This is a genomic window from Klebsiella sp. GG_Kp146, from assembly GCF_040061975.1.
In the GTDB taxonomy this organism is placed as follows: domain Bacteria; phylum Pseudomonadota; class Gammaproteobacteria; order Enterobacterales; family Enterobacteriaceae; genus Klebsiella; species Klebsiella quasipneumoniae.
On record NZ_JBEAHA010000001.1, the window covers coordinates 1 to 55,947 of the forward strand.

Below are 55,947 nucleotides of genomic sequence, written 5' to 3' on the forward strand. Positions count from 1 at the left end.
TCGCAGTTCGTAGGCCCGGTAAGGCGCAGCCGCCACCGGGCAAAAACAGGCGCCTGGCACCGGATGTTCATTGCCGGGCGGCGCTGCGCTTGCGCCGGCCTACCTTTCCGTGACATTGGTCGCAGCGCCACCGGGGAATGCGTTCAGCTTACCAGTCCTCCTCCTGGCCGAGGATGCGCAATATATCCTGACGATGCTGCAGCAGCTGCGGGTTATCGCGGTGGCGGGGAAAGGCCAGCGGCAGCGCGAACTCGGCGATAATCCGCCCCGGACGCGGCGACATCACCAGCACCCGCTCGCACAGCAGCAGCGCCTCTTCGATATCGTGGGTCACCAGCAGGCTGGTATACCCCTGCTGCTGCCAGAGGGCGATCAGCTCCCGCTGCATGCTGATGCGGGTCAGCGAGTCCAGCTTGCCCAGCGGCTCGTCGAGCAGCAGCAGGCGCGGCTCGTTCAACAGCGCGCGCGCCAGCGCGGCGCGCTGCGCCATCCCCCCTGACAGCTGCCGCGGCCACGCTTCGCTGAAGGCCTGCAGACCGATGCGGTCAATCAGCGCGTCGGCCTTTGCTTCCAGCCCCCTTTTGCCCTGCGCCTGCGGGCCCAGCAGCACGTTCTGCCGCACCGTCAGCCACGGATAGAGCGTCGGGTCCTGAAACACCAGTATGCGCTCCGGCCCCGGATCGCCGAGCGGCGCGCCGTCGAACTGCATCTGTCCGCTCTGCGGCGCTTCCAGCCCGGCCAGCAGCCGCAGCAGGGTGGATTTACCGCAGCCGGAAGGGCCCAGCAGCGCCACGCTTTCCCCTGGCCGCAGCTGCAGGCTGATATTCTCCAGCACCGGCACCACCTGTTTGCCGAGCGTAAACGCGTGATGAAGATGGCTTATCGATACCGCCGCGCCGCGCGCTATCGTCTGCGAACCTGACGTCGCGGTTACCATTGCATCCCTCCCCGCTGCCAGCTCAGTAGCTTATCGCGCAGCAAAAATAATCCGCTAATCAGACCGGAGCACAGCAAGGCCATCACCAGCAGCGCGGCGTACATATTGGGATAGGCCGCCCAGCCCTGGGCCCACTGGAGGTAGAAGCCGATCCCCGACTTCACCCCGACCATTTCAGCCACAATCAGCACCGAAAACGACGCGCCAAGCCCCATAAACAGGCCGACAAAGACGTTCGGCAGCGCGGCGGGGATCGCTACCCGCAGGATCAGGAAACGCTGGCTGGCGCCGAGGGTCCGCGCCACGTCGTACCACGCCCTGTCAATACCGATGACCCCGGACCAGGTCAGCACCGTGACCGGGAACCAGGTGCTCAGCGCAATCAAAAACACACTGGCGCCGAAGCTTGACGGAAAGATAAACAGGCACAGCGGCAGCAGCGCGGTAGACGGCACCGGCCCCAGCAGGCGTAACACCGGATGGAGCCAGTAGCCAATTCGTTGCGACCAGCCAATGGCCAGACCGGTGACGAACCCGCTGCTGGTGCCGAGCAGCACCCCAAGCCCCAGCAGCCCCAGGGAGTGCAGCAGGCTGTCGAGCAGACGCGGCCAGTCGTCGTGCAGCACCTCGATCAGCGCCTGCGGCGGCGCGAAAAACGGCACCGGCAGCACGCCGCTCTTGGCGGTCAGCCCTTCCCAGGCAGCGAACAGCACCGGCAGCAGCGCCAGCCACTTGCCGGCATGCAGCACGCGCGCGCCGCGCGCTCGCCAGTAGCGATAGCTCAGCGCCAGCAGCAGCAAGCCGCCGCCGAAGGCGAACTGCGCCAGCGCCCAGCCCTCGCTAAACGGCCAGCGCCGCCCGGCATCGGGCCAGGCCAGGGTGAACAGACCGCCCAGCAGCCACAGCGCGGCGGCCAGCAGCCCTTCTCCCCACAGCGGCGCGCGGCCGGTTGGGCGCGCCAGCGCCTGCTCAGGCGAATACGTTGGCATAGATACTCTCCGCAAACTGATGGGGATCGGTGCCCGGTTTGATCACCTGCACCCGCTGCAGGTCGACCGCATACTGCGTCAGCTCTTTCACGAACGCCTCACCCACCGCGTGGTGGCCGTGCCCCTGTCCGTGCAGAATGCCGCTTACCTCCGCTTCACTGGTGTTGAGCGCATGGGCGAGGAAAGATTGCGCCACGCTTTCCGGGTGTTCGGCGGCGTAGCTGTGCGCTTCAAGGATTGCCTGGGTGAGCGCCGCGGCGGCCGGTTTATGGTCCCGCGCCAGGCTCCCGCTCACCCCCAGCACGCAGCAGCTCAGCTTGGCATAGTCCCCGGTCATATTGCTGGCGATCAGCTGATACTTGCCGGTCTCCAGCAGCCGATAGCTGAACGGCTCGCTGCCGCTGATGGCGGCGATCTCGCGCTTATCCAGCGCCACGCTGAGCAGATCCGCCGGGTAGACTTTCCACTGCACGTCGCTTATCGGATCGATACCGTGGCGCTTAAGCAGGATAGCGAAGAAGTTTTTATCCGGCCCGGCCATGTCGGTGACGCCGATGGTTTGCCCTTTCAGGCTCTCAAGGCCGTTGAACGGCGACGCTTTGGCCGTCAGCAGGTTCAGACAGCCGCCATGGGTCCCGGCGGTGAGCTTGACGTCAAAGCCCTGCTCCAGCGCCTTCAGCCAGCGCAGCGCCATCCCCACCCCGGCGTCGGCCTTGCCGGTAGCGATCGCCTCCAGCAGCACATCGGTGGAGTTGCCGAAGTTAACAAACTCAACGTCGAGGTTATATTTACTGAAAATCTTCTGCTGCTCGGCGACGGCGACCGGCGCGAGGCAAACCGCGCTTTTGTTGATCGCCAGCTTGATCTTGTACGGCTGCGGCAGGCGCAGCGCCGGATGAGCATCGCCGCTGGCCATCTCCGCCATATCGTGAGCCCACAGCGGCAGGGAAACCCCGGCCAGCGCCAGGCCACCGCTGAGCTGTAAAAAACGACGACGGGAAAAAGCGGACGGGGTCATGGCGTTACCTCCGCGTGGGCCGGCATGGCGGGCACGCTAAAGCTGGGGTCAAAGGTCGGCTTCACGTCCAGCCGGGTGCGGATCAGGCCGTTGGCGAGATAAAAGTCGGCCGTCGCCTGCTGCTGGGTCACCGTTTCCTCTGCCAGCGGCTGCCACTGCGACTGGCGGTTGGCAAACTGCGCGCGGGCGATCTCCGCCGGGAAGCGGATGATCTCCCCCAGCGTTTTGCCGTAGCTGTCGAGATTGGCGTAGGCCCAGCGCTCGGCGCCGGCCAGGCGCTGGAGATAATCCTGCAGCGCGGCGCGCTTTTGCGGGTCGTTAAGCGCTAAATCCGTTGCCGCAAGGAAGGTATTCCCCGGCAGCAGCCCTTTGCCGCTCACCAGGATCTGCCCCTCGTTGGTCTTCACCATCTGGGTGGTGTAGGGCTCCCAGGTCGCCCAGGCGTCCACCGAACCGTTAAGCAGCGCCACTTTGGCGTCCACCGGACCGAGGAACACCCACTGCACCTCCTTCGGTGAAATCCCCGCCTGCTCGAGCGCTTTCAGCGCTACGAAATGGCCAATCGACCCTTTCCCCGTGGCAATGCGCTTGCCTTTTAACCCGGCGGCGGTTTTTATCGCGCTGCCAGGAGAAACCAGCACCGCGGTCCCCGCCGGGTTGCTTTTGTCCACGGCGATCGCTTTCACCGGCGCGCCGTTAGCCAGGGCGAAGAGCAGCGGCGCATCGCCGATGATCCCCGCGTCCACCGCGCCAGCGTTAAGGGCTTCCGCCAGCGGCGCGGCGGCCGGAAATTCGGCCCACTTAATGTCGTAGGGGAGGTTTTGCAGGGCGTTGGCCGCCTCCAGCTGCGAACGCATGCCGCCTTTTTGATCGGCGATGCGCAGGGTAAGCCGCTCCTGCGCCGTCGCGTAACCGCCCAGCGCCAGCAGCATCAGCGCTGCCGCCACCCGGCCTGAGAATGATAGACGCATCGTGATTATCCTTGTGATTGAAAGACGAAGAGGCCGGCTGCCAGCCAGGCGCTGTCGCTCTGCGGGGTATGCACCCGGCCGCAGAGCACATTGCGGTAGTGGCGTTCCAGCGGGTTTTGTCGGCTGAGGCCATGATTGCCGGTCAGCTCGAGCGCGATATTCACCGCCTGAATGGCGTTGTCGGTGATGGTGACTTTTGCCAGGTTGGCCTCGATGGCGGAAAAGCGCAGCGCGGCGGCCTGCTCCAGCAGGCTGCGGTTAACCAACAGCAGTTCGGCGATCTGCCCGACCTTCTCCTGCACCCGCGGCAGGCGGGAAAGCGGATGGCCGAGACCCGCGGGCACCCGCCCCGCCAGCCACCTCACCAGCCAGTCGTGAGCGGCGCGGGGGATGCTGTCATAGATCGCCGCCAGCAATGCCGTTTGCCGGTTGGCGAACAGGCGCAACGGTTCCGCCTGGGCGGCGGGTGGCGCATCGACCGGCCAGACATCCACCGCGTGCTCTGCCGCCACCCGCACGTGGCGAAAAATCACCTCATGGCTGCCGGTAGCCCGCATCCCGGCGTGATCCCAGCTTTTCACCACGCTAATTCCCGGGCTGTCGCCAGGCACCAGCCAGGTGCCCACCCGCGGCGGGTTCTCATCGCTTCTCGCCCAAACCGCCAGCCAGCGCAGTCCTTCAATGCCGGTGGTATAGATTTTATGGCCGTTGATGTCCCAGCCGTCCGCGCGGCGGCTCGCCACGGTATCCGGCAGGCCGCCGCGCGCCGGGGAGCCAAGATCCGGCTCAACGCGCAGACTGTTGATCAGGCCGCCGTGTTCGACGGCATCATGAAAAACCTGCTGGCGCAGCGGCGCGTGCCAGGCGTCGTTTTCCGCCAGCCGCAAATGGTGCAGATACTGCATGCAGACGATCAGCGCCGTCGCCGGCTCACCCCAGGCAATGGCGGCGATGGCCTGCTGCAGCTGGGCCAGGCTGGCGCCCGCGCCGCCGTAAGCACGCGGCACGGCGAGGCTTAACCAGCCCCCCGCGCGCAGAGGGTCGATATTGCGCCAGGGAAAGTCGCCGCTGGCGTCAAGACTGGCCGCCTGCTCCGCCATCTGTTGGCGTACCGCCGTCAGCTGCTGCGCCCAGTCGTCGCGCTCAGGATGGATCACGATGCGCGCTCCGCCACCGCACGCCGCGCGGCTTTTTCACGGGCGATCGGCAGCAGCGCCCGGCCGTAGTCTGCCGCATCGTTCAGCGGGTCGAATCCGCGGATCAGGAAGTTGCGCACCCCGAGGTCGTAGTAGTCGAGCAGCGCATCGGCCACCTGCTCCGGGGTGCCTACCAGCGCGGTGGAGTTATGCCCGCCGCCCACCAGCTGAGCGATGCCGGTCCACAGGCGTTTGTCCACCACTCTGCCCTGCGCGGCGGTGGCCCGCAGCCGCTGGGCGCCGATGCTGTCCGGTTTGGCCTTGAACCCGCCCCCGCGCTGCGCCGCCTGCTCGGTGGCGACGTGCAGGATATGCTCGGCTTTCTCCCAGGCTTCGGCTTCGCTGTCGGCGATAATCGGCCGGAACGAGACGCTGAAGCCAATATCACGCTGGTGTTTCGCCGCTTCGGCGCGCACGCGCTGGATGGTCTCGCCGGTTTGCGCCAGCGACTCGCCCCACAGGGCGAAGACGTCGGCGTGTTTGCCGGCGACAGCGAGGGCCGCTTCCGACGAACCGCCGAAGTAGATGGGAAGATGCGGCTTTTGCAGCGGACGAATGGCTGACCAGGCCTGTTCGGCCTGATAAAAATCGTTGTGAATATCTACCGGCTGCTCACTGGTCCACACCCGGCGTACGACGTCAAGGAAGGCGTCGGTGCGGGCATAGCGCTGGTCGTGGTCGAGGTAATCGCCGTCCCGGCGCTGCTCGGCGTCATTGCCGCCGCTGATGATATGCACCGCCAGCCGGCCCCCCAGCAGATGCTCAAGGGTGGCGAATTTGCGCGCGGCAAGGGTCGGCGAGACAAAACCGGGGCGATGGGCCAGCAGGTACTGAATTTTCTGCGTCGACAGTCCGGCCAGGGCGGTCACCAGAAAGCCGTCGGGTTGATCGGACCAGTGACCCACCAGCAGGCGATCGAACCCGGCGGCTTCATGGGTTTGCGCAAAGCGAACGATATAGTCGCGGTCAAAGATCGGCCCCACCGGGGCAATCGTTTCGGAAGAGAGGCGATGGCCAATCATGCCGAGAAACTGAATGCTCATGAACAACTCCTTGCGTCAGGGTAATGGAGTGGCCGCGACGGCGGCGCTGGTCATTACCCTATACAGGGTGTGTTAATGAACAAAATGCATTTTTATCATATCTTAATATGCAAGACTGGCATTAAACAAAAATACATAGTGCTTTCAGTCGGATACTGTCAGCTGCTGCACCACTTTGCTGGCGAAAAAGGTCAGCGGCGACTGCAGGTTTGCCAGATACCGGGCGTGGATCAGCCACAGCGACACCGCAGGCTGAAAGTCGCTGAGGTTGACGACCTCGAGCTCGTCACGCCACGGGCTGGCCGCCAGCGCCGCCCGCGGCACCAGACCCAGCCCCAGTCCCTGCGCCACCAGCGCCATCTGCAGCTGGGCGCCCGCGCTCTCGACGTTAAGCTTCAGGCGCAGCCCCTGGCTTTGCAGCTCGCGGATGAGCCCGGCGCGTAGTCCACAGCCGTCGGGGTTAAGGATCCAGCCCTGTTCGACGCACTCCCGCAGCGACGACGCCCGCAGATTCAGACGCCGGGCGGCAATCGGCACCACCTCCAGGGGACACAGCAGGCGCCCGCTGTAGCCCTCGGCGAGGGTCTGCTGGGCGGGGCCCATCGCCAGCATGGCGTCCAGTTCGCCGTTTTCCAGCCGGCGCTGCAGCTCTCCGCTCCAGCCGCAGGCGACCTGTGGGGACAGTGCGGGAAACTGCTGGCTCAGCGCCGCCAGCGCCGCCGGCAGCGCGATCTCGCTGATACTCTGCGGTACGCCGAGACGCAGCGCGCCGCGCGGCTCGCCTTGCGGATCCAACAGGCTGTAGAGCTTTTTCGTCTCGCGCTTAATGCTCAGGCACTGCTCGTACACCCGCTGACCGGCGGCGGTCAGGGTCAGCGGGCGGGTCTGACGCGCCAACAGCGTGACGTTCAGCTCCTGCTCCAGACGCTGCAGGCGCCGGGTGATAGCCGACTGGGTGATCCCCAGATAGTCCGCCGCCTGATTGAGGGAAGAAAACTGCACCGTGGCCAGCAGAGCGTCAATATCGTCGATGCGCATAGGATCCTTATGTGTAATTTGCATATTAATATATGCGTAAATTGCATTTAAATAATATTAACGCCTCTGTTAGCGTTTTGACCAGTCCCTCTGACAGGAACCGCACATGACTGGACCACGACTGGAAAAATTACGCCATTTTATTCATGAGGTTGATCGCCTGCACCGTGAACACCACCAGACCGCGCCGCTGCTTGACGCCGTGGCCCAACGGCTGGCGGCGCTGGTACGTCACGACGACTGGCTGCCGGAAGAGTACACCCTGCCGCACCCGCACCATTACCAGCAGTATCTGCTGCATGCCGACTCCGGGGAGCGCTTCTCGATCGTCAGCTTCGTCTGGGGGCCGGGACAGGCGACGCCGATCCATGACCACCGGGTATGGGGGGCCATTGGTATGCTGCGCGGCGCAGAGGAGAATCAACGCTACCAGCTGGATGCAGACGGCATACCGCGGTCGCTGGGCGCCGCCACGCTCCTGCAGGCAGGCCAGGTGGAGAAAGTCTCCGTTGACGATGGCGATATTCATCGCGTCAGCAATGCGCTGGCGGATCGCGTCTCCATCAGCATTCATGTTTACGGCGGCAACATCGGCGCGGTGAAGCGCGCGGTGTATACCCCGGAAGGCCAGCAAAAACCGTTTATCTCCGGCTACGCCAACCGCCACGTGCCCAACATCTGGGATCCCTCCCGCGAACACCAAGGATAACCATTATGTCCACTTACGCTTACCGTCAGGCCGCCGGGATCCGCCAGGCGCTGCTCGACCGTCGTGAACTGGCGCTGCTCGACGTCCGTGAAGAGGCCGATTTCGCCACCGCTCATCCGCTGTTTGCCGTCAATCTGCCGCTCAGCAAACTGGAGCTGGAGGTGCGCCGGCGGATACCGCGCTTCACCACCCCGATCACCGTCTACGACAATGGCGAAGGGCTGGCGGCGATCGCCGTCGAACGACTGCGGACCTGGGGCTATCAGGATGTGGCCCTGCTGGCCGAGGGTCTCGCCGGCTGGCGCCGCAGCGGCGGCGAGCTGTTTCAGGACGTCAACTCCGCCAGTAAAGCCTTTGGCGAGCTGGTGGAAAGCGTGCGTCACACGCCGTCGCTCAGCGCCCGGGAGGTTCAGGCGCTCATCGACAGCCGGCAGGAGGTGGTGATCGTCGACGCCCGGCGCTTCGACGAGTACCAGACCATGAGCATCCCCGGCAGCATCAGCGTGCCCGGCGGCGAGCTGGCCCTGCGGGTGGAGAGCCTGACGCCCTCCCCGCAAACGCCGGTGATCGTCAACTGCGCCGGACGCACCCGCAGCATCATCGGCACCCAGTCGCTGATCAACGCCGGCGTGCCTAACCCGGTCCATGCCCTGCGCAATGGCACTATCGGCTGGACGCTGGCCGGCCAGACGCTGGCGCACCAGCAGCAGCGGCAATACGATCCCTCCGCCCGCGCCTCTGGCGCCCGGGCCGCCGAGGTGGCGCATCTCGCCGAACGAGCCGGGGTGGCGGTCATTGATGAGGCGACCCTGCAACGCTGGCTGCAGCAGAGCGACCGCACCACCTTCCTGTTTGATGTGCGCAGCCCTGAGGAGTACGCGGCGGGCCACTATCCTGGCAGCCTGAGCGCGCCAGGCGGCCAGCTGGTGCAGGAGACCGATCACTTCGCCAGCGTACGAGGGGCGCGAATCGTGCTGCTGGATGACGATGGCGTCCGGGCGGCGATAACCGGCTCGTGGCTGGCGCAGATGGGCTGGGAGACGGCGCGGCTGAACGCCCTGTCGGCCAGCCAGCTGAGCGAGCGCGGGGTACCAGCCGCCGAAGTGCCCCCCGCCCCGCAGGCGGCGGAGATAAGCCCGGCGCAGCTGGCGCAACAGCTGGACGACCCCGGTACGGTGGTGCTCGATTTCACCACCAGCGCCAACTTTGTCGCCCGCCATATCCCCGGCGCGTGGTGGCTGACGCGCTCGCAGCTGCGCCAGGCCCTGGACGCGATCCCTCCCGCTCAACGTTACGTGGTGACCTGCGGCAGCAGCCTGCTGGCCCGCTACGCGGCGCCCGAGGTGGCGGCCTTAACCGGTAAGCCGGTACAGGTATTGCGCGGCGGGACGCTGGCGTGGATCGCCGCCGGTCTGCCGCTGGCCCATGGCGACGCCGGCCTCGCTGTCGAGCGCCGGGACCGCTATCGCCGTCCCTATGAAGGGACCGATAATTCCGCAGAGGCGATGCAGGCCTATCTGGAGTGGGAGTACGGCCTGGTGGATCAGCTGGCCCGCGACGGCACCCACGGTTTTCGGGTGATCTAACGCCAGCGCGACTCAGGCCTCACGCATGATCCACGAGTACTGAAAGCTCTTCGGCGCCGGAAAATGGGTCCGGCGCCGGTAGGAGCCCAGCGACTGCGGCGTGCAATAGGTGCAGCTCCCCAGCCATTCAACGCTCGTTGACGCCACCCCCGCCTCTGCGAAGATCGCCTCAGCGAAAGCGCGCAGATCAAACCACAGATTATCGCTGCCGCGCGCCGCGGCTTTGAGCGGATCCCTGACCGGCCCAGAACGGGAATGGAACAGCCGCTGGCGGTGCCGGGCCACCCGGTCACCGCCGTGCTGGTCCAGCAGTTGCTGATAAAATCCGGCGGAGACTTCGTAACAGCAAGGGTGAATATGCGGCCCCACGGCGATGACCAGATCGGCCAGCGCCGCCCCCTGCTGGCGAAAAGTCGCCAGACTGTTGTCGATAATGCCACTGGCCAGCCCCTGCCAGCCGGCATGCACGCTGCAGACGAAGCGACCGTCGCGCGAGGCGATCAGTATCGGCAGGCAGTCGGCGGTTACCACCCCTACCTTTTGCCCGGCCACGGCGGTAAACACCGCGTCGGCATGCGGGCGCGTCGGCAGCGGCTGCTGATAATGATGAACCTCATTGCCATGGACCAGCTTCACCGGCGCCATTTCGGCATAGGGAAAGGCGGCGGTTTCGTGGACATCGAGAAACGCGTGGCGGATGCCAGGGATAGCGTCGAGCAAGCGGGAGCGGTAAGCCATAGAGACGATAAGCGACAGAGAATGATGTCTTACCTTAGGCCAGGGCACGCGCAGAGGCAAGGCGGCGGCCCGGCATTTTTTCGCCGGACCGCCGGACAGGCTTCAGACAATGGCCGCGCGCTGCTGGCGATGCATCAGCCAGAACACCGCCACGCCGGCCAGCACAATGCCCGGCGCTGAGGCCGCCATCACCCCGACGGTGCCGGTGCCGAGGGCCAGCATCTTGCCGGCCAGCAGCGGACCGCTCATCGCCCCGAGGCGTCCCACCGCCACGGCGGTGCCGACCCCGGTGGCGCGGATCGCCGCGGGATAGAAGAGCGGCGCCAGCGCGTAGAGCACGCTCTGGCCGCCGGTGGCGAACAGCCCGGCGACAAACCCCGCCAGCAGCATCCCGCTCAGCGACGACGCGCTGCCCAGCGCCAGCAGCGACGCCAGAATGCCACTGTATATCAGCAGCGACATACGCAACGGAGTAAGCTTATCCATCAGCGCCCCCAGCAGCAGGGTGCCGCAGGCGGCGCCGATCTGCAGAGAGAACATCACCCCCGCCGCCTGGCTGGCGCTGAATCCCTGGCCTACCAGCAGCATCGGCAGCCAGTTGATCAGCATATAGACCACCAGCAGAGTGAAGAAATAGCCCAGCCACAGCAGCAGCGTGGCGGCGGCATGCCCCGGGGCAAACAGGGTGCGCAGCGGCACGCTGGTCTCCACGCGTTGAAACGCCTGCGATTCCGGCAGCCAGCGCATCAGCAGCGGGATCAGCAGCAGCGGAACCACGCCGCCAATCCAGAAGATGGTCTGCCAGGCCGCGGCAAGGCCAGAGAACCCCAGCGCCGCCGCCAGCGCGGCGCCAATGGGCACCCCGCAGTACATCAGGCTCACCGCCCGGCCGCGAAAACGCGGGCCAGCGGCTTCCGAGGTTAAGGCAATCAGGTTCGGCAATGCCGCCCCCAGCCCGACGCCGGTGAGCAGGCGCGCCAGCAGCAGCGTCGGGAAGCTCCAGGCCACCGCGGTGGCCAGCGAGAACAGGCCAAACAGCAGCACCGAGCCCAGCAGGATGCGTTTGCGCCCGTGGCGGTCCGCCAGCATGCCGCCCACCAGCGCGCCGGGCAGCAGGCCGAGGATCCCGGCGCTGAAGATCCAGCCCATCTGCATTTTATCCAGCGCAAAGGCCTGCGCCATGCCGACGGCGGCGATCCCCGCCGCCTGCAGATCCAGCCCCTCCATCAGTGCCACCATAAAACAGAGCCCGATGGTGACCACCAGGCGCGAGGAGTTTGCGGTCGTTATCTTGGTCATAGGGTACCTTTGCGATAGCCGGACAAACGGAGCAGGTGATGGGCGGCTGATGCATGGTCAGCCGCCCGTTGTTATTTTTGGCGGTTAAGCAGATCCAGCGCGACGTCGACGATCATATCCTCCTGGCCGCCGACCATACGCCGATTGCCCAGCTCGACGAGAATATCCACCGCGCTGAGGCCATAGCGCGCCGCCGCCGCTTCGCTGTGGCGCAGGAAGCTGGAGTAGACCCCGGCGTAGCCCAGCGCCAGCGTTTCGCGGTCGACGCGCACCGGGCGGTCCTGCAGCGGCCGCACCAGCTCGTCGGCGGCATTCATCAGCGCGTAGAGGTCGGTGCCATGCCGCCAGCCGAGCTTGTCGGCGGCGGCAATAAACACCTCCAGCGGCGCATTGCCCGCCCCCGCCCCCATCCCGGCCAGGCTGGCGTCGATCCGGTCGCAGCCCTCTTCCACCGCGGCGATAGAGTTAGCCACCCCGAGGCTCAGGTTATGGTGGGCATGCATCCCGGTGGCGGTCTCCGGCTTCAGCACCGCCTTCAGCGCGCGGAAGCGGTCGCGAATGTCATTCATGTTCATCGCCCCGCCGGAATCCACCACGTAGATGCAGGTCGCCCCATAGGATTCCATCTTCAGCGCCTGCTGCGCCAGCGCCTGCGGGGAGATCATATGGCTCATCATCAGAAAACCGACGGTGTCCATCCCCAGCTCGCGGGCAAAGGCAATATGCTGCGCCGCGACGTCCGCTTCGCTGCAGTGGGTGGCGACCCGCACCACCCGCGCCCCGGCCTGATATGCGGCTTTCAGGTCGTGCAGGGTGCCGATGCCCGGCAGCAGCAAGGTGGCGATTTTCGCCTGGCTGACCGCCTCCGCCGCCGCTTCAATCCAGGCGATATCGCTGTGGGCGCCAAAGCCGTAGTTGAAGCTCGATCCCTGTAGCCCATCGCCGTGGGCAACTTCGATGGAGTCCACCCCCGCCTTATCCAGCGCGCCGGCAATCTGCTGCACCTGCGCCAGGGAATACTGGTGACGAATCGCATGCATACCATCGCGCAGCGTCACATCCGAAATGTAGAGTTTTTTACCGTTCATGCTGTCGCTCCCGCCGCGCTGTTCATTGCCCCGGCCATTTTCTCCGCCGTCGCCAGCGCCGCCGAGGTCATAATATCGAGGTTGCCGGCGTACGCCGGCAGATAGTGCGCCGCCCCTTCCACTTCGAGGTAAACCGCGGTTTTCAGTCCGGAAAAACAGCCCACGCCGGGCAGGTTGACCGGATTATCCTCGGGAATAACCTCAAACTGCACCTGCTGCTTCAGCCGGTAGCCAGGCACGTAAGCCTGCACCGCCGCCGCCATCTCGGCGATCGAGGCGGCAATCGCCTCCTGGGACGCCATCTCGCTCAGCACATACACGGTATCGCGCATCATCAGCGGCGGCTCCGCCGGGTTCAGCACGATAATCGCCTTGCCCTTGCTCGCGCCGCCGACCTTTTCAATCGCCTGCGAGGTGGTTTCAGTGAATTCGTCAATATTCGCTCGCGTCCCCGGCCCGGCGGATTGACTGGCGATGGAGGCCACGATCTCCGCGTAATGCACCTTCGCCACCCGCGAGACCGCGGCGACCATCGGGATGGTGGCCTGCCCGCCGCAGGTCACCATATTGACGTTGCCCTGGTGGAGATTGGCCTCAAGGTTGACCACCGGCACGCAGTACGGGCCAATCGCCGCCGGCGTCAGGTCGATGACGCGGATCCCTGGCTTCGCTTCGCGCAGCGCGGCATCGTTTTTGACGTGCGCGCCGGCGCTGGTGGCGTCGAAGACAAAGTCGATATCGGCAAATTCCGCCATCTGCATCAGGCCGCCCACCCCTTCGTGGGTGGTCGCGACGCCCATGCGCCGGGCGCGGGCCAGGCCATCCGACTGCGGGTCGATGCCGACCATCACCGCCATCTCCAGATGCTGGCCGTGGCGCAGAATTTTAATCATTAAATCGGTGCCGATATTCCCGGAGCCGATAATGGCGACTTTACGTTTACGCATCACGATGTCCTTCTCCGGCGGCGACGAAGCGTGCCGCGACTGAGCCAATACCTTCAATATGGGCGACAAAGCTGTCCCCCTCGTTAATCGCCACCATCGGGCCTAACGCCCCGGTCAGCACGATATCCCCCGCCCGCAGCGGTTCGCCGAGGCTGGCCATCTTGCGCGCCAGCCACACCGCGGCGTTCAGCGGATGCCCCAGGCACTCGCTGCCCCGGCCGCTGGAGACCAGCTCCTGGTTGCGGGTCATCTGCATGGCGCACGCTTTCAGATCCAGACCCGCCGGTCGCTGCGCCGGGCCGCCGATGACGTACAGGCCGCAGGAGGCGTTATCGGCGACGGTGTCGACAAAGCCGATTGACCAGTCGCGAATGCGGCTGCCCACCACCTCCAGCGCCGGCAGCACCCATTCGATGGCGTTATACAGCTCATCAAAAGTGGTATCGGCATGGGGCAGATCATGTTTCAGCACCAGGGCGATCTCGGCCTCCACCTTGGGCTGCAGCACGCGGCCAAACGGCACATCGGCGTTGTCGCCGTAGCACATGTCGGCAAACAGGGTGCCGAAATCCGGCTGGTTGACCCCCAGCTGCTGCTGCACTTTGGGATGGGTCAGGCCTACCTTGCGGCCCACCACCCGCCGGCCATGGGCCACGTGGTGCTGAACGTTCAGGCGCTGGATAGCGTAGGCGGCGTCGGCGTTGTCGACGCCGAGGATATCGCGCAGCGGGGCGATCGCCTGGCCGGTTCGTTCGGCGTCGCGCAACTGCTGCGCCAGCGCGTCAAGAGAAATAGTCATCATCACTCCTTAAGCCCGTGCGAGGAAATTGAGCACCAGCTGATTAAAACTGTCGGCATGTTCCCACTGCGCCCAGTGGCCGCAGTCGCGGTAAATGTGCAGCTCAGAGCCGGCGATCCCGGCGAGCAGGCGTAGTCCGGCGTCCATCGGCACGAAGCGGTCATTGCGTCCCCAGACGATGAGAGTTTGCGCAGCGATCTCGCCGAGCCGCGGGCCAAAGTCAGGGAATTGTTTCGGGTTGGCTTCGAGGCTCTTGACGAAGTTGTCCAGATGGTCGCGGCGCGACAGCATATTGTTCAGCCGCGCCTCGAACAGCGCGTCGGTGAGGTCACGGGTGTCGAAGACGAAAATGCTCATCATCTTCTTCAGGTTTTCAATGGTCGGCTCGCGGTACAGGGCGTTCAGCAGTTTGATGCCTTCCGTCGGCATCGGCGTGAACAGGCTCATGCCGCCGGTTCCCCCGCCCATCAGCACCAGCTTCGCCACCCGCTCCGGCCAGCTCAGGGTGAAGGCCACCGCGCTGTGGCCGCCCATCGAGTTGCCCAGCAGATGGACTTTATCGATCCCCAGCTGATCGACCACGCTTTTCAAAATGCGGGCGTTGAGATCCGAACGCGAACCGCTGTTGACGATCGAATCGCTCTTCCCCCACCCCGGACAGTCCAGGAGCAGCACGCGATAGCCCGCCTCGACCAGCGGGTCAATGTTGCGGCTGAAGTTGGCCCAGCCGGTGGCCCCCGGCCCGGAGCCGTGCAGCATCACCACGGTCTCTTCCCCGTCGCCGCAGTCATTGATATGGATGCGCAGCGTGCGGCCTCCCTCGTCGACGTTGAGGAATCGGCTGGTGGCGTCTTCGGTTTGCGGTTGATAGCTCATGTTAGTCTCCCGGTTAATCAAATCTCGGTGGTGGCGCTCAGCGAGCCGAATCCGGCGATCCACTCGGGGATCGGCCGGTAATAGCGGCCTTCGCTGCGCCAGTGGCCAAAAGCGGATAGCGCGGCAAAGGCGGCCACCCAGGTCTTAATTTCGTGCGTCGATTTGCCGGCCATCGCCGACAGCTCGTCGTTGCCGATCGCGTCCAGTTCGCTCAGCCGCCCCTGCTCCAGCAGGCTCATAAAGCGGTTGTCCCAGACCGGGTTGAGGGGATGGAGCGAGCGCTGGTCTTCGGTAAACCGTCGGGCGGCGCTGATCACCCGCTGCTGGCGCAGCTCGCGTTCGTCCGGCGGCAGCTGTTTGCCGCTGCCGAGCAGGCGGTCGCGCAGATGGGCGTCCGCCTTCGCCAGCTCCGGCACCGGCGGCTGGTGCGAAAGCCCGCCAGAGCCGAGGATCAGCACCCGCTTATTGAGGGTGTTGAGGAAGCGGCCCATCGCCTCGCCCAGCAGCCGGGTGCGTTGAAACCCCGGCAGCGGCGCGGCGACGCCGTTAATAAACACCGGCAGCACCGGCAGGCGATCCAGCCCACCCAGCAAAAACTCCAGCGGCTGGGCGAAGCCATGATCCACCTGCATGTTGTACGACACCGCCAGGTCGATGCCGCTGTTGATCACGGCGTGGGCGCAGGCTTCCGCCAGCTCGGTGGGCACCGGCAGGTCGCCGGCGGCGCTGGCGAAGTCGCCGATGGCGGTGGCGCCGACGCCCAGGCAGAACGGCGGCATCACGTCATAGAAAAAACCGTTGTAGTGATCGGGGGCGAAGAGCACCACCAGCTCGGGATCGAATTCAGCGATCCGCCGCCGGGCGTCGGCAACCACCCCGTTCACCTCATCGAGGACCGTCTGCTCCGGGTCAACGAATCCCACCAGCGGGGTGTGTGACAGGCAGTGTAAATAGGCATGCATATCAGGCCACCTTCTCTTCAGCGTGGCCGGTATCCCCGGCCGCAAGAGTCATTTTTTCCGCCAGGGCGGTCAGCTGCGCGCCGAGGGTTTGCGGGATAGCGAGGGCGGCGACAAAGCGGTCCGGCCTGACCACTGCGATGGCGGTGTTATGTTGCGCAAACCAGCTCTTCAGACGGTTTTGCTTATCCCCCACCCGCAGCGTGCCCGGGACGTTATCCTGCTCGCGATGGATCTGCACCTCCGGCACGACCTGGATAAAGCGCACCCCTATCGCGCGCCAGCGGGCGATCTGCCCGGCGTCGAGCCCCCACTGCGGGTTGCAGCCCCAGCCGATAATGGCGAAATTCGCCCCGATAACCTCATCGAGCAGGAGACTCTCACCGTTCTCCAGCGTCACCTGCGGTTGAATAAACATTTTGCCCACCGGCGAGGCTTTGCCTGCGCCGTCGGTCAGCAGCGCCCCTTCGCGATACTGCGGCATCGGCTTAAAGCGCATTTCGAGGAAGTAACGTTTCACCGGCGGCAGGTAGTTCAGCAGCCAGGAGAGGCCATCGCGCGCCGCGCCCTGCCAGCGCTTCGGCGGCGCCAGCACGTGACCGGCGGTGACCGACAGGTCAATCATCGCCTTCGCGTGGTCGCGACGCTCCTGCTGGTAGCTGTCAAGCAGCGCCTCTCCCGCTTTGCCGTTGACCACCAGCGCCAGCTTCCACGCCAGGTTGAAGGCGTCACGCATGCCGCTGTTGTATCCCTGGCCCTGCCAGACCGGCATGATGTGCGCGGCGTCGCCGGCCAGCAGCACCCGGTCAATGCGAAAGCGCTCGGCAAGGCGCGCGTTATGGGTGTAGACCCGCTGGCGGATCAGCTCGACGCGATCCGGGTCCGGCAGCACTTTGCTCAGCAGACGGCGCATATTGTGCGGCTCGCTGAGCTGGGCTTCGGTTTCCCCGGGCATCACCATAAATTCAAAGCGGCGCACGCCGTGGGGCAGCGCGGCGGAAACATAGGGCCGCACCGGGTCGCAGCACAGGTAGACGTGCGGGGTGGCCAGCGGATCGTTGGCGATATCGATGACGATCCACTGGTTCGGCGCGGTCTTGCCTTCGAAAGGGACGTTCAGCGTGCGGCGAATAAAGCTGGCGCCGCCGTCGCAGGCCACCAGCCAGTCAGCGCGCACTGTCTCCCGCTCGCCGTCCGGTCCTTTGATATTTAACGTGACACTGTCACTGCTCTGGCTAAAGGCTTCCACTTCGCGGGAGAAGAGGCAACGGACCTGCGGGAAACGCTGCAGGCCGTGGTACATCACCGCATCCACCTGCGGCTGAATAAAGGCATTGCGCCGCGACCAGCCAAACTCATCGGTCATCGGCTGGATGTCGGCAAAGCAGCGGCCCTTCGGGGTCAGAAAGCGCATGGCGTGCCACGGCGTGGTGTGCGGCAGCACGTCATCCACCAGCCCCACCGCCTGCATCGCCCGCAGCGATTCATCGTCAATACCGATGGCCCGCGGGTAATCGATCAGTTTGTCGAGCTTTTCCACCAGCAGCACGCTGATGCCCATCTGGCCAAGGTAGTTGGCCATCATCAGGCCTACCGGACCGGCGCCGGCGATGGCGACCTGGGCGGTATGCTGCACGGCGGGTTGAATATCGGGTGTAGATGTTGTCATTCTCAGCGACCTCACGACTCGGAAACTGCCCGGCTGACAGGCAATTTGTTAATCATGTGTAAACGTATTTTTATAATGGGCTGAGTATAGGGCGGGTGTTTTCGGCTACAATCAAAACATCGCTGAATGTGCACCAGGTGCACATCGCTGTTTATAAAGCATTTTAAGGAAGGATTTATGCGTGATGATGGGGCCACTGAGTACAAAACGGTGCGCGGATTAAGCCGGGGTTTATTGTTATTAAAATTGTTAAATAAATTCGACGGCGGCGCGACGCCCGGCCTGCTGGCGGAGTTTAGCGGCCTGCATCGCACCACCGTGCGCCGGCTGCTGGAGACGCTGCAGGAGGAAGGTTTTGTCCGCCGCAGCCGCTCCGATGACAGCTTTCGTCTGACCATTAACGTCCGCCAGCTGAGCGACGGATTTCGTGACGAACATTGGATTTCTGCCCTCGCCACGCCGCTGCTCGGGGAACTGCTGCGCGAGGTCCAGTGGCCGACGGATATCACCACCCTCGACGTCGACGCCATGGTGGTGCGCGAAACCACCCACCGCTTCAGTCGGCTGTCGTTTCACCGGGCGATGGTCGGACGTCGACTGCCGCTGCTGCTCACCGCCTCCGGTCTGACGTGGCTGGCCTTTGCCCCCGACGCGGAGCGCGACGCCATACTCAGCATGCTGGCCGCCCGTCCGGAAGCGGAATATCAGCTGGCTCGCGAACCGGAACGGCTGGCGGCGATCCTCGCCCGCACCCGCCAGAACGGCTATGGCGAAAATTTCCGCGGCTGGCGGCAGGAGGAGAAAATCGCCTCTATCGCCGTGCCGGTCTGCAGCCAGCAGCGGGTCATCGGCTGCCTCAACCTGGTCTATATCGCCAGCGCCATGACCATTGAACAGGCGGCGCAGAAGCATCTTTCCGCGCTGCAGAGGGTGGCGGGCCAGATAGAAGCCCGCATGGAGGATGAAGAAGTGTGGTACGAAATGCCCTGAACGTCCGCTGGCATGTGAGAAACCGCCTGCAGATAACGTGATGATAAACCCGGCCACACTGCGCGGTGCGGCCGGACGGGCGTCGCGTCAGTAGCGAATTTCCGCCAGCGCCCGCAGCTGTTCGGGGGTGGCTACCGGCAGGTCGAAAAAGCGCAGATAGGCAGGGATCATTTCAAACAGCATGTCGGTCCCGCGCTGGATGTGGCACTGTCGCGCCTGGGCGGCTCTCAGCAACGGAGTATACTCCTGGGTCATCACCACCTCCCCCACCCAGGTGCCTGGCGCCAGACGGTCAACGTCCAGCGGCAGCGGATCGCTGACCTTCATCCCCAGCGGCGTGGCGTTGACCACCAGCTCGTGTCCGGCAGGATCGTGCTGCATCAGAGTGATATCGAGCTGCGGATAGTGCTGATGCAGCCGTCCAGCGAGAGCGTGCGCCACCTCGGGACGGGTATCGTACAGGGTCAGGGCGCTGACCCCTGCAGCCGCAAGGGAGGCGGCGATAGCCGACCCCACCCCGCCGCTGCCGACCACCAGCGCCCGCGTCCCCTCAGGCTGAAATCCCTTACGGCGCAGGCCCAGCACAAAGCCGTCGCCATCGAACATGTCCCCGGAGAGGCTGCCGTCCGCCTCGCGACGGATGGCGTTGCAGGCGCCGGCGATAGCCGCCGTCGGGCTCAGGCGTTGCACCAGATCGCAGGTGGCGATTTTATGCGGCATCGTCACCAGCGCGCCGATGATATTGGTCATCGTAAACAGCGGCGGAATAAACGCGGCATAGTCCTCCGGCCTGACGCCCATTGGCACCACCTTCACGTCCACCTGCTGGTCGACAAACCACGGGTTGTAGATCATCGGCGCCTTAAAACTGGCGGTCGGATAGCCAAGATGCGCTATCAGCCGCGTATTCCCACTAATCACCATGCCTTGCTCCTTTGCTTACTGCGATAACTCGATACGTTTGACGTCGCCGAGGATAAACAGATAGGCCGCCACGCCCAGCAGCGCGGCGCCGCCGATGTAGATCAACGCGTAGAAGAAATTGCCGAACCCGGCGACGATAAAGCCGATCACCAGCGGAGTGAGGATCCCCGCGAGGTTGGCGCAAAAGTTGAACAGGCCGCCGGTGAGCCCGCCCAGCCCCTTCGGGGCGATGTCGGAGATCAGCGTCCAGCCGAGGCCCACCATCCCCTGGCCAAAAAAGGCAAACGACATCACCAGGATCACCGCCAGGTCGCTCTGCAGCCAGTTGGCGGTGATGATGCAGCTGGCCATCAGCAGGCCGGCGACGATCGGCAGCTTACGCCCCAGGTTGGCCGACCCGGTGGCTTTAAGCAGCTTGTCGGAGATCCAGCCGCCAAACATCACCCCGCCGGCGGCGGCGACAAACGGCAGGATGGAAAAGAAACCGACCTTCAGCCATGGCATATGGCGTTCGGTGGCCAGCCAGGTGGGAAACCAGGTGAGAAAGAACACCAGCACCGTATTGCCGGCAAACTGGCCGATACTGGCGCCGATGATCTGACGTTTGCTTAGCAGCTGGCGGACCAGCGGCCAGCTGAACGCCACCTGCTGGTCGGCTGGGGCGCTCAGGCCGCCGCCGTTTTCGATATGCTCGCGCTCCTGCTGGCTGAGACGAGGGTCTTCATGCGGTTCGCGGTAGCAGCGCCACCACACCAGGGCGAACAGAATGCCGACCACGCCGACGCTGACGAACAGCACCCGCCAGCCGAAGCCGTCCATGATCCAGAACAGCAGCGGGGCAAAGCAGGCCAGCCCGAGGTATTCCCCCACGGTGTACACCGCCGTGGCCTTCGCGCGCTCCTGCTGCGGGAACCAGGCGCTGACCACCCGGCTGTTCACCGGAAAGCACGGCGCTTCGCTGACGCCAAGCCCGAAGCGGCACAGCAGCAGCGTCTTCAGCCCCACCGCCATGCCGTGGAACAGGGTAAACAGCGACCACAGGGTCAGCGACAGAAAATAGGTCACTTTGTTGCCAAAACGGTCGAGAAACAGCCCGCCGGGGATCTGCGCCAGAGCGTAGGTCCAGGCGAAAGCGGAGAAGAGGATCCCCATGAGCGCAGGGTCGATCCCCAGCTCACCGGTCAGCTTTGGGGCGGCGATCCCCAGCACGGTGCGATCGAGGTAGTTGATCATGGTGCCGATGGCCAGCAGCGCAAGAATGCCGATGCGCCGCCGGGAACGGCGCGCGGTGACGGCTGGCTGGGCGGCGGCCGTCGGGTTAGGGCTATATGAGCTCATAGTCGGTTCCTGTCTCGGGTACAGAGGGTGTTGTTATTGTGTTTCAGGCATAATGAACCATTTGATTCAGGCTAACAATACTGCATCGCCGCCAGACGGACGGCCGCATTCGCCGCGCCATAGAGCGCGTAGCCTGCCCGTCGTTCGGTTAATTCAAAGAAGAAGCGCCCGGCGATGAAGGGCCGGGTATACAGATGCAGGAACGCTCCGCCCTGCGGATCGCGGTCGTAGAGGAGCTGCCGCCGCTGGAGCTGCCCGACGTCCAGCTCGCCGCCAAAGCGCGCCAGCAGATCGTCATAGTAATTGGCCGGGATCGGCAGCGCATGATCGGCAACCGCGGCGAGCTGGTCGCAGGTGGCCGGCAGATCGCGGCAGGCAAAGGCGGCATGCTGCAGCCCCGCCCCCTGGTAGCAGGCGACCGAGCGGGCGATCTGCGTCGCCCGGCTCTGGGAGATATTCAGCGCCAGGCGGATCTCCCCCTGCGGGCTGCGCACCACCAGACTACGCACCAGCCCATAGGGATCCGGCAGCGTCTGCTCATGTTCGAGCGTAAAACCAAACACCGTGCGGAAGAACATCACCCAGTTGTCGCGGCTGTCGGCTTCCATCCCCAGCGCCAGATGGTCGATGCCGAGGTAATCTTCGCGCACCGTCACGCCATCGCGCAGGAGAAAGTCGCGCTCGTAGATCGCCTCCCCGGCATCGATGAGATAGACCAGGCTGCCGTCAGGGGCGCAGATCGCCGGGATCGGCGTTTCGTTCGGCCCGGCGTCGCCCTGCCAGGTGGCATACCCCAGCGCGCGGGCGCGAGCGACAATCGGCGCACTGCTGTCGACCCGCAGCGCCATCGCGCAGAGCGATACCCCGTGGCGTTGATAAAAGTGATCGGCCCAGCTGTGCGGCTGATGGTTTATCACGATCCGCGCCCCGCCGTTGCGCCACAGCGTGACCTGTTTGGAGCGGTGGCTTCCCTCGTGCTGAAAACCCAGCGCCTGCAGGTGCTGCCCCAGGCGCTGCGCCTCGGCGACGCTGGCGGCGAATTCGATAAACTCCAGCCCGTGACAGACCGGCGGTGGCGGCGGTGAAAACAGATCGGCATCGCACGCCGGAAGCCGGCGACGAGTCTGCTCCTCCAGCCACAGCAGCGAACGATAGCCATCTTTGGCCGTCGCGCCGTTCGGCGAGGCGCGAAAACCGTCATTAAAGATCTCCAGCGACCAGGGGCCGCGATAGCCGCAGCGGGTGATCTGCTCGGCAAACGCCTCCAGCGGCAGCTCCCCCTGCCCGGGGAAGCAGCGGAAATGGCGACTCCACTCCAGGAGATCCATTTTCATATACGGCGCATCGGCGAGCTGAACGAAGGTGATTTTCTCCACCGGTACCGATGGCAGCGCGTCGAGGGTGTCGCCCCGGGCCAGGATATGGAAGCTGTCGAGCACCAGGCCCAGCGCCGGGCTGTCCACCCGCTGCACCCGCTCCCAGGCCTGCTGCCAGCGGTTCACATGGGTTCCCCAGGCCAGCGCCTCATAGCCGATAGCGATCCCCTCCTCTTCCGCCAGCGTGGCCAGCGCCCGCAGGTCCGCCACCTGCAGTTCGCTATCCGCCGAGCAGTCCGGCTGCACATTGCTGCACAGCAGCAGCGTGTCGCAGCCCAGCTCGCGCATCAGCGCAAATTTGCGTCTGGCGCGGGCCATATTGGCCGCAAACTGCGTCCGGCTGGCGCCTTCAAAATCGCGAAAGGGTTGAAAAAGCGTGATTTTTAACCCTAAATCGGCGGCCAGCTGGCGGATTTCCGCCGGCGTCCCCGTATAATAGAGCAGATCGTTCTCGAAAATTTCCACACCCTGATACCCCGCCGCCGCAATAGCGTGCAGCTTCTCTGGCAGGGTGCCGGAAATCGAAACGGTGGCGATAGAGCGCAGCATAAGGTCCTCGGGTCAACAGCTGACGTGAGCCTTGAATATGTATCATTTGGTTCATTTGCGCCATACCAGGTTGCTAAATTGTGATCATTATGTGTATTTTTTGTCACCCAAGAAAAAGGAGTTGCCATGACCGCCGTTGCTCATGATGAAGCACAATCTCTGAAGGAGCGGATCTTCAGCGCCGCTATCGCCGTCTTTGCCGAACACGGGCTGTCAGGCGCCCGCATGGAGCAGATCGCCACCGAGGCGCAGACCACCAAGCGCATGGTGGTCTACTACTTCAAAAGCAAAGAGCAGCTCTATCAGGAGGTGCTGCAGCATGTGTATGCGCGGATCCGCGAAACCGAGCAGCAGCTGGGGCTGGAGAATGTGCCGCCGGTAGAGGCGCTGGTGCGGCTGGTGCGCTGGAGCGTGCGCTATCACGCCACCCACGCGGACTATATGCGGGTGATTTGCATGGAGAACATGCAGCGCGGCAAGTGGCTGAAGACCTCGGGAGAGCTGAAGCCGCTGAATCGTACCGCCCTGTCGATTCTGGAAGACATTTTGCAGCGCGGCCAGCAGCAGGGGGTCTTTCAGGCGGGGCTGGAAGCGCGCGATGTGCACCGGTTAATCAGCAGCTTTAGCTTTTATCAGGTGTCGAATTTCTACACCTTCAGCAGTCTGTACCTTGACGATCCGCTGCCCGCCATTGACGATGAAGCGATGGTGGCCCACCACTGCGACATTGCCGTCCGGGCGGTGGTCCGCTTCGTGATTTCCTGACCCGCCGGCGAAAGGCGTCAGTGTCCGGAGAGGGCGTGAATGACCTTCGCCATTGCCTCCTCGGTGAGCGGTGAACGCTGGATTTTGCTGTTCGCCAGCGAGGTGCGCAGAACGCCGGCGATGACAATGTGTTTCGGCTCCTGGCCAAGGTCACGCATCTCCAGCACCACTTTGCCCACCACGCGGCACATTTCCTGGTACAGCTCGTCGTCTTTCGCTTTATTTCCCATTGAGTCTGGCTCGCATTTTCTCATTATCAATCAAATCATTATTGATAGATTTTTCCGGCAACGCAAATCATCCTCCCGTTACCGGGTCAATGGCGCATTTTACCGCCTCATAACGGGAGAAAATTCCCTTTCCGCCGCCCCTTTTCATCACGCCTGATGAAAAAATGTGTTGCATAGTTTTATGCATAACGTGCCGGTTTTGTTACGCGTTTTGTCCATAATTTGAAACGAGGTTTTTATTTTCCTTTTTGATTTCGCCAGCGTATAATGCGCTTCGATTCTTTCTTGAATGGTTTCAGCGCATTGGACTGCATGATAAAACGCATAACACCTTGCCACATTTCATGGGCTGAACCGCCAGCACACATTCTTCTGCACGCTTCGGGGTTGTCACCTATCCTTAGGGCGTGGCTTAGCAACTTTCGTAATACAGGTTTGGCTCCCCGGCAGTGCGCCCGCGGAGCGAGAATTCCATATCCTTCACAACTTAAAGACTAAAACTGTCATGAAAAAGACCAAAATTGTTTGCACCATCGGTCCGAAAACCGAATCTGAAGAGATGCTGACCAAAATGCTGGAAGCCGGCATGAACGTGATGCGTCTGAACTTCTCCCACGGTGACTATGCGGAACACGGTCAGCGCATCCAGAACCTGCGCAATGTGATGAGCAAAACCGGTAAGAAAGCCGCTATTCTGCTGGACACCAAAGGACCAGAAATTCGTACCATTAAGCTGGAAGGCGGCAACGACGTCTCCCTGAAAGCGGGCCAGACTTTCACCTTCACCACCGATAAATCGGTCATCGGCAACAGCGAAATCGTTGCGGTAACCTATGAAGGCTTCACCTCTGACCTGAGCGTCGGCAACACCGTTCTGGTGGACGATGGCCTGATCGGCATGGAAGTGACCGCTATCGAAGGCAACAAAGTTATCTGTAAAGTGCTGAACAACGGCGACCTTGGCGAGAACAAAGGCGTGAACCTGCCGGGCGTCTCTATCGCCCTGCCGGCGCTGGCGGAAAAAGACAAACAGGACCTGATCTTCGGTTGCGAACAGGGCGTCGACTTCGTCGCGGCCTCCTTCATCCGTAAGCGTTCCGACGTCGTCGAGATCCGTGAGCACCTGAAAGCCCACGGTGGCGAAAACATCCAGATCATCTCCAAAATCGAAAACCAGGAAGGCCTTAACAACTTCGACGAAATCCTCGAAGCCTCTGACGGCATCATGGTTGCTCGTGGCGACATGGGCGTTGAGATCCCGGTTGAAGAAGTTATCTTCGCGCAGAAAATGATCATCGAAAAATGTATCCGCGCGCGCAAAGTGGTTATCACCGCGACCCAGATGCTGGACTCCATGATCAAAAACCCGCGTCCGACCCGCGCTGAAGCCGGCGACGTGGCCAACGCCATCCTCGACGGCACCGATGCGGTAATGCTGTCCGGCGAATCGGCGAAAGGTAAATACCCGCTGGAAGCGGTCACCATCATGGCGACCATTTGCGAACGTACCGACCGCGTCATGACCAGCCGTCTGGATTTCAACAACGACAACCGTAAACTGCGCATCACCGAAGCGGTGTGCCGCGGCGCGGTAGAAACCGCTGAGAAACTGGAAGCGCCGCTGATCGTGGTCGCCACCCAGGGCGGTAAATCCGCACGCGCTGTGCGCAAATACTTCCCGGATGCCACCATCCTGGCGCTGACCACCAACGAAACCACTGCTCGCCAGCTGGTGCTGAGCAAGGGCGTTGTGCCGCAGCTGGTGGAAGAGATTGCCTCTACGGATGATTTCTATCACCTGGGTAAAGATCTGGCGCTGAAGAGCGGCCTCGCGCGCAAAGGCGACGTGGTGGTGATGGTCTCTGGCGCATTAGTCCCGAGCGGCACCACTAATACCGCTTCCGTGCACGTGCTGTAATAATTTACAGGTTAATTGGTTTTTTTTAATAAAGCGCCTCTCGGGGCGCTTTTTTTTATTCATCGACTAGCTCTTCCTATTAAAAATGCAAATCGGAATTTACTATTTAATAAGAGATTATCTAAGATGAATCCGATGGAAGCGCGCTGTTTTCACTCGCCTTTTTCAGCGATTTTGACCAATTCGATGCTTCTTTGAGCGAACGATCAAAAATAAGTGCGTTCAGGTAAAAAAAATATTCTCATCCCAAAAAAGTTTGTGTAATACTTGTAACGCTACATGGAGATTAACTCAATCTAGAGGGTATTAATAATGAATCGTACTAAACTGGTACTGGGCGCGGTAATCCTGGGTTCTACTCTGCTGGCTGGTTGCTCCAGCAATGCTAAAATCGATCAGCTGTCTTCTGACGTTCAGACTCTGAACGCTAAAGTTGACCAGCTGAGCAACGACGTGAACGCAATGCGTTCCGACGTTCAGGCTGCTAAAGACGACGCAGCTCGCGCTAACCAGCGTCTGGACAACCAGGCTCACTCTTACCGTAAGTAAGAGTTCTGGTAATAAAAATGGCGCACTCTGTGCGCCATTTTTTTTGCCCTCGCGCTGAGGGCTACTGGGTGAGCAGGCCGTTGTCAGACGAACTGTTCTGCGCCGACAGCGACGTCGCCGCGCTACCCGCCCCCGTCGATACCACCACCGGATAGCCCGCCCTTCTCGACATCGCTTTTTTCAGCTGCAGGTCATCCACCGCTTTATCCTCTGCGAAGGCGTGAAACGCCGCTGGCAGCGTGTAAGCGATGGTCCGGGTGTTTTCCCCTTCCGTCTGCGACAGCGGCCTGTGGACCTCTACGTAACGTTTACCATCCGGCTCGACGGCAAACTTCACCGGCTGATTGATAATCCGCACCGGCGTCCCGGTTTTCACCTGACTGAACAGCGCCTTGATGTCATCGGCGTTCATCCGCATACAGCCCGAGCTGACGCGCAGCCCAACGCTGTCCGGCGCGTTAGTCCCGTGGATGAGATATTCGCCGTTACCGTAGGCAAGACGCAGCGCATAGCGGCCCAGCGGGTTATTCGGCCCGGCCGGCACCACCGCCGGGAGCGTCACCCCTTTCTCCAGCGAGCGCGCGCGGATGCCGGCGGTGGGTGTCCAGGTCGGGTTAGGGATCTTCTGCCCGACGCGGGTGGTCATCTCCGGCGTTTCCAGCCCTAACTGGCCGATGCCCAGGGGATAAACCTGGACCTGATTCTCTCCCGGCGGGAAGTAGTACAGCCGCAGCTCCGCGAGGTTGACGACAATCCCCTCCCGCGGCACGTCGGGCAGCAGCATCTGAGAAGGGATCAGCACCTGGGTCCCGGGCTTCGGCTGCACCGGCGCGATGGTATCGTTGGCTTCAAGGATCAGCATCGCCGCGGTATCGAAATGGCGGGCAATCGCCTGCAGGTTGCGATCGCTCTCCTGAACCGTCCAGTACTGGTTCTGGCCAATCAGCCGGCTGTTGGCCGGAGGCAGCGGGTAATCGACGGCCCAGGCGGCCGGTAAGGCGCCAAGGGCGCTGAGAAGGGCTAAAGCGATCATCGTTTTGCGTTTCATACTGAGATTCCTTCTTTCGCTGATAAAACGCCAGGAGACTGAACGGCGGCAGGGTCAGCGCCCTGCCGGACGTAACAGAATGAAATCTACCTGTTTATTCTAGCTAATATTTGCGGCTTTCGCGCGTATCGCGCGGATCATGGCTTCGAGGCCCTGCGAGCGGGAGGGGGTAAGATGCTGGGTGAGGGCCATTTTTTCAAACCACGGGCGGACGTCAAACTCGGTGATGTCCTGGGCGGTCATCCGGTCATAAAGGATAAACACCACCGCAATCAGCCCTTTGACAATCGCCGCATCGCTGTCGCCGCGCAGGGTGACAACGCCGGAAGGATCCTGCGCCATCACGATCCACACCTGGCTTTGACAGCCCTGAATAATGTTCTGCGGGCTGTGCTCCTCGGCGCTCAGCGGCGGCAGCCGCTGGCCCAGCTCAATGATATAGAGATACTTCTCTTCCCAGTTGGCGCAACGGCTAAAATTGCGCAACAGTTTGTCTTTGTCCGGTAATGCCGCCATCGTCACGTCCTTTACCCTAATAGTTTGTGGATCCGCTGGAGGCCGGCCACCAGGCGGTCCACCTCTTCCGTGGTATTGTACATCGCCAGCGACGCCCGACACATGGCCGGTACCTGATAGCGGGCCATCAGCGGCATGGCGCAGTGATGCCCGGTCCGCACGGCGATCCCGTAGTTATCGAGGAAGCTGCCGACGTCATAGGCGTGATGCTGGCCGAGGTTAAAGGCAATCACCCCTTTACGCTGCGCCGGACCGTAGAGGATCAGATCCGGCACCGCGCGCAGGGCCTCCAGCGCGTAGCGCATCAGCGTCTGCTCGTATTCGGCGATCTGGGTCAGTCCCAGCTGGCTGACGTAGCTCAGCGCCGCGCCGAGGCCAATGATCCCCCCGGTATTCGGCGTGCCGGCCTCAAAGCGCCAGGGCGCCTGGTTCCAGGTGGTGCCCTCCGTCAGGCTGACGGTGGCGATCATCGACCCGCCCCCTTCCCATGGCGCCATTGTCTGCAGCAGCTCGGCCCGGGCGTAGAGCACGCCGATCCCGGTCGGGCCGTACAGTTTATGGGCAGAGAAGACATAAAAATCGCAGCCCAGCGCCTGAACGTCCACCGGGTGGTGCATTACCGCCTGGGCGCCGTCCACCAGCACTTTCGCGCCATGCTGATGCGCAAGGGCAATCAGCGCCGACAGCGGGTTTTCCGTCCCCAGCACGTTGGAGACTTCGGTTATCGCCAGCAGGCGGGTTCGCTGGTCAAACAGCCCGGGAACCACGTCCAGTTGCAGGGTGCCGTCCGGGTTGAGGGGGATCACCCGCAGCTCAGCCCCTACCCTGGCGCAGAGCATCTGCCACGGTACGATGTTGGCGTGGTGCTCCATCTCGCTGATGATGATGTTATCCCCGGCGCCGACGTTGGCATTTCCCCAGCTGTTGGCCACCAGGTTAATGCCCTCGGTGGTGCCGCGCACGAATACCAGCTCCTCCGCCGAGCCGGCGTTAAGGAAGATGGCCGCCTGCTGGCGCACCGCCTCCATCCGCGCGGTGGCTTCCGCGCTGAGGGTATGGATCCCACGATGCACCGCCGCGTAGCCGTGGCGATAGAATTCCGCTTCGGCGCCAATCACCGCCTCCGGTTTCTGGGCGCTGGCGGCGCTGTCAAGATAGACCAGCGGCTGGCCGTTGACCTCCCGGCTCAGTACCGGAAAATCGGCGCGAACCCGTTCTACTGAAAATGTCATGCTGTGCCTCCCGGCAAACGCTCTCCAATCCGCGCCAGCACCTGCTCTCTGAGCGCGTCGCTGTGGATAGCTTCGGTAAGCTCGGCGGCGAAGGCGTAGAGGATCATCTGCTGCGCCGCCTGCTGTTCAATCCCGCGCGAGCGCAGATAGAACAGCTGTTCTTCGTCAATGCGCCCTACCGTCGCCCCGTGGCTGCATTTCACGTCATCGGCGTAAATCTCCAGCTGCGGTTTGGTGTCGACCTCCGCCAGCCGCCCGAGCAGCAGATTGTTGTTGGTCATCTGGCCGTCGGTTTTCAGCGCATGCGGCGCGACGTTGATCAGCCCGTTAAACACCGCCCGGCCCTTATCGCTGACAATGGTTTTGTGCAGCTGGCGGCTGGTGCAGTACCCCACCTGGTGGTCCAGCCAGGTGCGGCTGTCGCAGACCTCATTTTTCACCGGCATCGCCAGCGAGTTAAGACGCAGGTCGCTGTTTTCGCCGCCCAGACGCGTGCTGGTGTGATGACGCAGCACCTGACCGCCGAGCAGGAAACTGCTGCTGAAAGCCGAGGCGTCGCGGCCCAGCAGCAGGTCGTTATGGGCGAAGTGGTAGCTGTGCGCGTTCTCGAACGCCAGCTTGATGTGCTGCAGGCGCGCGTTGTCCGCCACCGTCATGGTCAGCCGCCCGCCGGTGAAGTGCGGTTGCTCATCAAAGCTAAGATAGTGCTCGATAATCGTCGCCTCCGCCCCGCTCTCCAGCGCCAGATGGTGACGATAGTGGGCGGTATTCAGCGCATCGCCGGCCAGGCCGCGGGTGATATGCATCAGCAGCAGCGGCTTATCCAGGCGGCGGTTGCGCGGCACGCGAAGGCGGGTCACCGTCTGCGCCAGGCTTTCGGTCAGATGGAGAAACACCTCCGGCTGGAGGGCATCCGGCAGATGCTGGCGCTGGTTATCGACGCTGACCTCCACGCCGCTGGCGGCGAGATCGTCGCTCAGCTCAGGATGATAGCGACCGTCGATAAACACCAGTCGCCAGGCGTCCAGCGGCAGCGCCAGCGCGTCACGCTGCTCGGCGCTGACCGACGCTCCCTCATCGGCGACGAAGCGGCCGTTAATCAGCGCGTCCAGTGGGGTGTATTTCCAGTCCTCCTGCTTGCGCGTCGGCAGACCCAGGCGCAACAGCTGCTGCAGATGCTGGCTGGCCTCCGGCGTACGCTGGTCGCCCTGCGCTTCAAACAGATGGTGCCACTGCTGCAGCGCATTACTGCTGTTCGGTAAGCCAGCCATAGCCCTGCTCCTCCAGCTGTTTGACGAGAGTGAAATCCCCCGACTTCACAATCCGCCCCTGATACAGCACATGGACATAGTCCGGCTTGATATAGTCAAGGATGCGCTGATAGTGAGTGACGATGATGAAGGCGCGTTTGCCGTCGCGCAGCGCGTTCACGCCCTGGGAGACGATTTTCAGGGCATCGATGTCGAGCCCGGAATCCGATTCATCGAGAATGCACAACTCCGGCTCAAGCACCGCCATCTGCAGAATGTCGTTGCGCTTTTTTTCGCCGCCGGAGAAACCCACGTTCACCGAACGGGTCAGCAGATCTTCCGGCATCTGCAGCAACCTGATTTTCTCTTCCATTAAATCCTGAAAGTCGAAGCGATCCAGCGGCTCCTGGCCGCGATAGCTGCGCACGGCATTCAGCGCGGTCTGCAGGAAGAACTGGTTGCTGACGCCGGGGATCTCCACCGGATACTGGAAGGCCATAAAGATGCCTTCCCCGGCGCGATCTTCCGGGGCGAGCTCCAGCAGGTTTTTGCCCTTAAATTCGACGCTGCCGCCGGTGACCTCGTAATCTTCGCGCCCGGCCAGGGTGGCCGAAAGCGTGCTTTTCCCCGAGCCGTTCGGCCCCATAATGGCGTGGACCTCCCCCGGACGCACCTCAAGGTTCAGCCCGCGCAGGATCGCTTTATCTTCGACGGCGACGTGTAAATCTTGAATACTTAACATCTTTTTTCCTTAATTATCAGCCGACGCTATGCTCAAGGCTAATGGCCAGCAATTTTTGCGCTTCGACGGCGAACTCCAGCGGCAGTTCGGAGAAGACGTCTTTACAGAAGCCGTTGACGATCATCGAGATGGCATCGTCTTCGCTGATCCCGCGCTGCAGGCAGTAGAACAGCTGGTCCTCACCGATCCGCGAGGTGGTCGCTTCGTGCTCCAGCTGGGCGCTGTTGTTGCGACATTCCACATACGGGAAGGTATGCGCCCCGCAGTCCGGGCCGATCAGCATCGAATCGCACTGGGTGAAGTTGCGGGCGTTGGTCGCGGTCGGCATGATTTTGACCAGCCCGCGATAGCTGTTCTGGCTGTGTCCGGCGGAGATCCCTTTCGAGATGATGGTCGAGCGAGTGTTCTTGCCGATATGGATCATTTTGGTGCCGGTGTCCGCCTGCTGATGGCCGCTGGTCAGCGCCACCGAAAAGAATTCACCGATCGAGTTATCGCCGCGCAGGATGCAGCTGGGGTATTTCCAGGTGATGGCCGAGCCGGTTTCCGACTGGGTCCATGACATTTTGCTGTTCTCCCCTTCGCACAGGGCGCGTTTGGTGACAAAGTTGAGGATCCCGCCGGTGTTGTTATCCCCCGGGAACCAGTTCTGCACCGTGGAGTATTTCACTTCCGCGTCTTTATGGATGATGACTTCCACCACCGCGGCGTGCAGCTGATAGCTGTCGCGCACCGGCGCCGAGCAGCCCTCAATGTAGCTGACGTAGCTGCCTTCATCGGCCACCAGAATGGTGCGTTCGAACTGGCCGGTCTTTTCGGCGTTGATGCGGAAATAGGTCGACAGCTCCATCGGACAGCGGACGCCCTTCGGCACATAGATAAAGGTGCCATCCGAAGCCACCGCGGCGTTCAGCGCGGCAAAGAAGTTGTCATTGCCCGGCACCACGGTCCCCAGATACTTTTTCACCAGTTCCGGATGGTCGTGGATCGCCTCGCCGAAAGAGCAGAAGATGATCCCCTGCTCCGCCAGCTTTTCACGGTAGGTGGTCGCCACCGACACCGAGTCGAATATCGCGTCCACCGCCACCTCGCGCCCTTCGCGCACCGGCACGCCCAGCTGGTTAAAGGCTTCTTCCACCTCGCTGGTCAGGAAGGTGTTGGCCCCGGTCTGCTGCACCGCGCCGGGCTCGGAGGCGCAGGTCTCATCGCAGTTGCCGCAGGAGGGGGCGGAATAGTAGCTGTAATCCTGATAATTCAGCTTATCGTAATGCGCCTTCAGCCAGTGCGGCTCTTCCATCTCCAGCCACGCCCGGTAGGCATTGAGCCGGAACTCCAGCATCCACTGCGGCTCATTGCGGCGGGCGGAGATGGCGCGAACCACCTCTTCATTAATGCCTTTGGCCAGCTCATCGGTCTGCAGGCGAGTGAAAAAGCCCTCTTTATAATTGAGCGGGCCGCCGGTCCAGGTTTTGACATCGTCTGTTGCTTCAGTATTACGCGACATAGTTACTCCGCCTGCACCCCAAAACTTTCGCCGCAGCCGCACTCGTGCTGCGCTTTCGGGTTATGAAATTTAAAGATTTCATTTAAACCTTCCCGGACGTAATCCAGCTCCGTGCCGTCAATGAACGGCATCGCCTGCAGCGGCGCAAACAGCTTCGCCCCGTCAGATTCAAAGAGCAGATCGTCTGGCGCCGGCTCGGCAATCATTTCGAGCACATAGCCAAAACCGGCGCAGCCGCTGGTTTTGATACCCAGCCGTAGCCCCTTTTTATCCGGCTGCTTACGCATCAGATCGCGAATATGCGCGGCAGCGGCCGGCGTCATGGTCAGTCCCTGCCAGCTGAAATCGGCGGGATTAAAGGTTCCTGCTTGTACTTCCATCGATAGACCTCCAGGTTGGCGCCATCAAGGCATACCGCCATGTTAGTGATAATGATTATCACTTCAACCCTGCTCCAGCAGGGGTATTGCCTCATTTAGCGCTTTTTATAAGCATAGACCCTTGCCCGGGGATTATCAGGGTACGCAAGTGGAACCTAATCATATGATTTATAATATGTTATTCTGATATTGTTCTGTTACCGCACGCAATGGCAAAGATGTATCGAAAATACCGATTTATGCGATAGCAGCCGACCACCTTCCTGATTCACCCTGGCGCAGAAACGGAAAAAGTGACGGCGTCACTAAGCGGCCATGCGCGCTGAACAGGCGCTGGTCTGCGAAATGAGAAAGCGTGAGAAGAAAGCGTCAAGGCGCGACGCTTTCGGCAGGGGCGGTCGCGGCCTGGCGGGGACGTGGCCGCGATCGGGGGATGTTAACCGCGATGAAACGGGTAGTCAGGAAGGCTATCGGTTGGCTAGGTCCCTTTTCTCACCAGGCGGGCGGCCTGGACAAAGACCTCATCCTCCACCCCATCCCCCTTCTGTCTGCCCAGCCGCACCAGCTCATCCACGATACTCCCCTGATTAATCTGCTTTTGGGTCGCCACTAAGCTAATGACCGCCGCGCCGATAGCCATGCCAATCAATGCCGTTTGTTCATCTTTATCTTTCATGGTGTCGCTCCGTCTGTCCTCCTCAGAAAGGCTAGCAAAAGATAGCCACTGCTCCATTTCATATTTACCTGATTGGCATATGCCGGAAAACATGCGAACAACATCGCCATTCGGGCGATATCAAATAACCTGATGATTATAAAGAGGTAACGCTAATGCATAATTAACAGGCTTAAAACGCAGGCGGTCCTTCATGCCGCCCGAAAATGGTGTCCTGACGAAGGCGTGGAGGCGAAGACGGCCGATATGTCTCGCATGGCCGGGTACACCGGGTAGATGCTGCAGGGGATGATCGCCGCCGGTGGTGGACGAGGAGGAATTATTTCTGCGCGCTTTTCCCGGCCACCATGCGCTCTCGTCAGGTTTGCGTCTATGTTTTGTAAAACGTCTTATACTGGCGCGCCCACGCAGGATGGGGGACTTTTCAAACCAATCATATATCATTTTGCATCCTATTTTATTATCCCTGATAATGCCCCAAAAAACTCATATTCCACAGGGGCATCATTAATATTACAAAATATCGCAACAAGTGCTTTTTAGAAATAAAAGAAAGACGCCTATAAATACCATAATTACTTTTCATTCCAAAAAAAACACATACCCCAAAGCAACCACAAAAAGAATATTTTGGGGTGATTAACCATAATTAACACCATTTTTTCTAGATTAGATTTACGCCTGAGCCCTTCAAACACTTGGTGGCGTCGTTTTCCAGGCATAGCGCAATGCTTATGACTAATAGTAAGGCCATAATGGCATCGTCTTCTATTTTCTGCGAACAATTGCACTACCTGTGACATCACCTAACACCATGATGAACGAGCGAAAACACTACTCAGAGGAGGAGCCCATCATGATAGTTAGCAATGCAAATTATATCATATTAATATAATTACAAAAAAACATGATAGTTTTTTTTCAAATGTTGTGGCAATGTAACGAAGTTGTGCAATATTATACCTCGTGAGCAATTTATCCAGGTACTGAATGTAGGGTTCTGAGGATGAAAACGACGCTTTGCTTCGTCCGCGGCGTTTATCATGGAGGCATCTGGTGCCCTTTTAGTGAATTGGCCACTTTTCATATGTGGGTATTTCAATGGTTTATTAAAAAATTATTTCATCACATGTTAATGCTATGAGGTCGATATGAATCGTAAAAGTCTTGTTGTCTTTGCGTTAGGCTCGGCGGGATTATTATGCAGTGCTTTTGCTAATGCGGCCACCACCGCTACGGCAAACCTTGATGTTACCCTGACAGTAGAATCATCCTGTATTCTTGCCGTTGATCCCCTCGATTTTGGTACGCATGCTATCGGCGATACCAACATTGAAGGCCAGACCAATGCCTCCGTCACCTGTACCGCTGGCACCCCCTATATTTTGACCTCTGACAGCGCACATACCTATGAATTAACAAATGCTTCTGGCACCGCGGGTACCAATACTGCAGCGTATGTGCTCTACCTGGATAATGCCGGTTCACAACCTCTGGCCCAACAGCTCCCTTCAGATTCTGAGGTTAGCGCCTCTGCTTCAACCGGAACGGGTGCCGCTCAGGTCATTCCAATCTACGGGAAAATACGAAACGCGGCGCTAAGTAATGTTGCTGCAGGCACGTATACCGATACCGTTACTTTGCAAGTTACTTACTAAGACTCAGGCTGCGCATATGAAATTTGGTTTTTTATCTTCATTTTCCGTTTTTTTTGGTTGCTCGTTGAGTGTATTTTCATATGCCGCAAGTTTACAGATGTACCCCGTCACCGTGAACTTCTGCCAGGGTCAAGCGGCGCGGCCGATATATATCAAAAATACCGGTCCTGCGCCAATTGGTACCCAGATGCGCCTCTATCTCTGGCAGCAAAAAAACAATAATGATGTACTTACCCCGACCCAGGACATAATCAGCAGCCCCCCTATTGCCGCTATTCCTGCAGGTAAGCAACAACTTGTCAGACTCATTATACCTGGCAACAGCAAGGGGCATGAACAGGCTTATCGTTTAATTGTCGATGAATTACCTGACACTAAATCAAATACTTCAACCAGTCAGGTAAAATTTTTGCTGCGTTACTCCATACCGGTCTTTTTGTCATGTTCGGAGACAAAAACTGACATCAGCAAAATTCGTGCATCATTAGATACCAGTGGGGCGACACCGCGTCTGTTCATAAAAAACACCAATGCTCAGCATATCAAATTAAGTAATGTTTCCCTGATATCAGCAGAAAAAAAACTTGTCATTAATCCAGGACTAATGGGATATGTTCTCCCCGGAAGTGAAATGTCGTGGTTCCTGCCTAAAGGGATGAATAAAGGGACGTCTTTATCCGTGACTATAAATGATAATGAGACTAATAAAACAATTAACCTTACACGGTAACTTCTTCTTTTCCGCGCTGCTGTTTTCCCCCCTTGTCTGCGGAGCATCTACAGACGAGGGGTTGCTGTACCTCACAATCAGTGTGAATGGTTCACCTGTTACTGGCCTGATCCCGGTAAAAAAACAGGGAGAACGTCTGAGCATTATGGCATCCGATGCGCAAGGCATACCTATACGGACCGACGATCTTCCTGTTTCGGGAGAATATATTGAACTCCAGCAAAAACATGGGCTAAGTTACCGCTATGATGATTTAAACCAGGCCCTGCTCATCACTGCCGACAGCACTCGTTTGACCGGCTTTCAGCACCTCAGCGCGCGTCAGGATGCACAATTTATCCATGAAGATCAGCTGTCCAGAGAGGTCAGCGGTGTGGCGCTTAATTATAATCTTTTCGCCAGCCATAATAGCGACAATCAATACCTGACGGCGTATTCAGAATTTCGTACGTTTGGTCTGAGTCCGGGCCACTTTTCCAGTTCATTCAACAGTCGCTTTGCCAGCCAAAGCTATTCCGGAGAGGACACCGGCACAACACGATTAATGACCAGCTGGACCTGGGAAAATATTGATAAATTACTCAGCCTGACCGTCGGGGATAATTACACGGCCAGCCAGACCTGGTCTAACAGCGTGCGGTTCGGTGGCATTAGCCTGACTCGCAACTATACCCTGCAGCCCAGCGTCAATACTTCCACTCGAGATATTTTAACCGACTCCGTTACCATGCCGTCAACGGTGGATCTGTATATTCAGGGGATTAGAACATCCTCTCAGCAGGTTACGCCCGGTCAGTTTACGTTGAATACTGCGCCGGTTCTCTCCGGCAATGGAAGCGCGCAGGTGGTTATTACCGATATCAACGGCCAGCAACGTGTGGTGGACCTTGCACTTTACGGAACCAACCGCCTGCTGACTCAGGGATTGCATACGTGGGGATTAAACGCCGGTTGGGTGAGAAAAGACTACAGCGTCCGTTCATTCAGTTATGACACTGAATTTATTGGCGTCGGCGACTGGCGGTATGGCGCTACGAACCAGCTCACCTTCGAATCACATACTGAACAGGGCGCTAATCTGAATAATCTCGGCGCCGGCGCTAATTATTTGTTATCCCCGACGCTGGGTCTGGTTCATCTCGACCTTTCCTGGGGACGCTATCGGAATGATGACGGGCTGCAGTGGGGAGCAGGATGGCAATGGAACGATCGTTATTTCAATGTTTCACTCAATCATACCCAGCGGGAGAGAACTTTTCGCGATATTACTGCTCTGGCGGATACGACACTGGCCACGCGGCAAGACAGCGCCTTTCTCAGCTGGGCATTTCCTTCCCTTGGCACGCTCGGCGCAAGCTGGATCAACCAGCAATATACCGATCAGCGCTCCCGCTATGTGGGCGTTTCATGGTCAAAGTCATTTTCAGAACGCGTGATCTTAGCCACAAGTTTTACCCAGTCACTGGAAGAAGAGCGTGATAAAACCTTTTACGTCAATCTCACCATTCCTTTGTTTACCAGTCGGGACTATCTGACGCTGCAGCATAACCATGATAATCACAGCAATAGCGAGCAGGTCAGCCTCAGCCGTAGCCTGGAGTCAAACCGTCCGGGATGGGGATGGAATGCTTCTGTGCGTAATGGGCAAAATGATAACCAGCATGCCAGCGTTCAGCGCAGGAATACCTGGAGCGATATGGAAGCAGGCATCAATAATTACGGTCAGGAGGCTAACTACTACGCATCAATGTCCGGTGCGGTAGGCCTGTTTATGGGTGGGCTTTATGCGACCCGCGATCTTGGCGAGGCTTTCCTGCTGGTTGATACCGAAGGGGTGGCTGATATTCCTGTCCGCCTGGAACACAGACTGGTGGGTAAAACAGACAGTAACGGACGGTTGTTCCTGACCAACCTGCTTGCGTATCAAAAGAACAATGTTGATATAGATGCTTTAAATCTGCCGCCGGATTACCGGGCCCCTTACACCAGTCAGATTGCCATCCCCCGCAGAAAAGGGGGGGCGTTGACAACCTTTGAGGTATATCAGACAAAGGCGGTGCTGCTGCTGGCCTATGATGCCCAGGGCAAACCGGTGCCCTTCTCGGCCCAGGTACAGATCAAGGATAGCGAGAGCCATACGCCGCGCCGGGGAACAACCGAGACGATTGTCGGTTATGACGGCAATATCTATCTGGAAGATCCACCGCAAAAGGGGAAAGCCATTGTGAGCTGGTCCAGCGGACAGTGCCAGATCCGTTTACCCGAGGCTGTCGGCAGTCAGACTATTATCAAAAGGAAAGTTCTATGCCAGTAGTACGTGTCATACTGTTTGCCTGTGCGGGATTCTTGCTGGTATTTCACTGTTCTCCACGCGCTTATGCCGCAGAGTGTCGGTCCATAAGCCCGGCGAAATTTAGTTTCGGTACGGTAACAGCGGGAGAGATGGCTCAGACCAACCAGGCGCTCGAATTCCAGTGTAATAATTACGATTCAACACCGCGGTATGTGCGCCTGTGTATGAATCTGACGAATACCGCTCCCCCCCAGATGAATACGGTGCCATCAGGGGCCCCGCTGGCTTATCTCGTCTACTCAGCTGACGATCTGAGTACCGATATTGGCGCAAACAGTGGTGCGTTTGCTGAACGGAACATCTTTCTGGATGGCGGGCAAACCAACTACACGTTTTACATCAACCTGGTTGCTAAAATACCGTCTGGACAAAGCGGACTTCAGGCCGGCGACTATTACGACGCCGGCACACCTGCAACGGTGAAGTATATCGATAACGCAGATAACAATGCTCTGCCATCCTGCTCAACCATGAGCGGTACCATTCTGTCATCAAGCATTGAGGCCCAGGCGACCGTCAAAAATGGCTGTGAACTGGTCAGTGTGGATCCACTTGACTTTGGGGGCAAAAGCCCGGCTACCAGCAGTCAGTTACGTGGCGATGCCACCGCTAAAATCGCCATCCGATGCCCGGTGAATACTAATTTTACCGTCGCGCTTGGTGAAGGTATGCATAATAACGGTACAAGCAGACAGGTATGCCAGGGTTCCAGTTGCGTCAGTTACAATCTGTATCAGGATGCGGGCCATACGACACCCTGGAATGACAGCGACAGGGTACAGAACCAGACATCAACCACCGGTAACGATCAGTTACTCACGGTTTACGGTAATATTCCTGCGCAAAACTGGCCTGCGGCAGGAACCTATACCGACACGGTGGTGGTTACTCTGAGCTATTAAGATTTCTCGTTACGAGTCGATAGCAGAAAACCGACATTATCTATTGAGCCTTTTAATGGTTTCTGGACCGTATCCAGCAAGACACCTCTCTTCCCCTACATGGCGATGACGAAGGGTGGGTTTATTGCGCACCCTGCCTGGCGTAAAAATAACGCGAACGCCGAAGGGTAAAAAAAAGAAATAACCCTTTAAGCGACAAATCAAGATTATTCCATTAGGGAATGGCTGAGATGCTAATATTTCATTTCCCCAACGATTTTAAGAAGCCTATAGTTTTTTTGCCTGCAGAACATCCACTTAGGTTAAAAGACGTAAGGATATAATTATGATTGTTTCAGCCCCCAGCGATTATCGCGAAGCCGCTCGTCGCCGTCTGCCCCGTTTCCTTTTTGACTATATTGACGGTGGCGCGGTGGCAGAAAATACCATGAACGCCAATGCCGCCGAGCTTGCCTCTGTCGCCCTTCGCCAGCGCGTGCTGTGCGGGGCGGGTGAACCGACGCTGGCCACCACCATCCTTGATGCCCCGTGGGCGATGCCCGTGGCGCTGGGGCCGGTCGGCGCCACCGGCATGTATGCCCGCCGCGGCGAAGTCCAGGCGGCCCGCGCCGCCTCCCGCGCCGGGATCCCTTACACGCTGTCCACCGTGTCGGTCTGCTCCATTGAGGAGGTGGCGAGCCACGCCAGCGGCGCGCTCTGGTCCCAGCTGTACGTCCTGAAAGATCGCGGCTACATGCGTAACGCGCTGGAGCGCGCCTGGGCCGCCGGCATGAAAACCCTGGTATTCACTGTCGATATGCCGATCCCCGGCTCACGGTATCGGGACAACCGCTCAGGAATGTCCGGGCCGCACGCCACCTTGCGACAGTATCTTCAGGCCTGCACCCACCCGCGCTGGGCAATGAACGTCGGCCTGGCGGGCAGGCCTCTGTCGTTCGGTAATATCGAAGCCTATACCGGCCACAAAATGACCATGGACGACTATATGGGGTTTATCAGCAACAACTTCGACCCGTCCATCGCCTGGCACGATCTGGAGTGGATCCGCGACAGCTGGCCAGGAAAGCTGATCATCAAAGGGATCCTTGATGCCGAGGATGCGCGCAATGCCGTGCGGCTGGGCGCCGACGGCATTGTGGTCTCCAATCACGGCGGCAGACAGCTCGATGGCGCCATCCCCACCGCCCGGGCGCTGCCGCGGGTGGCGGAGGCGGTCGGCGACGATCTGACGGTCCTTGCCGACTCCGGAGTGCGCTCCGGCGTGGACGTTATTCGCCTGCTCGCCCTCGGCGCGAAGGGGGTCCTGCTTGGTCGGGCCTATATTTATGCCCTGGCCGCCGCGGGCGAAGCGGGCGTGGCGCACCTGCTGCGCTTATTTGCCGAGGATATGAAGGTCACCATGACCCTCACCGGCGCCACCTCCCCCTCGGCCATCAGCCTCGATTGCCTCGACCGGCTGGAAAAAGATCAACAGCGCAGCCGTGCGGTCCCGGTATCCTTATCTGCCTGACGCAGCCCGGGGCCGGGCCTGACCGCGTGCCTTGGCCCGGCAACCGAAATTACCCCTGAGGGTCCAGCGCCGGCCGTTGCGCTTCGTCAGCCGGGCGCTCCGGGCGGATGCGGAACCAGATCGCATACATGGCCGGCAGGAAGATAAGGGTCATGATGGTTCCCCCCAGCGTCCCGCCAATCAGCGTATAGGCGAGCGTCCCCCAGAAAACCGAATGCGTCAGCGGAATGAACGCCAGGATCGCCGCCAGCGCGGTCAGCAGAACCGGGCGGGCTCGCTGCACCGTCGCCTCCACCACCGCGTGGAACGGATCGAGCCCCGCCTGCTGGTTATGGTGGATTTGACCAATCAGGATCAGCGTATTTCGCATCAGGATCCCCGACAGGGCGATCAGGCCCACAAGGGCATTGATGCCAAACGGCTGATTGAACAGCAGCAGCGTCGGCACCACGCCAATCAGCCCCAGCGGGGCGGTCAGGAAGACCATGACCATCGCCGACAGGGAGCGCACCTGCAGGATAATGATCAGCAGCGTGAGGGCGATCATGATCGGAAATAACGGCACCATCGCCCGGGTGGCTTTGCCGGACTCCTCGATTGACCCCGCCGTCTCGATGCGATACCCCGGCGGCAGGGAGTCGATAATGGGCTGCAGCGACGTCATCAGCGCGGTGGAGACATCCGGCGGCTGCAGGTTATCCGCGACATCGCCCCGGACGGTAATGGTCGGCGTGCGGTCGCGACGACGGAGCAGGGGTTCTTCCATCCTGATCTCGACTTCACCGATCTGCGACAAGGGAACTCGCTGCCCGTCGCTGCCCACCAGGGTGAAATCGGCGATTTTCGCCGGATCCAGACGGATATCCCCCGCCGCGCGGCCGATGACCTGCACGGCGCGAATATCTTCCCGGACGGTGGTGATGGGGATCCCTGACAGCAGGAACTGCAGCTGCCGGGCGACGGCCTGGGAGCTGAGCCCACTCGCCTGCAGCCGGTCCTGATTGAGGCTGAAATGCATCACCGGCACGCGCGAACCCCAGTCGCTATTGACGGTGCGCATCAGCGGACTGGCCTGCAGCACCGATTTCACCCGATCGGCGATGTCGCGCAGGGTATGCGGATCGGGCCCCATCACCCGCCAGGCGACCGGATACGGCGAATAAGGACCAAAAACCAGCTGCGTGACGCGCACCCGCGCCTGCGGCGCCAGGCCATTGGCCACCGCCTCCCGCAGCCGCAGCTTAAGCGCCTCGCGAGAGGCCGGGCCGTCGGTCAATACCACCAGTTTGGCAAAGGAGGGGTCCGGCAACTCCGGGGCCATCGCCAGGTAAAAGCGCGGCGCGCCCTGGCCGATATAGCTGGTGACAATCTTCGCCTCCGGCTGCTGCTGCAGCCAGCGCTCAATATTCGCCGTCGCGGCGCTGGTCTGAATAATCGACGACCCGTAAGGCATCTGCACCTCAACCAGCACTTCCGGGCGATCGGAGGTGGGGAAAAACTGCTTTTTCACCACGCTCATTCCCAGTAACGCCACCATAAACAGCACCACCACCCCGGCGGCCACGCGCCATTTGCGGGCGATAACCCGGGTCAGCAGCCGGCGAAAGCGCTGATAGCGTGGGGTGTCGTACAGCGCGGCGTGGCCCGCCGCCGCGGACTTCCTCTCCGGCAGCAGGTACACGCCCAGCCAGGGGGTAAAAATCACCGCCACAATCCAGGAGGCAATTAGCGCGATACCGACGATCCAGAACACATTGCTGGCATACTCCCCGGCGGTGGATTGCGCAAACCCGTTGGGCATAAAGCCCACCGCCGTCACCAGGGTGCCGGCCAGCATCGGCGCCGCGGTATGGCTCCAGGCATAAGCCGAGGCTTTGAGGCGGTCGTACCCCTCCTCCATTTTGACCACCATCATTTCGATGGCGATAATGGCATCATCCACCAGCAGCCCCAGGGCGAGGATCAGCGACCCGAGGGTGATGCGGTCGAAGTTTTTGCCGGTGGCCGCCATCACCACAAACACTACGGCCAGGGTGAGCGGCACCGCCGCCGCGACCACCACCCCCACGCGCCATCCCATGCTGACAAAGCACACCGCCATCACCACCAGCAGGGCGACAAAAAATTTGATCATGAACTCATCGACCGCGGCGCTGATATTCACCGACTGATCGGTCACTTTCGTCAACGACATGCCGAGCGGCAGGCTCTGATTGATGCTGGCCGTTTCGGCGTCCAGCGCTTTCCCCAGCGCCAGTCCATTCCAGCCCTCGCGCATCACCACGCCGAGCAGCAGCGCCGGTTCGCCCTGATTGCGGATCAGGAAGGTGGCGGGATCTTCATACCCCCGCTCAACCGTGGCGACATCGGCGAGCTTCAGCGTTCTGCCCCCGGCAATTATCGGCGTGTCGCGGATCTGCTGCAGGCGGTCGAACGCCCCGTCGAGGCGGATAAAGATCTGCCCGCCGCGGGTCTCGATAGCCCCGGCCGCGGTCAGCACATTCTGACTGTTCAGCGCGGCAAAAATCGCCTCCGGCGAGAGCCCCAGGGTGGCGAGACGGTCATGAGAAAACGAGAGATAAATGCGCTCCGCCTGTTCGCCGAGAATATTCACTTTTTTCACCCCGGGAACATGCAGCAGCTGCTGGCGCAGGGTTTCGGCGTCACGCACCAGCTGCCGGGGCGGCTCTCCCCGCGCCTTCAGCGCAAAAAGGGCAAAGGTGACATCGGCGAATTCGTCATTCATCATCGGACCGGAGACGCCGGCAGGCAGGTTTTTCGCCTCATCGCCCAGCTTCTTGCGCGCCTGATAAAACTGCTCCGGCACCTCGGAAGGCGGGGTCTGATCCTGCAGCGATAAGGTGATTAGCGCCATCCCGGGGCGGGTATAGGTCTCGGTGCGATCGTACCACTTCAGCTCCTGGAGCCGTTTCTCCAGCGGCTCGGCGACCTGATCCTGCATCTCCTGCGCGGTGGCGCCCGGCCAGACGGTGATGACCGTCATTTGCTTGACCGTGAAGGGCGGATCTTCCGCCCGCCCGAGCCCGAAGAAGGCCACCAGCCCGGCGACCGAAATAAGGATAATCAAAAACAGGGTCACCGACCGCTCGCGGACGGCCAGCGCGGAGAGATTAAAACGTCCGTCGCTCATGGCTGGCTCCCGGCGGCAGTATGCTCGCGTCGTTCCGCCAGCCGCACCGTCTCGCCCTGGTGCAGAAGATGGGCGCCCAGAGCGACGATCGGCTCCCCGGGCTTCAGCGGACCGGTCACCCGCGCCGTTTCATCATTCAGGCCGATCACCGTCACCGGTTGCCAGGAGACGGTGGCCGGGCGGGAGGCAACGCGCCAGACGCCAGGGCCGTTGCCCGGATCGTAGACCGACGCCAGGGGCACCTCCAGCACCTCGCCTGGCCCCTGGTCGTTGCCGATGCGCAGGGTTACGGTAGACCCCAGCGGGGCGTTCGCCAGCGCCCCGTTCAGCACATAGCGCGCTTCAAAGGTGCGGGTAGCAGTGTCAGCTGCGTCCGAAAGCAGGCGCAGGGTTGCGGTGACCGGCTGAGATTCGCTGCCATAGCGTGTCGCCAGCGCCTCGCTGCCGACCGCCGGGCGCAGCGTCTCCGGAAGCTGCACCCGCGCTTCGCGCTGCCCCGCCCGGGCCAGGCGGATCACCACCTGCCCGGCGCTGACCACCTGCCCCGGCTCGGCGAGCGTTTCCACCACCACGCCGTCAGCATCCGCCAGCAGTCCAGCATAGCCGGTGGCGTTTTGCGCCACGTTTGCCTGCGCCTGGGCCGCGCTGAGGTCGGCTCTCGCCGCCTCTGCCGCCGCGTTGAACTGATCGAACTCCGCCGCCGAGACGGCGCCGCTGGCCACCAGGCCGCGATAGCGGGCCAGATCGTTAGCCGCCTTTTTGGCTCGTGCCCGCGCGGCGTCGACCGCCCGCTGTTGGGACTGCGCCTGCAGGGCAAGATCAGCTGGATCCAGGCGCAACAGCAGTTGACCGCGCCGGACGCTCTGCCCGGTCTCTACCAGCCGTTCAAGGACTTTTCCCGCCACCCTGAAGCCGAGGTCGCTTTGGGTACGAGCCACCACCACGCCGGTAAAGGCTCGCGAGCTGGCCTCCGCGCGCTCGACGGTGGCCACCCGCACCAGCGGCGGCCGCGTGCGGGGATCGTCATGGTCGGCAGGTTCGCCGCAGCCCGTGAGGGCCAACGGCAGGAGGCAGACGGCAAAATGGACGGCGTTGAGCCTGAGCATGGGTCACCTTAATGAAAAGACCGGTTGGTGAGCGCATTCTCAGACGAGTGACCAATAAAGTCAATAGTCACTAATCAGGGGGAGAGACTTCTCAGGATCAGGGAGGCAAGCAGCACCGCCGCGGTAGGCGCGGTGTCGAGATTGTATTGCAGCTGCACCGGGTTGATGAAAGGACACATCACCATATAGACCGCCAGGGTCGCCTCATCCAGCGGAGTTTTGCGCTCGAACTCGCCCGCCTGGCGGCCTTCGACAAGAATTTGACCAATCAGCTGCTGCAGATGACCGGCATACTGCTCCGTTGAGGGCCATTTATCGCGCGCCGCGACGGCGGCGATGTCGTACAGTTTGCGATCCTCGAAAAACAGTTCACTGCCGGCCTCGGTCAGCGCCCGGAAGAGGCGGCGCAGCTTTTCGCTGGCGGAGGGGGCATCGGCGATGGCCTCGCTGACGGCCACCATGATCTTCTCCAGCCGGCTGGCGCAGATTGCCTCGCCAATCGCCTGCTTGGAGTCGAAAAACTTGTAGATATAGGCTTTGGAAAAGCCTATTGCTTTGGCGAGATCGGTGACCGTGGTCTTTTCATAGCCATAGCGACTAAAGTGCGCCATGGCCGCGTCAAGAATCTGGTCGCGAACGCTGTGGTCAAGGGGGCCACGGCTTGCTGGGGTGGAGGTATTTTTCGTCATCCGTTTAGCTTAATGCGATCGCTATCGTTTGACAACGAGTGACGTTATTATGATTTAGTCACAATAACGCCCCGTTCTGATCCTCTCTCTCGCCGCGTTACGCCTCACGCGCCTCATTATTTATCGCGCCGGCGGGCAGACAGCCCAGGCCTTGCAGCGTCATATGTACGGCACGATCGAGCGGGGTATGCGGCTCCGCGCCTAAAAAAGCCACCAGCTTATCGTTGCGCAGGCGTACCGGCAGACGCCAGAGATAGTGCATCTCGACCATTTCGCGCAGGGTGGCGTTGAAGGGCGCCGCCAGCTTCACCAGCCACCAGGGAAAGGACTTTACTACCGCCCTGCCGCCATAGCGGGTGACCACCCGCTGGATCGCCTGGCTCATTTCGCTGCCGTCCGGGTCCCAGTGGCCCTGCATATGGAAGCGGGCAAACGGCTCAAGCTCATGCCTGCGGGCCAGCAGCGCGGCGATGGTGGCGGCGACGTCGGGCAGCCAGGCCCACTGATGCCCCACGCCGATCGCCCCCGGGCGGCGAATGACGCCGGGAAGCTGACCGGGCTTGATCAGCCCCTGGGAAAACCAGCTATTCCCGGCGCGCGGCCCAAAAAAATCCCCCGCCCGGACAATCAACGCCCGGCCGCCGCGCTGCACGTAATCCTCCAGCGCCTGCTCCATCTCCACCCGGATGGCGCCTTTGCGGGTCACCGGCTGTTGTGCGGCCTCTTCCGCAATCAGCGGAAAGGCATCCGGTCCATAGTTATAGACAGTGCCGGGCAGGACAACTAACGCCCGCTGCTGTTCGGCGGCCTGCAGGGTGTTGCGCAGCATAGGCAGTACCTGCTGCCGCCAGTGCCTGTAGCCCGGCGGATTGACCGCATGGACGATCACGTCGCAACCGGCAGCAGCCGCCGCCACCTGCCCGGCATCCAGCGCGTCGCCGGCTATCCACTGCATCCCCTCCTCGGGGCCGCGCACTTGGGCGCCGCGCTTCAGCGCCCGAACCTGCCAGTTGTCCGCCGCCAGCCGGCGGGCCACTTCCCCGCCGATGCCCCCGCTTGCTCCCAGAATAAGGACCTTGCCGCTGCTGTTCATCGTCTTTCCCCGTTCGCTAATGGATGCTTGACAGCCTACCTGCGGCTCATATCAAATGAAATTGCATATCATCATCGAGCGGCTATACATTTTTGTATGAATACCTCTATTCCCTGGGAGTGGTACCGAACCTTTCTCGCCGTCCTGCAGGAAGGCTCTTTATCGGGCGCATCGCGCACTTTGAACATCACCCAGCCGACGGCGGGGCGCCATATCGCCGGGCTGGAAGCCGCCCTCGGCCAGGCCTTATTTACTCGTTCGCAGACCGGCTTGCTGGCGACCGACGCGGCGCTGGCGCTGCGGGTGCACGCCGAGGCGATGGCCAACACCGCCCGGGCGCTGGCACGCACGGCGGCCAACTTTAGTCGCGACAGAACCGATCTGCGTGGCGTGGTGCGCGTGGCCGCCAGCGAGGTGGTCGGCGCCGAGGTGCTGCCGACGCTGATTGCCCGGCTCAGGCAGGTCTGCCCGAATATTGTCATCGAACTGATGCTCTCCAATCGGTTTCAGGATCTGCTTCACCGGGAGGCGGATATCGCGGTGCGGATGGTCGCTCCGCAGCAGGAGCAGCTTATCGCGCGGCGTCTCGGCAGGATCGAACTCGGGCTGCATGCCGCCGATGCCTATCTGACCCGCCGGGGTCGGCCCGCTACGCCTGAGGAGCTTGACGGCCACGCGCTGATTGGTTTCGACAGCGCCACGCCCCTCGTTCGCCGGGCGCTTGAGCGCTACCCCCGTTTCCAGCGCGAGGCGTTCGCGATGCGCACCGATAGCGACCTCGCCCAGCTGAGCCTGATCCGCGCCGGGGCGGGGATCGGCATCTGCCAGGCGCCCCTTGCCGACGGCATCATTCCCCTGCGGCGAGTGCTGGCGGCCGACTTTTCTCTGTATCTCGAGACCTGGCTGGTGATGCATGAGGACCTGCGCCATAGCCCCGCCTGTAAGCGAGTATTTGATTTCCTCGCCGAAGGGTTGCAGGCGTATATTCGCGGCCCACTGGCGCGCTGAGCCACCCGCCTCGCGGGTAACTCCTTCCCTGCTGAAATAGTCACTCATTGACACTGTAAATACGGCATTGTATAAAACCCCGCCTCAATAATGAGTTTCATTTGCATTACTTCCATTTGCTGGTCATCCACTCGCCTGTTTACAAGGATAGCGTTTAATGAAGAAGGTCCTCTGCGCGTTAGGCTTGATGTTCACCGCCGTCAGTTCCGCGCTGGCAACAACCTACCCCCTGACGATTGAAAACTGTGGCTATCAGGAGACCTTCACCCGGCCGCCGGAGCGCGTGGTCGCGCTGGGGCAAAATACGGTCGAAATCCTGCTGCTGCTTGGGCTGCAAAAGCAGGTGGTGGCCAGCGCCTTCTGGCCGACCAGGGTATTACCGCAGCTGGCTGAGCAAAACGCGAAGATTAAAACCCTGACGGTGGAAATCCCGAGCCTGGAATCCGTACTGGCGCAAAATCCCGATTTCGTTCCCGCCCAGTTGCCGCTGCTGCTGGGGCCGGAAAGCAAAGTCGCCAAGCGTGAAGATCTCGCGACCGTCGGCGTGAACAGCTACGTGTCGCCGGGGATGTGCGCCACCAAAAAGGCTACCGGCGATATGTACGGCAGCCGGCAGAAGCTGTGGGACATGACCTGGCTGTATCAGGAAATTAGCGATTTTGCCCGCATTTTCAACGTGGAAGATCGTGGCCAGGCGCTGATCGCCGATTTCAAAAAACGTGAAGCCGACCTGCGTCAGGAGTTCGGTAAAAGCAAAAAAGATCTCTCCTTCGTCTTCTGGTTCTCCAGCGCCTCGCCGTCGGCCGATGCCTATGTCGGCGGCAAAAACAGCGCCTCCGGCTTTATCGCCAGCGTGCTGGGCGGACATAACGCCATTACCGCCGAAACCGAATGGCCCACGGTGAGCTGGGAGAGCATCATTGCCGCCAACCCGGACGTGATCGTGGTCTCAAGCCTGGATCGTAACCGCTGGGCGCTGGATAAGGCCGAGGAGAAGATCAAATTCCTCAAAAGCGATCCCGCCGTCAGCCAGCTGGAGGCAGTGAAAAAAGGCCATATCGTGGTGATGGACGGCCAGGCGATGAATCCGACCATCCGCACCCTCTACGGCGCGGAACAGGTGGGCGAACAGCTGAGAAAAATGGGGCTTAACTGATGAGCGTCGCCGTGCTTCAGACGCGCCGCAGCATGCTGCTCACCGGCTGGTGCGTCGTGGCAGTGTTCGTGCTGGCGCTGGTGATAGCGGTAGGCGTCAGCGTTGGCGAACTGCCCATCCCGCTGCACAACGTCTTTTACGCTATCAGCAATAAAACCGGCTTAACCGCAGTGCCTCTCAATCGGATCTACGAGAGCGTCATCTGGGATTTCCGCCTCAGCCGCGCCCTGGTCGCCGCCTGCTGCGGCGCCGGCCTGGCTATCTGCGGCGCCGTGCTGCAAAGCCTCCTGAAGAACGCCCTCGCGGAGCCCTACGTCCTCGGCGTCTCCGCCGGGGCCTCCACCGGCGCGGTATCAATCGTGGTGCTGGGCCTTGGCGCCGGGGCGATCTCCCTCTCCGCCGGGGCGTTTGCCGGAGCCTTCGCCGCCTTCGCCTTTGTCGCCTTTCTGACCAACGGCGCGCGCGGCGGCAATGAGCGCACCATCCTGGCGGGCGTCGCCGCCTCGCAGTTATTTAACGCTCTCACGGCCTACACCATCAGCACCTCCGCCAGCGCGCAGCAGGCGCGCGATGTGATGTTCTGGCTGCTGGGCAGCTTCAGCGGCGTCCGCTGGCCCGAATTCCAGCTGGTCCTGGTGGTGGTTCTCGCGGGCCTGGCGGTCTGCCTGTGGTATGCCCGGGCGCTGGACGCGTTCACCTTCGGCGACGATGCCGCCGCTTCGCTGGGCATTGCCGTGCCGCGCGTGCGCCTGATCCTCTTCACTACTGCGGCGGTGATCACCGCCACCATCGTCAGCATGGCCGGCTCGATCGGCTTTGTCGGCCTGGTGGTGCCCCACGTGATGCGCTTCTTCTTTGGCCCGTTGCACCGGACGTTGCTGATCGCCAGCGCGCTGGCGGGGGCGATCCTGATGGTGCTGGCGGACATTGCCTCGCGCCTGCTGATTGCCCCGCAAAGTCTGCCGGTCGGGGTGGTGACCGCTCTGGTTGGGGTGCCTTTCTTCGCCGTGATTATCTACCGCTCAAGGAATAAGTGATGAGTATTTGCGCTGAAAATATCACCTGGAAGGCAGGCAAAAAGGTCATCGTCAACACGGTCTCGCTGCGGGTGTCGCGCGGCGAAACGGTGGGACTGCTGGGGCCCAACGGCTGCGGCAAATCCTCGCTGCTGCGGGTTCTCGCGGGCTTGCGCCGCCCGGATGCGGGTCGCGTCACCCTCGACGGCCAGGACATCGCCAGGATGGCGAAAAAGCAGCTCGCCCGCCGGGTGGCGTTCGTCGAGCAACACGGCATGACCGAGGCCAATATGCGGGTGCGCGACGTCGTGCGCCTTGGGCGTATTCCGCACCACTCGCCGTTCTCAAACTGGAGCGCTCAGGATGACGAGGCGGTCACCGCCGCGCTGCAGCGGGTGGCGATGCTGGAGAAAAGCGACCAGGGATGGCTGAGCCTCTCCGGCGGCGAGCGGCAGCGGGTGCATATCGCCCGCGCCCTGGCGCAGAACCCGAGCGAGATCCTGCTGGATGAACCCACCAACCATCTGGATATTCACCATCAAATGCAGCTGATGCAGTTGATCAGCGAGCTGCCGGTGACCAGCATTGTGGCCATTCACGATCTTAATCATGCCGCGATGTTCTGCGATTCGCTGATCGTGATGCAGCAGGGGCAGATCCTCGCCAGCGGGACGCCGGAGGAGATTTTGTCCGAAGCGCTGCTGTGGGACGTTTTCCGGGTGAAAACCAAAATCGAGATCTCCCCGTACCACGGTAAAAAGCACATTCATTTCATCGTTTAGGTTTGGCGTATATGCCTCTCTTCTCCCTGCGCCCTGCGGCGACCCTCTGGCCTCCCGTTTTACTGGGAAGCCAGTTCGTTTTTAATATTGGCTTTTATGCGGTCGTCCCTTTCCTTGCCCTCTTCCTGCGCGACGAGATGCTGCTCTCCGGCGGGCTTATCGGCCTGATCCTCGGGCTGCGCACCTTCTCCCAGCAGGGCATGTTTATCATCGGCGGGACGCTGGCCGACCGCTATGGCGCTAAGGCGATCATCCTCGCCGGCTGCGTGGTTCGCGTCGCCGGCTATCTGCTGCTGGCGTGCGGCACAACGCTGGAGCCTATTATCCTCGGCGCCTGCCTGACCGGCGTCGGCGGAGCGCTGTTTTCTCCGTCGATCGAGGCCCTGCTGGCGCGGACCGGTACCCACAGCCAGGCCAACGGAAAACGCAGCCGCGCCGAGTGGTTTGCGCTGTTTGCAGTGTGCGGTGAACTGGGGGCGGTTATCGGCCCGGTGGCCGGAGGGTTGCTGAGCGGGATCGGCTTTCGACATATCGCCCTCGCCGGCGCGGGGCTATTTCTTCTGGCGCTGCTGGTGCTCTTTTTCTGTCTGCCCGCCGACGGGCAGCGGACACAAACGCGCAGCCGGGTGCCGTGGTGGACCCCTTTGCGTCAGCCGCGCTTTGTCGCGTTTATTATCGCCTACAGCTCATGGCTGTTGAGCTATAACCAGCTGTACCTCGCCCTGCCGGTGGAGATCCAACGCGCCGGCGGCCGTGAGCAGGATCTGGCGCCGCTTTTTATGCTGGCCTCGCTATTGATTATTACCCTGCAGCTTCCTCTCGCCCGTTTCGCCCGACGTATTGGCGCCGTGCGCATTCTGCCGGTGGGCTTTCTGCTGCTGTCGGCTTCTTTTGTCAGCGTGGCGTTATTCGCCGCCTCGTCGCCCGCCGAAGGCTGGCTGCGATTATTGCCGTCGGCCTGCTTTGTCACGCTGCTCACCCTCGGCCAGATGCTGCTGGTGCCCTCAGCCAAGGATCTGATCCCGCTGTTCGCCGAGGAGTCGACGCTGGGCGCCCACTACGGGGCGCTCGCCACGGCGGGGGGTTGCGCGGTGTTAGCCGGGAATTTGCTGCTCGGCCATATGCTGGACCATGCGCTCACCCCCTCGCCGCAGGCGGTCTATCCCTGGCTTCTGCTGGCGCTGTTTCCGTTGTGCAGCGCCGTGGCCCTGCGGGCGATCTGCCGCCCGCTGGCGGCAACGTGACGCTGAGCGGGTAACGGCCAGCTCAGGAAGTTAACCGGGGGAAGCGCACGGAGGCCAGCCCGCCTTATTGTGCCGCCAGCTCGCGGCGAACGATCTCGGCGCCGGCACTTAAGGCGTGCAGTTTGCCGGTCGCGACCTGGCGCGGCAGCGGCGCCATACCGCAGTTGGTGGACGGATAGAGCTTGTCGGCATCGACAAACGCCAGCGCCTTGCGCAGGGTAGCGGCCACCTCTTCCGGGGTTTCGATAGCATGGCTGGCCACATCGATGGCTCCGACCATCACCTTTTTACCGCGGATCAGTTCCAGCAGATCCATCGGCACCCGCGAGTTGTGGCACTCGAGAGAGATAATATCGAGGGACGATTTCTGCAGCTGTGGGAAGGCCTCCTCATACTGACGCCACTCAGAGCCCAACGTTTTTTTCCAGTCGGTATTGGCCTTGATCCCGTAGCCGTAGCAGATATGCACCGCCGTCTCGCACTTCAGCCCTTCCGTGGCTCGTTCCAGCGCGGCGATCCCCCAGTCGTTCACCTCATCGAAGAAGACGTTGAAGGCCGGTTCATCGAACTGAATAATATCGACCCCGGCCGCCTCTAACTCTTTCGCTTCCTGATTGAGGATTTTGGCGAACTCCCAGGCCAGCTTTTCCCGGCTTTTATAGTGGTTGTCATACAGCGTGTCGATCATGGTCATTGGGCCCGGCAGCGCCCATTTAATCGGCTGACTGGTGAGCTGACGCAGATAGCGCGCGTCCTCAACGAAGACCGGTTTCTGGCGCTCCACGGCGCCCACCACGGTTGGAACACTGGCCTCATAGCGGTTACGAATTTTCACGATCTCGCGTTTGGCAAAATCAACGCCGCTGAGGTGCTCAATAAAGGTGGTGACAAAGTGCTGCCGCGTTTGCTCGCCGTCGCTGACAATATCGATCCCGGCCCGCAGCTGGTCGTCGAGGGACAAACGCAGGGCGTCGCGCTTGCCGGCCAGTAATTCTTCGCTGGACAGTTTCCAGGGCGACCACAGGGTCTCTGGCTGCGCCAGCCAGGAAGGTTTCGGTAAACTGCCGGCGGTCGATGTCGGAAGCCATGTTTTCATAATCAGTAGCCTTTTATTTTGGTTTAGCAAAGCGCGAAGTTAGCAGACCATTGCTCAAGCAACGTCTTGTGCGGGTTGATAAAATGTTGTTGTGTAAATTTACCCTGCTCTATCGCCAACAGGCTGCGCTCTTCCCGGTCATAAACAATTTTGGTGACGGAATGATCCAGGTGATTGAGATTGGGCTGATAGTATTGCCCCGCCGCAGAATTCGCGTTGTAGATCTCCGGTCGGTATATTTTCTGAAACGTCTCCATCGTGCTGATGGTCGCGATCAGCTCCAGGCTGGTGTAATCGCTGAGCAGATCGCCGGAAAAATAGAAGGCCAACGGCGCGACGCTATGTTTTGGCATAAAATAGCGCACCTGCAGCCCCATTTTGCTGAAATAGCGCTCGGTCAGCGAGACGCCTTCCTGGGCATATTCAATGCCGAGGACCGGATGTTCGTTGCCAGTACGACGGTAAACATCTTTGCTGGATACGCTCAGGCAAATCACCGGCGCCTTGCTGAAGCTGGTCTTATAGGCGCTGGATTGCACGAAATCCTTAAAGATATTGCCGTGCAGCTCGCCAAAGTTTTCGGGCACGCTGAAGCGGTTCTGGTCTTTATTATGCTCCAGCAGCAGCACGCTAAAATCATAATCCCGCACATACGAAGAGAAGTTATTGCCGACGATACCGGCATGGCGCTCACCGGTTTTTTTATCGACAATATGCGTTTGCAGGATCTCTATCACCGGAAAACTGGCGGCATCCTGAGCAATATTCATCTCGACAGAAATAATATCCAGTTCCACCGCATAGCGATCGTTGTAGGGATTATCCCAGTGCGCCAGGGTATTAAACCGGTTATTCATCATGATTAACGTATTGCGCAGATTGTCCTGACGGCTCTCCCCTCTGGCCAAATTGGCAAAGTTGGTGGTAATACGCGTATTTTCCGCAGGGTTATAATTTTCATCAAACCGGCTGCGCTTAATCGTATAGGTAAATTCGTTATTCATGGCGATTGTCCATCCTGGTGTCGGGCATAAAGCGGAATAAGCTGAGTATTTTCCACAGGCGACGCAGAGTCAGACCTGGCGCGCTTCAACCGGTAAATGTTGTTGATTCGTTAATGGGTCTATTTTTGCCAGAGTCGGTGATGGAGGGAAAGCGACTTAAATTCATTGCAACATGAGCTATCCTCATGTTGCTCCGCTAAGCGCCAGGTGTACTCGAGGTATCGTCATGATGCCATGGTCAGGGGCGGCTGTTCAGGCCACGTCAGGCTAATAAACGTTTGTGGTGTGAATGTATGCCAGGGTACAATCTTTAACCACTATAATACGTGCTTAACATAGCCGTCGTACCCGTTTCGCTGGAGCTTTTGTCGTACAGAATGATTGTTGATATCAGTATTATGTCGATGTGCATGGCCGTGCTGCTGATTATGAGCGTACTGCTGAATTAAGAGGCTCCCGAACACAATGACACCCGCTCTCATCTGACCTTCACATTCGCGAGGAATAAAGGAGATTCAGAGGATCCGCGCCGCACGGGATTGTCCCGGCTGCCGCCGCCCTCTACTCTTTTGGTACTTGTTAATCGAGGAATACCAGATGAAAAAAGCTCTCCTTGCCCTGTTCGCTATCGCCGCCGTGGCCGCCGCCAGCGCGTTTGCCGCCGATAAAACCGACGCCCCGACGCCCGTTGTCGACAACGGCGGTCGTCCTCCGCTGGAGATGGGTCATGGCCCCCAACCGCCGTTCCCGCCACCGTTTCCGCCGCGCAAGCCGGTGCTGTTTTCAGCAACGGTCGCGACCGATACGCCGGCGGAAACCATTAACAAACTGACCGCCCTGATCCCCACCGGTCAGGCGAAGCACTACGAAGTTCACGTTGAGGTGGTGCCGGTTGCGGAGGATGCCGACGGGAAATAGCCCTGGCGTCGGCGCTCTGCCTGAGTCCTGCGATAATAAAAAAGCTGCCGCTTATCGCGGCAGCTTTTGTTAGCTTGAATAAAACAGAATGCTGAAAATTAGCTGCGCACTTTACGGTAGATAAACAGCACGACCAGCGCACCGATTACCGCCACCACGAAGCTGCCGAAATTAAACCCGTCGACTTTGCCAAAACCAAAGAAGGTACTGATCCAGCCGCCGACCACGGCGCCGATGATCCCCAGAATAATGGTTACAATAAACCCGCCGCCGTCTTTCCCCGGCATAATCCACTTGGCTAAAATACCGGCAATAAGTCCAAAAATGATCCAGGAAAGAATACCCATGGTTAACCGTCCTCTTGTTACCTTTAAGCATTTCGTATTGAAAAGAGTAGCATATATAACGAGATTGGATCGGTAATAATCTATTTATTAGATAATTTCTTGCCGCCGCGCGGTAGCGCAGCTGGCCTGATGTTTCGCGCTGGCGGACCCGCCCCCGCTTATTCCCCTGAAAAAAGGGAGGCTATTCGCCTCCCGGTTACGACTTATATTACCGCGGTGGTTAGCCGCGATGAACAGCATAATCGCGACTGTTCGTCGAAGATTTCAATTTGCCAGACCTGGTGGCGAGTCCCGACGTGCAGCGCTTTGCACACGCCCCGCACCCGGCCCCCGCG

General features: G+C 60.7%; 52 protein-coding genes and 1 pseudogene (1 of these 53 only partly in view). 17 read left to right on the top strand and 36 right to left on the bottom strand.

Translation table 11 applies throughout. The annotated features are described in order from the left end of the window. Nucleotides 1-148: 148 nt before the first annotated feature. The 7 genes and pseudogenes from ABLU95_RS00005 to ABLU95_RS00035 all read right to left on the bottom strand — a co-directional run bounded on the left by ABLU95_RS00005 (nt 149) and on the right by ABLU95_RS00035 (nt 7,192). A complete protein-coding gene (locus ABLU95_RS00005) occupies nt 149-937 on the bottom strand; it encodes an ABC transporter ATP-binding protein (protein WP_348878553.1) in 789 nt (262 codons plus the stop codon). Next, on the bottom strand, nt 931-1,926 hold the full coding sequence (locus ABLU95_RS00010; protein WP_348878554.1) for an ABC transporter permease subunit: 996 nt from the start codon (nt 1,924-1,926) through the stop codon (nt 931-933). The genes ABLU95_RS00005 and ABLU95_RS00010 overlap by 7 nt, the downstream gene beginning before the upstream one ends. After that, the gene (locus ABLU95_RS00015) at nt 1,907-2,944 is read right to left on the bottom strand and encodes an ABC transporter substrate-binding protein (protein ID WP_348878555.1); all 1,038 of its coding nucleotides are present in this window, start codon (nt 2,942-2,944) and stop codon (nt 1,907-1,909) included. Before ABLU95_RS00015 ends, ABLU95_RS00010 begins: the two co-directional genes overlap by 20 nt. After that, nucleotides 2,941-3,915 (bottom strand): ABC transporter substrate-binding protein, encoded by a 975-nt coding sequence (locus ABLU95_RS00020; protein ID WP_348878556.1) that lies wholly within the window; start codon nt 3,913-3,915, stop codon nt 2,941-2,943. The genes ABLU95_RS00015 and ABLU95_RS00020 overlap by 4 nt, the downstream gene beginning before the upstream one ends. A 5-nt stretch (nt 3,916-3,920) precedes the next feature. Next, a complete protein-coding gene (locus ABLU95_RS00025; protein WP_241516458.1) occupies nt 3,921-5,072 on the bottom strand; it encodes an acyl-CoA dehydrogenase family protein in 1,152 nt (383 codons plus the stop codon). Next, nucleotides 5,059-6,154: pseudogene (locus ABLU95_RS00030) on the bottom strand (LLM class flavin-dependent oxidoreductase). The gene ABLU95_RS00025 and the pseudogene ABLU95_RS00030 overlap by 14 nt, the downstream one beginning before the upstream one ends. 144 nt (nt 6,155-6,298) lie before the next feature. Then, entirely contained in the window at nt 6,299-7,192 is an 894-nt protein-coding gene (locus ABLU95_RS00035; protein WP_087849310.1) for a LysR family transcriptional regulator, read from the bottom strand. Nucleotides 7,193-7,298: 106 nt separating this feature from the next. Between ABLU95_RS00035 and ABLU95_RS00040 the strand changes: the two genes are divergently transcribed. Continuing rightward, complete coding sequence (locus ABLU95_RS00040; RefSeq protein WP_087849311.1) at nt 7,299-7,901, top strand: cysteine dioxygenase; 603 nt, start codon at nt 7,299-7,301, stop codon at nt 7,899-7,901. Between the two features lie 5 nt (nt 7,902-7,906). Then, nucleotides 7,907-9,487 (top strand): rhodanese homology domain-containing protein, encoded by a 1,581-nt coding sequence (locus ABLU95_RS00045; RefSeq protein ID WP_348878557.1) that lies wholly within the window; start codon nt 7,907-7,909, stop codon nt 9,485-9,487. Nucleotides 9,488-9,499: 12 nt separating this feature from the next. Here ABLU95_RS00045 and ABLU95_RS00050 read toward each other — a convergent pair whose 3' ends face one another. From ABLU95_RS00050 to ABLU95_RS00085, 8 genes are all read right to left on the bottom strand, one after another. Beyond that, nucleotides 9,500-10,225, bottom strand: a complete 726-nt coding sequence (locus tag ABLU95_RS00050; protein WP_232689678.1) for a polyphenol oxidase family protein — start codon at nt 10,223-10,225, stop codon at nt 9,500-9,502. 102 nt (nt 10,226-10,327) lie between these two features. Further along, nucleotides 10,328-11,524, bottom strand: a complete 1,197-nt coding sequence (gene mhpT / locus ABLU95_RS00055) for a 3-(3-hydroxy-phenyl)propionate transporter MhpT (RefSeq protein ID WP_048297717.1) — start codon at nt 11,522-11,524, stop codon at nt 10,328-10,330. Between the two features lie 71 nt (nt 11,525-11,595). After that, nucleotides 11,596-12,612, bottom strand: coding sequence for a 4-hydroxy-2-oxovalerate aldolase (mhpE, locus tag ABLU95_RS00060; RefSeq protein WP_261902322.1), 1,017 nt, complete (start codon nt 12,610-12,612; stop codon nt 11,596-11,598). Further along, on the bottom strand, nt 12,609-13,559 hold the full coding sequence (gene mhpF / locus ABLU95_RS00065; RefSeq protein WP_261902321.1) for an acetaldehyde dehydrogenase: 951 nt from the start codon (nt 13,557-13,559) through the stop codon (nt 12,609-12,611). The genes mhpE and mhpF overlap by 4 nt, the downstream gene beginning before the upstream one ends. Beyond that, the gene (gene mhpD / locus ABLU95_RS00070; protein WP_023290062.1) at nt 13,552-14,358 is read right to left on the bottom strand and encodes a 2-keto-4-pentenoate hydratase; all 807 of its coding nucleotides are present in this window, start codon (nt 14,356-14,358) and stop codon (nt 13,552-13,554) included. Before mhpD ends, mhpF begins: the two co-directional genes overlap by 8 nt. Nucleotides 14,359-14,367: 9 nt before the next feature. Continuing rightward, nucleotides 14,368-15,234, bottom strand: coding sequence for a 2-hydroxy-6-oxonona-2,4-dienedioate hydrolase (gene mhpC, locus ABLU95_RS00075; RefSeq protein ID WP_048297720.1), 867 nt, complete (start codon nt 15,232-15,234; stop codon nt 14,368-14,370). A gap of 17 nt (nt 15,235-15,251) precedes the next feature. Then, complete coding sequence (gene mhpB / locus ABLU95_RS00080) at nt 15,252-16,196, bottom strand: 2,3-dihydroxyphenylpropionate/2,3-dihydroxicinnamic acid 1,2-dioxygenase (RefSeq protein ID WP_218810888.1); 945 nt, start codon at nt 16,194-16,196, stop codon at nt 15,252-15,254. A 1-nt stretch (nt 16,197) separates the two neighbouring features. After that, a complete protein-coding gene (locus ABLU95_RS00085; protein ID WP_117136005.1) occupies nt 16,198-17,862 on the bottom strand; it encodes a bifunctional 3-(3-hydroxy-phenyl)propionate/3-hydroxycinnamic acid hydroxylase in 1,665 nt (554 codons plus the stop codon). Nucleotides 17,863-18,039: 177 nt separating this feature from the next. On the opposite strand from ABLU95_RS00085, the gene ABLU95_RS00090 reads away from it, so the two are divergent. After that, complete coding sequence (locus ABLU95_RS00090; RefSeq protein ID WP_023290066.1) at nt 18,040-18,852, top strand: DNA-binding transcriptional regulator; 813 nt, start codon at nt 18,040-18,042, stop codon at nt 18,850-18,852. 87 nt (nt 18,853-18,939) lie between these two features. Here the strand turns inward: ABLU95_RS00090 and ABLU95_RS00095 are convergent, their stop codons facing one another. The 3 genes from ABLU95_RS00095 to ABLU95_RS00105 form a co-directional block, all read right to left on the bottom strand. Beyond that, nucleotides 18,940-19,776 (bottom strand): shikimate dehydrogenase, encoded by an 837-nt coding sequence (locus tag ABLU95_RS00095; protein WP_032453232.1) that lies wholly within the window; start codon nt 19,774-19,776, stop codon nt 18,940-18,942. Between the two features lie 15 nt (nt 19,777-19,791). After that, on the bottom strand, nt 19,792-21,114 hold the full coding sequence (locus ABLU95_RS00100; protein WP_065881338.1) for an MFS transporter: 1,323 nt from the start codon (nt 21,112-21,114) through the stop codon (nt 19,792-19,794). A gap of 71 nt (nt 21,115-21,185) precedes the next feature. Then, on the bottom strand, nt 21,186-23,039 hold the full coding sequence (locus ABLU95_RS00105) for a TIM barrel protein (RefSeq protein ID WP_348878558.1): 1,854 nt from the start codon (nt 23,037-23,039) through the stop codon (nt 21,186-21,188). Nucleotides 23,040-23,165: 126 nt separating this feature from the next. On the opposite strand from ABLU95_RS00105, the gene ABLU95_RS00110 reads away from it, so the two are divergent. Beyond that, on the top strand, nt 23,166-23,804 hold the full coding sequence (locus ABLU95_RS00110; RefSeq protein WP_023290070.1) for a TetR/AcrR family transcriptional regulator: 639 nt from the start codon (nt 23,166-23,168) through the stop codon (nt 23,802-23,804). A 17-nt stretch (nt 23,805-23,821) separates the two neighbouring features. Here the strand turns inward: ABLU95_RS00110 and fumD are convergent, their stop codons facing one another. Next, complete coding sequence (gene fumD, locus ABLU95_RS00115) at nt 23,822-24,034, bottom strand: fumarate hydratase FumD (protein WP_004203074.1); 213 nt, start codon at nt 24,032-24,034, stop codon at nt 23,822-23,824. Between the two features lie 236 nt (nt 24,035-24,270). Continuing rightward, complete coding sequence (locus ABLU95_RS00120) at nt 24,271-24,402, bottom strand: hypothetical protein (RefSeq protein WP_032428887.1); 132 nt, start codon at nt 24,400-24,402, stop codon at nt 24,271-24,273. Between the two features lie 137 nt (nt 24,403-24,539). Between ABLU95_RS00120 and pykF the strand changes: the two genes are divergently transcribed. Next, complete coding sequence (gene pykF, locus ABLU95_RS00125) at nt 24,540-25,952, top strand: pyruvate kinase PykF (RefSeq protein ID WP_023290071.1); 1,413 nt, start codon at nt 24,540-24,542, stop codon at nt 25,950-25,952. Nucleotides 25,953-26,264: 312 nt separating this feature from the next. Next, complete coding sequence (locus tag ABLU95_RS00130) at nt 26,265-26,501, top strand: major outer membrane lipoprotein (protein ID WP_002908860.1); 237 nt, start codon at nt 26,265-26,267, stop codon at nt 26,499-26,501. Nucleotides 26,502-26,562: 61 nt separating this feature from the next. Here ABLU95_RS00130 and ABLU95_RS00135 read toward each other — a convergent pair whose 3' ends face one another. The 8 genes from ABLU95_RS00135 to ABLU95_RS00170 form a co-directional block, all read right to left on the bottom strand. Continuing rightward, entirely contained in the window at nt 26,563-27,549 is a 987-nt protein-coding gene (locus ABLU95_RS00135) for a L,D-transpeptidase family protein (protein ID WP_348878560.1), read from the bottom strand. A gap of 99 nt (nt 27,550-27,648) precedes the next feature. After that, entirely contained in the window at nt 27,649-28,065 is a 417-nt protein-coding gene (gene sufE / locus ABLU95_RS00140; protein ID WP_023290073.1) for a cysteine desulfuration protein SufE, read from the bottom strand. 11 nt (nt 28,066-28,076) lie between these two features. After that, on the bottom strand, nt 28,077-29,297 hold the full coding sequence (gene sufS / locus ABLU95_RS00145; RefSeq protein ID WP_065881332.1) for a cysteine desulfurase SufS: 1,221 nt from the start codon (nt 29,295-29,297) through the stop codon (nt 28,077-28,079). Continuing rightward, the gene (sufD, locus tag ABLU95_RS00150) at nt 29,294-30,568 is read right to left on the bottom strand and encodes a Fe-S cluster assembly protein SufD (RefSeq protein WP_132133322.1); all 1,275 of its coding nucleotides are present in this window, start codon (nt 30,566-30,568) and stop codon (nt 29,294-29,296) included. The genes sufS and sufD overlap by 4 nt, the downstream gene beginning before the upstream one ends. After that, a complete protein-coding gene (gene sufC, locus ABLU95_RS00155) occupies nt 30,543-31,289 on the bottom strand; it encodes a Fe-S cluster assembly ATPase SufC (protein WP_032453238.1) in 747 nt (248 codons plus the stop codon). The genes sufD and sufC overlap by 26 nt, the downstream gene beginning before the upstream one ends. 16 nt (nt 31,290-31,305) lie before the next feature. After that, entirely contained in the window at nt 31,306-32,793 is a 1,488-nt protein-coding gene (sufB, locus tag ABLU95_RS00160) for a Fe-S cluster assembly protein SufB (RefSeq protein WP_023290077.1), read from the bottom strand. Nucleotides 32,794-32,795: 2 nt separating this feature from the next. Continuing rightward, entirely contained in the window at nt 32,796-33,173 is a 378-nt protein-coding gene (gene sufA / locus ABLU95_RS00165) for a Fe-S cluster assembly scaffold SufA (protein WP_004143232.1), read from the bottom strand. A 478-nt stretch (nt 33,174-33,651) separates the two neighbouring features. Next, complete coding sequence (locus tag ABLU95_RS00170) at nt 33,652-33,849, bottom strand: hypothetical protein (protein WP_004203090.1); 198 nt, start codon at nt 33,847-33,849, stop codon at nt 33,652-33,654. A 1,151-nt stretch (nt 33,850-35,000) separates the two neighbouring features. Here ABLU95_RS00170 and ABLU95_RS00175 point away from each other — a divergent pair. From ABLU95_RS00175 to lldD, 5 genes are all read left to right on the top strand, one after another. Beyond that, a complete protein-coding gene (locus ABLU95_RS00175; RefSeq protein WP_074442549.1) occupies nt 35,001-35,507 on the top strand; it encodes a spore coat U domain-containing protein in 507 nt (168 codons plus the stop codon). A gap of 16 nt (nt 35,508-35,523) precedes the next feature. After that, nucleotides 35,524-36,237: a fimbria/pilus periplasmic chaperone gene (locus tag ABLU95_RS00180; RefSeq protein ID WP_074442548.1), complete on the top strand. Its 714-nt coding sequence runs from the start codon at nt 35,524-35,526 to the stop codon at nt 36,235-36,237. Next, a complete protein-coding gene (locus ABLU95_RS00185; RefSeq protein WP_348878565.1) occupies nt 36,197-38,551 on the top strand; it encodes a fimbria/pilus outer membrane usher protein in 2,355 nt (784 codons plus the stop codon). Before ABLU95_RS00180 ends, ABLU95_RS00185 begins: the two co-directional genes overlap by 41 nt. Further along, a complete protein-coding gene (locus ABLU95_RS00190; protein ID WP_241516467.1) occupies nt 38,542-39,492 on the top strand; it encodes a spore coat U domain-containing protein in 951 nt (316 codons plus the stop codon). The genes ABLU95_RS00185 and ABLU95_RS00190 overlap by 10 nt, the downstream gene beginning before the upstream one ends. A gap of 325 nt (nt 39,493-39,817) precedes the next feature. Then, nucleotides 39,818-41,002, top strand: a complete 1,185-nt coding sequence (gene lldD, locus ABLU95_RS00195; RefSeq protein ID WP_048297731.1) for an FMN-dependent L-lactate dehydrogenase LldD — start codon at nt 39,818-39,820, stop codon at nt 41,000-41,002. 49 nt (nt 41,003-41,051) lie between these two features. Here lldD and ABLU95_RS00200 read toward each other — a convergent pair whose 3' ends face one another. The 4 genes from ABLU95_RS00200 to ABLU95_RS00215 form a co-directional block, all read right to left on the bottom strand. Then, entirely contained in the window at nt 41,052-44,153 is a 3,102-nt protein-coding gene (locus tag ABLU95_RS00200) for an efflux RND transporter permease subunit (RefSeq protein WP_348878568.1), read from the bottom strand. Then, nucleotides 44,150-45,259, bottom strand: a complete 1,110-nt coding sequence (locus ABLU95_RS00205) for an efflux RND transporter periplasmic adaptor subunit (protein ID WP_085550989.1) — start codon at nt 45,257-45,259, stop codon at nt 44,150-44,152. Before ABLU95_RS00205 ends, ABLU95_RS00200 begins: the two co-directional genes overlap by 4 nt. 74 nt (nt 45,260-45,333) lie before the next feature. Further along, complete coding sequence (locus ABLU95_RS00210; protein WP_065805468.1) at nt 45,334-45,948, bottom strand: TetR/AcrR family transcriptional regulator; 615 nt, start codon at nt 45,946-45,948, stop codon at nt 45,334-45,336. A gap of 97 nt (nt 45,949-46,045) precedes the next feature. Beyond that, complete coding sequence (locus ABLU95_RS00215; RefSeq protein ID WP_101977395.1) at nt 46,046-47,041, bottom strand: NAD-dependent epimerase/dehydratase family protein; 996 nt, start codon at nt 47,039-47,041, stop codon at nt 46,046-46,048. A gap of 96 nt (nt 47,042-47,137) precedes the next feature. Here ABLU95_RS00215 and ABLU95_RS00220 point away from each other — a divergent pair, with 96 nt between their 5' ends. The 5 genes from ABLU95_RS00220 (at nt 47,138) to ABLU95_RS00240 (ending at nt 52,247) form a co-directional block, all read left to right on the top strand. Next, on the top strand, nt 47,138-48,049 hold the full coding sequence (locus ABLU95_RS00220; RefSeq protein ID WP_289552162.1) for a LysR family transcriptional regulator: 912 nt from the start codon (nt 47,138-47,140) through the stop codon (nt 48,047-48,049). Nucleotides 48,050-48,206: 157 nt separating this feature from the next. Further along, nucleotides 48,207-49,205 carry an ABC transporter substrate-binding protein gene (locus ABLU95_RS00225; protein WP_032453249.1) on the top strand — a complete coding sequence of 333 codons (999 nt, stop codon included), beginning with the start codon at nt 48,207-48,209 and terminating at the stop codon, nt 49,203-49,205. Further along, on the top strand, nt 49,205-50,242 hold the full coding sequence (locus ABLU95_RS00230) for an iron chelate uptake ABC transporter family permease subunit (RefSeq protein WP_032453250.1): 1,038 nt from the start codon (nt 49,205-49,207) through the stop codon (nt 50,240-50,242). The genes ABLU95_RS00225 and ABLU95_RS00230 overlap by 1 nt, the downstream gene beginning before the upstream one ends. Beyond that, complete coding sequence (locus ABLU95_RS00235) at nt 50,242-51,003, top strand: ABC transporter ATP-binding protein (protein ID WP_023290094.1); 762 nt, start codon at nt 50,242-50,244, stop codon at nt 51,001-51,003. Before ABLU95_RS00230 ends, ABLU95_RS00235 begins: the two co-directional genes overlap by 1 nt. Nucleotides 51,004-51,014: 11 nt before the next feature. After that, nucleotides 51,015-52,247, top strand: coding sequence for an MFS transporter (locus ABLU95_RS00240; RefSeq protein ID WP_348878570.1), 1,233 nt, complete (start codon nt 51,015-51,017; stop codon nt 52,245-52,247). A 64-nt stretch (nt 52,248-52,311) separates the two neighbouring features. Here ABLU95_RS00240 and ABLU95_RS00245 read toward each other — a convergent pair whose 3' ends face one another. After that, nucleotides 52,312-53,343, bottom strand: coding sequence for a methionine synthase (locus ABLU95_RS00245; protein ID WP_023290096.1), 1,032 nt, complete (start codon nt 53,341-53,343; stop codon nt 52,312-52,314). A 23-nt stretch (nt 53,344-53,366) separates the two neighbouring features. Beyond that, nucleotides 53,367-54,347 carry a DUF1852 domain-containing protein gene (locus ABLU95_RS00250; RefSeq protein WP_032453251.1) on the bottom strand — a complete coding sequence of 327 codons (981 nt, stop codon included), beginning with the start codon at nt 54,345-54,347 and terminating at the stop codon, nt 53,367-53,369. 597 nt (nt 54,348-54,944) lie between these two features. Between ABLU95_RS00250 and ABLU95_RS00255 the strand changes: the two genes are divergently transcribed. Continuing rightward, the gene (locus ABLU95_RS00255) at nt 54,945-55,265 is read left to right on the top strand and encodes a hypothetical protein (protein WP_064154444.1); all 321 of its coding nucleotides are present in this window, start codon (nt 54,945-54,947) and stop codon (nt 55,263-55,265) included. Nucleotides 55,266-55,363: 98 nt separating this feature from the next. Here the strand turns inward: ABLU95_RS00255 and ABLU95_RS00260 are convergent, their stop codons facing one another. Together ABLU95_RS00260 and menI are read right to left on the bottom strand one after the other, a co-directional pair. Then, nucleotides 55,364-55,612 (bottom strand): GlsB/YeaQ/YmgE family stress response membrane protein, encoded by a 249-nt coding sequence (locus tag ABLU95_RS00260; RefSeq protein ID WP_004203110.1) that lies wholly within the window; start codon nt 55,610-55,612, stop codon nt 55,364-55,366. Between the two features lie 203 nt (nt 55,613-55,815). After that, nucleotides 55,816-55,947: the final stretch of a 1,4-dihydroxy-2-naphthoyl-CoA hydrolase gene (gene menI, locus ABLU95_RS00265; RefSeq protein WP_023290099.1), read on the bottom strand. 279 nt of this gene lie beyond the right edge of the window; 132 of the gene's 411 nt are visible here — the last part of the coding sequence; the start codon falls outside the window, past its right edge; it ends in the stop codon at nt 55,816-55,818.

Bases quoted from the DNA above. Each gene is read 5' to 3' on its own strand.
- pykF (WP_023290071.1), top strand. From the start codon at position 24,540: ATGAAAAAGACCAAAATTGTTTGCACCATCGGTCCGAAAACCGAATCT.
- sufB (WP_023290077.1), bottom strand. From the start codon at position 32,793: ATGTCGCGTAATACTGAAGCAACAGACGATGTCAAAACCTGGACCGGC.
- ABLU95_RS00210 (WP_065805468.1), bottom strand. From the start codon at position 45,948: ATGACGAAAAATACCTCCACCCCAGCAAGCCGTGGCCCCCTTGACCAC.
- sufE (WP_023290073.1), bottom strand. From the start codon at position 28,065: ATGGCGGCATTACCGGACAAAGACAAACTGTTGCGCAATTTTAGCCGT.
- ABLU95_RS00250 (WP_032453251.1), bottom strand. From the start codon at position 54,347: ATGAATAACGAATTTACCTATACGATTAAGCGCAGCCGGTTTGATGAA.
- sufD (WP_132133322.1), bottom strand. From the start codon at position 30,568: ATGGCTGGCTTACCGAACAGCAGTAATGCGCTGCAGCAGTGGCACCAT.
- ABLU95_RS00020 (WP_348878556.1), bottom strand. From the start codon at position 3,915: ATGCGTCTATCATTCTCAGGCCGGGTGGCGGCAGCGCTGATGCTGCTG.
- ABLU95_RS00185 (WP_348878565.1), top strand. From the start codon at position 36,197: ATGATAATGAGACTAATAAAACAATTAACCTTACACGGTAACTTCTTC.
- ABLU95_RS00215 (WP_101977395.1), bottom strand. From the start codon at position 47,041: ATGAACAGCAGCGGCAAGGTCCTTATTCTGGGAGCAAGCGGGGGCATC.
- ABLU95_RS00235 (WP_023290094.1), top strand. From the start codon at position 50,242: ATGAGTATTTGCGCTGAAAATATCACCTGGAAGGCAGGCAAAAAGGTC.
- ABLU95_RS00005 (WP_348878553.1), bottom strand. From the start codon at position 937: ATGGTAACCGCGACGTCAGGTTCGCAGACGATAGCGCGCGGCGCGGCG.
- ABLU95_RS00135 (WP_348878560.1), bottom strand. From the start codon at position 27,549: ATGAAACGCAAAACGATGATCGCTTTAGCCCTTCTCAGCGCCCTTGGC.
- ABLU95_RS00040 (WP_087849311.1), top strand. From the start codon at position 7,299: ATGACTGGACCACGACTGGAAAAATTACGCCATTTTATTCATGAGGTT.
- ABLU95_RS00095 (WP_032453232.1), bottom strand. From the start codon at position 19,776: ATGGTGATTAGTGGGAATACGCGGCTGATAGCGCATCTTGGCTATCCG.
- ABLU95_RS00110 (WP_023290070.1), top strand. From the start codon at position 23,166: ATGACCGCCGTTGCTCATGATGAAGCACAATCTCTGAAGGAGCGGATC.
- ABLU95_RS00130 (WP_002908860.1), top strand. From the start codon at position 26,265: ATGAATCGTACTAAACTGGTACTGGGCGCGGTAATCCTGGGTTCTACT.
- ABLU95_RS00085 (WP_117136005.1), bottom strand. From the start codon at position 17,862: ATGACAACATCTACACCCGATATTCAACCCGCCGTGCAGCATACCGCC.
- mhpT (WP_048297717.1), bottom strand. From the start codon at position 11,524: ATGACCAAGATAACGACCGCAAACTCCTCGCGCCTGGTGGTCACCATC.
- mhpE (WP_261902322.1), bottom strand. From the start codon at position 12,612: ATGAACGGTAAAAAACTCTACATTTCGGATGTGACGCTGCGCGATGGT.
- ABLU95_RS00045 (WP_348878557.1), top strand. From the start codon at position 7,907: ATGTCCACTTACGCTTACCGTCAGGCCGCCGGGATCCGCCAGGCGCTG.
- ABLU95_RS00225 (WP_032453249.1), top strand. From the start codon at position 48,207: ATGAAGAAGGTCCTCTGCGCGTTAGGCTTGATGTTCACCGCCGTCAGT.
- ABLU95_RS00170 (WP_004203090.1), bottom strand. From the start codon at position 33,849: ATGAAAGATAAAGATGAACAAACGGCATTGATTGGCATGGCTATCGGC.
- ABLU95_RS00255 (WP_064154444.1), top strand. From the start codon at position 54,945: ATGAAAAAAGCTCTCCTTGCCCTGTTCGCTATCGCCGCCGTGGCCGCC.
- ABLU95_RS00220 (WP_289552162.1), top strand. From the start codon at position 47,138: ATGAATACCTCTATTCCCTGGGAGTGGTACCGAACCTTTCTCGCCGTC.
- mhpB (WP_218810888.1), bottom strand. From the start codon at position 16,196: ATGCATGCCTATTTACACTGCCTGTCACACACCCCGCTGGTGGGATTC.
- sufC (WP_032453238.1), bottom strand. From the start codon at position 31,289: ATGTTAAGTATTCAAGATTTACACGTCGCCGTCGAAGATAAAGCGATC.
- ABLU95_RS00175 (WP_074442549.1), top strand. From the start codon at position 35,001: ATGAATCGTAAAAGTCTTGTTGTCTTTGCGTTAGGCTCGGCGGGATTA.
- ABLU95_RS00105 (WP_348878558.1), bottom strand. From the start codon at position 23,039: ATGCTGCGCTCTATCGCCACCGTTTCGATTTCCGGCACCCTGCCAGAG.
- ABLU95_RS00180 (WP_074442548.1), top strand. From the start codon at position 35,524: ATGAAATTTGGTTTTTTATCTTCATTTTCCGTTTTTTTTGGTTGCTCG.
- sufA (WP_004143232.1), bottom strand. From the start codon at position 33,173: ATGGAAGTACAAGCAGGAACCTTTAATCCCGCCGATTTCAGCTGGCAG.
- ABLU95_RS00240 (WP_348878570.1), top strand. From the start codon at position 51,015: ATGCCTCTCTTCTCCCTGCGCCCTGCGGCGACCCTCTGGCCTCCCGTT.
- ABLU95_RS00200 (WP_348878568.1), bottom strand. From the start codon at position 44,153: ATGAGCGACGGACGTTTTAATCTCTCCGCGCTGGCCGTCCGCGAGCGG.
- mhpD (WP_023290062.1), bottom strand. From the start codon at position 14,358: ATGACTATTTCTCTTGACGCGCTGGCGCAGCAGTTGCGCGACGCCGAA.
- ABLU95_RS00190 (WP_241516467.1), top strand. From the start codon at position 38,542: ATGCCAGTAGTACGTGTCATACTGTTTGCCTGTGCGGGATTCTTGCTG.
- ABLU95_RS00230 (WP_032453250.1), top strand. From the start codon at position 49,205: ATGAGCGTCGCCGTGCTTCAGACGCGCCGCAGCATGCTGCTCACCGGC.
- ABLU95_RS00205 (WP_085550989.1), bottom strand. From the start codon at position 45,259: ATGCTCAGGCTCAACGCCGTCCATTTTGCCGTCTGCCTCCTGCCGTTG.
- lldD (WP_048297731.1), top strand. From the start codon at position 39,818: ATGATTGTTTCAGCCCCCAGCGATTATCGCGAAGCCGCTCGTCGCCGT.
- mhpC (WP_048297720.1), bottom strand. From the start codon at position 15,234: ATGAGCTATCAACCGCAAACCGAAGACGCCACCAGCCGATTCCTCAAC.
- sufS (WP_065881332.1), bottom strand. From the start codon at position 29,297: ATGACATTTTCAGTAGAACGGGTTCGCGCCGATTTTCCGGTACTGAGC.
- ABLU95_RS00015 (WP_348878555.1), bottom strand. From the start codon at position 2,944: ATGACCCCGTCCGCTTTTTCCCGTCGTCGTTTTTTACAGCTCAGCGGT.
- ABLU95_RS00245 (WP_023290096.1), bottom strand. From the start codon at position 53,343: ATGAAAACATGGCTTCCGACATCGACCGCCGGCAGTTTACCGAAACCT.
- ABLU95_RS00100 (WP_065881338.1), bottom strand. From the start codon at position 21,114: ATGAGCTCATATAGCCCTAACCCGACGGCCGCCGCCCAGCCAGCCGTC.
- ABLU95_RS00120 (WP_032428887.1), bottom strand. From the start codon at position 24,402: ATGTGTGCTGGCGGTTCAGCCCATGAAATGTGGCAAGGTGTTATGCGT.
- ABLU95_RS00050 (WP_232689678.1), bottom strand. From the start codon at position 10,225: ATGGCTTACCGCTCCCGCTTGCTCGACGCTATCCCTGGCATCCGCCAC.
- mhpF (WP_261902321.1), bottom strand. From the start codon at position 13,559: ATGCGTAAACGTAAAGTCGCCATTATCGGCTCCGGGAATATCGGCACC.
- ABLU95_RS00090 (WP_023290066.1), top strand. From the start codon at position 18,040: ATGCGTGATGATGGGGCCACTGAGTACAAAACGGTGCGCGGATTAAGC.
- fumD (WP_004203074.1), bottom strand. From the start codon at position 24,034: ATGGGAAATAAAGCGAAAGACGACGAGCTGTACCAGGAAATGTGCCGC.
- ABLU95_RS00035 (WP_087849310.1), bottom strand. From the start codon at position 7,192: ATGCGCATCGACGATATTGACGCTCTGCTGGCCACGGTGCAGTTTTCT.
- ABLU95_RS00010 (WP_348878554.1), bottom strand. From the start codon at position 1,926: ATGCCAACGTATTCGCCTGAGCAGGCGCTGGCGCGCCCAACCGGCCGC.
- ABLU95_RS00260 (WP_004203110.1), bottom strand. From the start codon at position 55,612: ATGGGTATTCTTTCCTGGATCATTTTTGGACTTATTGCCGGTATTTTA.